We start from the raw sequence: 51,725 nt of genomic DNA, 5'->3' as shown, positions 1-51,725 counted from the left end.
ATGCTTGGCCGCTCCGATCGATGGAATAACCACCACCCCAGCATTTTTCAACGTATCGATGAGTTCGGGACGCGGCGCCAGAGCGAACGACGCCACTCGAACCTTCTCACGGATCAGTAGACTCACGCGCTCTGCGGCATCGGCTGCATCGGCGCGGATGTTGACCCCGAACGGTCGGTCGGTGGCGGCCTTGGTCTTCGCGATCGCGGTGGCCAGCTCAGGGTAGGTCATCGTCGCCGACGCCAGTATCCCGAGACCTCCGGCGTTCGAGGTCGCCGCCACGAGACGTGGCCCCGCGACCCATCCCATTCCGGTCTGCACGATCGGGTGCTCGACGCCGACCAGTTCCGTGAAACGCGTACTGAGCATTCTCACTTCGCCGGGACCTCCTTCTCGCGCAGTCCTCGCGGATCGATGGCATTGCGGATCAAGTTCAGTTCGTCCTCGCCGGGAATCCGCGTCTGCGTCACGGACGAGATGTCGAGTTCGAAGCCGGTGGCAGCACCAACCTCGTCCGCGGTCACACCGGGGTGCACCGAGACCAACCGCATCGTGTTGCCTGCGCCCGAGAAGTCGAGCACTGCGAGATTGCTGACGACTCGGTGGATGTCGAGAAACCGTCCCGCGGGATTTCCCTCGACCTTGTCGTAACCGACCCCGGACACCATGTCGACGGCGTCGACGAAGACCCGAGTCGAGTGGCGCGGAACCCAGTAGCTCGTGCGGTGGTTGATGGTGTTTCCCGGCCCACCTCGAACGCCGAACATCTGGCGCGTCGGCTTGGCGTGGTTGCCGAGGCAGGAAATGTTCTGATTGCCGTGACGATCGAGCTGATTGGCACCCATCACCACGTGACGCCGCCCCGAGGCGACGACGTCGAAGACCGCGCGATACGGAATCCACCCTTCGATGGGTGCGGAGGCCCCGAGGGCAGGGGTGTCGGCCAGCAGGTACGCCTCACCGTCCGAAAGCAGCAGATCGGGTTCGGTGGTCAACCGCGCCAGTCGGGCACCGATACTCGGCATGAGCCCCATGGGGCTGGCCATTATCTCGCCAGCGCCGCTGAACAGGTCCGCGCAGGCGGTCGCGCAGATCTCCGCACGTGTCACGTGCTCGGTGGTCATGCGTCGACATCCTGTCGGTCGGTCCCGGACACGTAGTTCTCGTAGAATTTCGCCCATTCGGCATCATCGGCTGCGGCGGCGACATAGGACTTCTGGAAGGCTTCGTCGCGATCGTAATCCGGTACGCACGAGGTGAAGTGCGCGCCTCCGGGCGCCGCGATCACTGCATCGACCATCATCCGATTGGTCAGCATCGCTTGCGGCGGTGCCGCAGCGACGAGTTCGGCTGTCGGCACGATCCTCTCGCAGGTCAGATAACGGCGTGTCGCGGCACGCAGATAGAGATCGTCGAAATACGGATCCGGCCCCAGATACACTCCGTTGCCGCTCGCGTCCGCCAGGTTCAGATGCACGAACGCAGCATCGAGTGTCAATGCGGGCATTGCTACGAGCTCCTCGAACTGGTCGGTCCCCGGTATCGGATAGGGCGATCTGATGGTGCGCAGTTCCGGGTAGTAGGTCATCACGTCGGATCCGATGCCTGCGCGTATCGGCAGAAACGGCAGACGCGCCGCTGCCGCCTGCAGGCCTGCGTTCAACATGCCCTCGTCCACCTCGCGTACCTCGATGGATCCGGTCGTCCGTGCACGCGAGAACCATGGGTCGTACGGGATCGAGTCCAATGACACGAACCCGTATACGACGCGTCGCACTTTCCCTGCCGCGCAGAGTAGTCCGATATCGGGACCGCCGTACGAGACGACTGTGAGCTCGCGCAGCGGTGATCGCAGCAGCGCGCGCACTGCTGCCATGGGCTTGCGCCGAGATCCCCACCCGCCGATGCCGATGGTCATACCGTCGGTCAGCTCGCTTACTACAGCATCGAGAGTGCTGGTCTTGTCGCGCCGCTCCGGTGCCGTCATGCGTGGCCGCCCTTTCCTCGGTGGTCCTGGTGTTCGCTGGTGCGAAAGTTGTTGTCGAGCGAGCTACGACGGGCTTCGTCGGCCGCACCCGACAGATTGAGCTCGAATGTGAAGCCTTGTTCGAAGCGGTAGCTGCGATGCACCGGCTGGATGTCGATGCCGTTCAACGCTTCCTTGGCCGCTCGGATGACACGGGTGTCCTTCGCTGCGATATCACGGGCTACTCGCAGAGCGGACTCGTCCAACTCTGCGCGCGGTACCACTTCGTATACGGATCCGAAATGCTCGAGCGCCTTCGCGTCGATCCGACGCGCCGTGTAGTAGAGCGTGCGCATCAAGTGCTGGGGTACCAGACGAGAGAGATGTGTCGCAGCTCCCAGCGCCCCACGGTCGACCTCGGGAACGCCGAATGTTGCGTCGTCCGAGGCAACTACCACGTCCGCGTTTCCCACGAGTCCGATTCCTCCACCGAGGCAGAAGCCCTGTACCGCCGCGATGACCGGGACTTCGCAGTCGTACACCGCCGAGAAAGCGGCGGCACATCCCTTGTTTGCACCGATGAGATGCTCGTAGCCCGAGTAGTTTTCGATCTCCTTGATGTCGACTCCTGCACAGAAGCCGCGATTCTCGGCCCGCAGCACAACGACCCGGGTTGCCGGATTCGCGCCGGCTCTCGTCACCGCCTCGGCGAGGTCGAACCAACCTTGGACTGGAAGTGCATTCACCGGCGGGTAGTCGATGGAGACGGTGACGATTCCGGGTTCCGGCTCGCTGGAAATGACTGGCACGATCGAATCCTCACTATTGCCGTACAAAGCAAGCATGTGCTTGGTAAGTTAGCACAGTCGACGGGCCAGTTCACGAGGTTCGTCGATCCCGAATTCGAGCGGAGGCACAGGTGAACACTGGTCGAGATACGCCGGTCGCCTTGATCACTGGCGGTGTGCGCGGCGTCGGCGCCGGCCTGTCACGAGCTTTTCTACGAGCTGGATACATCGTTGTCGCGTGCGCCCGGCGTGACGCGGACGCACCGATCACCGAGGGCGATGCGACCGCGCAGTACCTCCCCTGCGACGTGCGCAGGGAGGATCAGGTCGCCGCACTGGTAGCTGACGTCGTCGACCGATACGGTCGCCTCGACGCCGTCGTCAACAATGCCGGCGGTGCGCCGTTCGCGATGGCCGCAGACGCAAGCGCCGAATTCCACCGCAAAGTCGTCGAGCTGAACCTGCTGGCGCCGCTGATCGTCGCTCGGGAGGCGAATGCGGTTATGCAACAACAGCCGCAGGGCGGCTCGATCACGATGATCAGCAGCGTCAGCGCACGCCGGCCTTCCCCCGGCACGGCTGCATACGGCGCCGCGAAAGCTGGATTGGACAGCCTCACGACATCGTTGGCCGTCGAGTGGGCGCCGAAAGTTCGGGTCAATGGGGTGACCGTGGGGATGGTGGCGACGGAACTGAGCCATCTGCACTACGGGGACGCCGACGGCGTCGCTGCAGTGGAACGCACTGTTCCACTGGGACGACTCGCGACGCCGGCGGACATCGGTGCCTGCGCTGTTTTCCTCGCCTCGTCGGCCGCTTCCTACGTCAGCGGGTCGATGCTGGCGGTTCACGGCGGCGGCGAGCGTCCCGCATTCCTCGATGCCGCAACACCAACCGATAGAGAAGGAAACCGTTCATGACAGATCTGTGCAAAGGCCGCGTCGTCGTCGTCACCGGGGCAGGACGCGGCATCGGCCGTGCGCATGCGCTCGCGTTCGCCGCAGAGGGGGCGAGTGTGGTGGTCAACGATGTCGGTGTCGCAATCGACGGTTCGAACGCCTCCGCCGGCCCAGCGCAGGATGTGGTCGACGAGATTGTCGCAATGGGAGGGCGCGCGGTGGCCAACACCGACGACGTAGCCGACTGGGCGGGCGCGGGGCGGCTGATCGACACGGCGCTTTCGGAGTTCGGGTCACTGGACGTACTGGTCAACAATGCCGGGTTTCTGCGTGACCGAATGCTTGCCAATCTGGCCGAGGACGAATGGGACGCCGTCATCCGCGTCCACCTCAAGGGACATTTCGCCCCGCTGCGTCATGCCGTCGCCTACTGGCGCGCTGAACACAAGGCCGGTCGTGCGGTAGATGCACGCATCGTCAACACCAGTTCGGGTGCTGGTTTGCAGGGAAGTGTCGGTCAGGGCAACTACGCGGCGGCGAAGGCGGGAATCGCTGGCTTGACGCTGGTCGCGGCAAGCGAATTCGCGAGCTACGGCGTCACGGTCAACGCCATCGCCCCCGCTGCGCGGACCCGAATGACCGAGAACGCGTTCGCCGAGGACATGGCTGCGCCCGCCGACGGTTTCGATGCGATGGCGCCCGAGAACATTTCACCGCTCGTCGTCTGGCTCGGCAGCACACAGTCGGCCGCGGTCACCGGTCGAGTCTTCGAAGTGGAAGGGGGCGTCATCGGCGTGGCGCAGGGGTGGCGGCACGGCCCGTCCGTCGACAACGGATCCCGATGGGAGCCGTCCGACGTCGGCGCCGCAGTTGAGAAGTTGCTGGCGTCGGCCGAGACTCCGGTGCCGGTCTACGGAGCTCGGTGAGCGGTCAGGCTCGCTGACTGGACACCGAGACGACCTCGCCGGTGAGGTAGGTCGAGTAGTCACTCGCCAGAAATGCGATGGTGGTGGCAATTTCCCACGGCTCTGCGGCTCGACCGAAGGCTTCGTCGGATGCCAGTCGATCGAGGAGTTCGGTCGAGGTGACCTTCGCCAGGAACGCGTGGTTGGCGATGCTGGGGGCGACGGCGTTGATGCGGACGCCGTAGGCGGCTGCCTCGATCGCGCTGCAGCGAGTCAGTGCCATGACCCCGGCTTTCGCCGCGGCGTAGTGCGCCTGTCCGTGTTGTGCTCGCCAGCCGAGGACGCTCGCATTGTTGACGATGACGCCGCCGTGCTCGACGTCGCGGAAGTAGTTCAATGCCGCTCGCGTGCACCGAAACGTGCTGCCCAGCGTCACGTCGAGGACCCTCGACCATTGATCGTCGGTCATGTCTGCAACGGGGGTCTCGCCGCCGAGCCCGGCGTTGTTCACCAGAACGTCGATGCGGCCGAGGGTTGATACCGCGTACGCGATCAACGCATCGACCTGCGCGGTGTCGGTGACGTCGCAGGTGATCGCCGAAACCTTCCCCAACCCGAGCGCCTCGAGCTCCTCGCGTGTCGCCTCGAGCCGACGGGCGTGGACATCGGAGATGACGACGTCGGCTCCTTCGGCGAGGGCACGACGCGCGGTCGCACTGCCTATGCCTGTTCCCGCGGCCGCGGTCACGACGACGACGCGTCCGGTGAGCAGTCCGTGACCGGGGGTCTCCGCCGGGGCGACGGACAGCGGTGTCCTCGCGGACGAGTTTGTGGTCGAGGGCTGAGGGTCGGAGCTTCGGGCTGTCATGGGCGTGCCTCTCGTGGGAGTCCGAGCACTCGCTCGGAGATGATGTTGCGCTGGATTTCGTTCGAACCGCCGTAGATGGTGTCGGCGCGGGTGAACAGGAACAGGCGCTGCCACTCGTCGAGTTCACCGTCGGGGGCCAACATCGACGGTGCGCCGACGACATCCATCGCCAACTCCCCCAGTCCCCGGTGCCAGTTCGCCCACAACAGTTTCGAGATGGAGTCTTCACCTTGGGTACCGGTTCCACCGAGCGTGGTCAGCGCATAGGCACGCATCACGCGCAATCCCATCCACGCGCGTGTCAACTTCTCGCGCACGAGCGGATCCTCGATGCTCCCGTTGCTGCGAGCAACTGCGATGACGCCGTCCAGCTCGCGCGCAAAACCGACCTGCTGCCCCAGCGTCGACACGCCCCGCTCGAAACCCAAGGTCCCCATCGCGATCGACCAACCCCGGCCGGGTTCGCCGACGACCAGGTCGGCGGCGGTACGCGCACCGTCGAAGTACACCTCGTTGAATTCGGAGGTGCCGGTCAACTGGGTGATCGGACGGACCGTGATGGCGTCCTGGTTCATCGGAACGAGCAGATACGACAGCCCAGCGTGACGTGTCGATCCTCGCTCGGTGCGGGCTATTACGAACGCCCAGTCAGCTAGGTGCGCCAGCGATGTCCAGATCTTCTGCCCGGTGATCACCCACTCGTCACCGTCGAGCACTGCCGAAGTCGACACTGCGGCCAGATCCGAACCCGCTCCGGGCTCGGAGTAGCCCTGACACCACAGTTCACCGACCGAGATGATGCCCGGCAGGAACCGTGTGCGCTGTTCCGGCGTTCCGAAGGCGATCAGTGTCGGACCGAGCAGTTCCTCGCCGATGTGACCGACCCGTGCCGGGGCATCGGCGCGGGCGTACTCCTCGTGAAAGACGACCTGGTGCGAGAGCGGGGCACCGCGGCCGCCGAATTCCACCGGCCAACCGAGGCAGGTCCATCCGGCAGCGGCGAGATGGCGATCCCACTCGAGCCGTTCCTCGAATGCCTCGTGTTCTCGCCCCGGGCCGCCCAGTCCTTTCAGGGCAGCAAATCGCCCGGTGAGGTTATCGCCCAGCCATTGTCGGATCTGGATGCGAAAGCGCTCGCCGTCGTCATCTTCGGAGTAATCGACTCTTCCCTCTTCACGGGCCATTCAGGTACGTTAACAAACCAAGCCCTTGCTCAGCTAGGAGTTGCACGTGACCGACGAGATGCAGACGACGCCCGAGGCGTTGACGCGTGCCGCCGAAACCTACGGCGATACGGTGGCGATCGTCGACGGCGCAACGCAGATCTCGTTCGCCGAGTTACGCCGCCGGGTCGTCGAGGTGGCACGGGCGTTCGTCTCTCTCGGAGTCGAGGCAGGAGACAACGTCGCCGTCTGGGCCCCCAATAGCCACTACTGGATCGTCTGCGCACTGGCCGCTCACCATGCAGGAGGACGAGTGGTGCCGATCAACACTCGCTACACCTCCGCGGAGGCAGCGGACATTCTCGAGCGAACCCGAGCTCGAATTCTCGTCGTACCGCAGTTGTTTCTGGGCATCGACCGAGCCGCGGAGCTCGACCGGTCCAAGTTCGCCTCGCTACGCGCCGTGGTCACCGTTCCCCCGTACGCGAGCGGCGAATCAGAAGCATTGCACGGCAGTGACAACTACACGTGGGTGGACCTTCTCGCGCTGGCGGCCCGCACACCGCAATCGGTGATCGAGCAACGCACCGGCGACCTCGACGGCGAATCCGTCAGCGACATATTGTTCACCTCGGGCACCACCGGCCGAAGCAAAGGCGCCATGAGCTCGCATCGACAATCGCTGTCGGTGGCCCGCGCGTGGGCCGAGTGCACCGGCCTGCGCCACGACGACCGATACCTGATCGTCAACCCGTTCTTTCACAGCTTCGGATTCAAAGCCGGGGTTCTGGCCGCTCTCTCGGTCGGCGCAACGGTCTACCCTCTTGCCGTCTACGACCCCGAGACTGCGATGCGCATGGTCGACCACCATCGGATCACCGTCCTGCCCGGTGCCCCGACGATCTACCGGACCATTCTCGACCACCCCGCACGGGATCAATTCGACCTGTCGTCACTTCGGCTGGCAGTTACCGGCGCAGCAGTGGTTCCGGTGACGCTCATCGAGCAGATGCGTCAGGAGTTGACCATCGACACGGTCCTCACGGCATACGGCCTCACCGAAGCGGTAGTAGCCACGATGTGCCGCCCGGGTGACGATGCCGCCACCGTCTCGGCCACGTCGGGTCGTGCCGCGGCCGGGTTCGAGGTGAAGATCGGAGCGCGCGGGGAGGTCCTGCTCCGCGGTCCGAACGTGATGCTCGGTTACCTCGACGATCCCAAGTCGACCAGCGAGGCAATCGACGCGGAAGGCTGGCTGCACACCGGCGACATCGGTTCGCTCGACAACCGCGGCTACCTGACGATCACCGACCGGTTGAAGGACATGTTCATCTCGGGCGGGTTCAACGTCTATCCCGCCGAGGTCGAACAGGTGATGCTCGCATGTTCCGAGGTCGCCGACGCCGCCGTGGTGGGTCGGCCGGACGCACGACTCGGGGAGGTCGGCGTGGCCTTCGTAGTTCCCAAAGCCGGTTCGACGCCCGATCCGGCCGCGCTCATCGAGCACTGCCGCAATCGCCTCGCCGGCTTCAAAGTTCCGAAAGAAGTCTTACTGCGCGAAGAACTGCCCCGCAACGCGGGCGGAAAGGTATTGAAACGTGTACTGCGCGAGGAGTTCGTATGAACAGTGAGACCGGAGGCACCGGGTCGGAAGATTCGGACGTGGTGCTGTACGAGGTTCGTGGCAGCGTCGCGGTCGTGACGATGAACCGGCCGGAATATCGGAACGCGCAGAACTCGGTGATGACCTATGCCCTCGACGCCGCGTTCGTCCGTGCCGTGGAGGACGACGAGGTCAAGGTGATCCTGCTGAATGGGAACGGCCGACATTTCTCTGCCGGACACGACATCGGTACACCGGGCCGAGACGTGGACGCGGAATACGAGAACAGGGCTGTGCTGTGGTGGGACCACGTACGCAAAACCGGTGGCGACCAACGGTTCGCGCGCGAGATGGAGGTCTACCTGGGGATGTGCCGACGGTGGCGCGAGATCCCCAAACCGACCATCGCGGTAGTGCACGGCGCCTGCATCGCCGGCGGACTGATGCTGTCCTGGGTCTGCGACATGATCGTTGCCAGTGAAGACGCATTCTTCTCGGATCCAGTTGTGCGCATGGGCATCCCGGGCGTCGAGTACTTCGCACACCCCTGGGTGCTCGGCCCGCGGCGCGCCAAGGAGATACTCTTCACCGGCCAACGGTTCACCGCTGCAGAGGCTTTGGACTGGGGAATGCTCAATCGAGTGGTACCGCGCGAGAACCTCGAATCCGAGGCGTTCGCATTGGCAGAGCAGATCGCGTCCATGCCGTCCTTCGGACTGGCCTTGACCAAGAAGGCCGTCAACCAATGCGAGGATTTGATGGGCATGAGATCCGGCATGGACTCGGTGTTCGGCCTTCACCACTTCGCCCATTCCCACAACGCCGAGGTGGCAAGCGATTCCCTCGGCGGAATGGATGCGCGGTCGATGAAGACCTCCGCCGAGCAGGCGTCGAACACAGGTAGGGGCTGACCGATCATGGATCTCGATCTCGATGCATCGACCGTGACGTTCCGCGACGAGGCTCGCGATTTTCTTCGCGCGAACGTACCGAGCGATCCCCTGCCCTCCTTCGACACCGCGGCAGGATTCGAAGCTCATCGACAATGGGAACGCGTACTCGCCGAGCACAGATACTCCGCGGTCTCGTGGCCGCGTGAGCTCGGGGGTCGCGATGCGTCCATGTTGGAGTGGGTGGTCTTCGAGGAGGAGTACTACGCCGCCGGCGCTCCCGCACGGGTGAGCCAGAACGGGATCTTTCTGCTGGCACCGACGCTGTTCGCACACGGAACGGAAGAACAGCGTCGGCGAATACTCCCCCGCATGGCGCAGGCCGATGACATCTGGGCCCAGGCATGGTCCGAACCCGAGGCGGGCAGCGACCTCGCCGGGATCAAATCCTCCGCCCGCCGCACCGACGGGGGGTGGATCCTCGACGGCCAAAAGACCTGGAGCTCACGAGCCAGCTTCGCCGACTGCGCCTTCGGGTTGTTCCGATCCGACCCTGAAGCCGAGCGCCATCGCGGCTTGACGTACTTCATGTTCCCGCTCGACGCGGAGGGTGTCACGGTGCGCCCGATCGCACAGCTCGACGGCGAACCGGGATTTGCCGAAATCTTTCTCGAAGGAGTATTCGTCCCCGACCACGACGTGATCGGTCCGCCCGACGAAGGGTGGAAAGTCGCGATGAGTACGTCGAGCAACGAACGCGGTATGTCACTTCGTAGCCCCGGCAGATTCGTCACTGCCGCGGCCGAACTCGTCACGCTGTTCAGAGAACACTGCGACCCGTCCGACACAGCACTGGGTGACCGCGTGGTGGACGCGTGGATCGGGGCACAGTCGTACCGGTTGCACACCTACGGCACCGTGACCCGGTTGACCGAGGGCGGTTCCCTCGGTGCGGAATCGTCGGTGACCAAGGTGTTCTGGTCCGAATTGGATGTGGCGCTGCACGAGACTGCGCTGGATGTACTCGGCAGCGGCGCCGAACTCTCCGGCCGGTGGACCGACGGGTACCTTTTCTCACTATCGGGCCCGATCTATGCCGGTACCAACGAAATTCAACGCAACGTGATCGCCGAGCGGCTCCTCGGCCTCCCCAAAGGAGATCGATGAGATTTGCACTCGACACCTCTCGACTGGACTTCGGGGCCAGCATCGACGCGATGCTGGCCGCCGCGGACGTTCCCGGAATCAGCCGCGCCCTGGCCGCAGGTGACGTCGAACCGACTCGGACACTGTGGAAGTCGCTGGGAGACATCGGAGTCACGGGTCTGCTGATCGATGCAGAGTTCGGCGGTCTCGACGCCGAACCATTGGACCTGGTGGTCGCCCTCGAACGAATGGGCAAATGGGGTGTACCCGGACCCGTCGTCGAATCGATCGCAGCGGCACCCGCCCTCCTCGGGTGGACGAACCGCACGGGCAACGACTGCACCGGGCAGGGGCTCACGGAGGAGTGGCTCACCGGCCTCGCCTCCGGTGATCTCGTCGCAACGGTCGCCATCGAGCCGCACGCCCCCTACGTGCTGGACCCACACGTGGCCGGTCTTTCACTTCTGGTCAGGGAAGGCGCGATGTCGACGGCAACAGTTACTGGAACGCACCGATCGGTCGATCCGTCACGCACTCTCGGCATTGTCGAACCCGGTACAGCTGTCACGGGCGCTGACGCGGCGGTCCAGGAGGGGGTGCGGGAGGCGGAGTTGCGCGCCACACTTGGGTGCGCCGCGCAGCTTCTCGGCGCCGGCCGGTCGCTGCTGACCCGGACAGTGGACTATGCCAAGGTTCGCCAGCAGTTCGGGCGGCCCATCGGGTCCTATCAGGCGATCAAGCATCAACTCGCCGACGTGATGGTCGAGCTCGAGCTCGCCGCGCCGCTTCTGTACAACGCCGCACTTTCTCTCGCGGCGCACCCGGATATTGCTCGCCGGGACGTCTCCGCAGCAAAGGTCGCGTGCGGGGACGCCGCATACCGCGCCAGCCGAACCGCCCTGCAGGTGCACGGCGCGATCGGTTACACCGCGGAGTTCGACCTGTCGCTCTGGATCACCAAGGTTCGAGCTCTGCAATCTTCTTGGGGCACCGCGTCAGTACACCGCAGGCGAATTCTGGAGGTCCTGTGATCGTGCTGAACGACGATCAGCAGATGCTCGCCGATGCACTCCGGACGATGCTGTCCAGAAAGTGCCCGCCATCGGCCGTGCGTGCGGCCATGTCGTCTGCAGATGGATTCGACCGCGATCTGTGGACAGCCCTGTGCGAGCAGATCGGTGCCGGAGGCATCTCGCTTCCCGAGGCCCACGGAGGGCAAGGCGGCGGACCGGTCGAGGCCATGATCGTCGCCGAAGAACTCGGCAGAGTTCTCGCGCCCTCCCCCGCTCTCGGATCATCGGGGATGGCCGCCGCACTGTTGAACGCCGCGAACGACGGTGATGCCAAGGACCGGCTGCTTCCGCGGATCGCGGCAGGGGCGATGATCGTGTCGGTGTGCGCCGCGGACGCACAGGGCAGGTGGTTGGGCGCCGACCCGGCGGTTTCGGCCGTCCGATCCGGTGCGGTCACCCCGCAGGGCGAGGCAGCATCCACCCCAGGCTGGCTCCTGACGGGCGATTCCCACTTCGTTCTCGACGCTGGGGTCGCCGACGTGTTCCTGGTCGTCACAGTGGCCGAGGACGGTGCCGGCATCTTCGAGGTGGACGCCCGATCACCCGGTGTGCACTGCGATGACGGATCTGCGATGGACCCGGGCAGGGCGCTGCACCGGGTCCGATTCGACGGCGCGGAGGCCCGAAGGTTGAGGGTGCAGAACGCCGAGGGTGCGCTCACCGAAGCCCTCGACCGGGCGATGATCCTCCTGGCGGGCGAGCAAGTCGGTGCTGCCGCACGCTGCCTCGAGCTCACTGTCGAGTACACCACCCAACGTGTCCAGTTCGGCCGCCCGATCGGCAGCTTCCAAGCTCTCAAACACCGGATGGCCGACTTGCACGTCCTCGTCCAGTCAGCAAGAGCGGTCGCGTATGCAGCAGCGGCATCCACCACGCACGATGGACTGCACACAGATGCAGCGCTCGCCCACACCTACTGCTCGGAGGTCTTCGAATCCGTTGCGGCGGAGTGTGTTCAACTACACGGCGGAATTGCCATCACGTGGGAACACGTCATGCAGTTGTACTTCAAGCGCTCGCATTCGAGCTCCGGGCTGTTCGGCCGGCCACGCGTGCACCGAACGACGCTCGAACACGCGGCAGGAACAGCCGTCGGCGATCCGCCCTCCCCAACCTAACGCTCGAGCAGGATAGGTGGATAATTCGATCATGGCTTCTTCATCGAGATCGCCTCGGGCTCGATCGACCGAAAAAAACGCCCAGGGCTCCGAACGGCGCCGAGCGCTGGTTCAGATCGCCGCCGAGTTGTTCGCAGAGCGCGGCTTCCGCTCGACAACGGTGCGCGAAATCGGCGATGCCGCAGGCGTTTTGTCCGGCAGCCTCTACCATCACTTCGATTCCAAGGAGACCATCCTGGAAGAGATTCTGTCGAGCTATCTCGACAACCTGATGGCAACGCATACCGAGATCGTAGGTCGAGAACAAGATCCGATCGCGACGCTGCGCGAGTTGATCGTCGCGGCGTTCGTCTCACTCGGTCCGCACCGGGCCGCCATCACCGTCATACAGAACGAGCGGAACTATCTGTCACAGTTCCCTCGCTTCGCGTATCTGAACAAGACCGAAAACGAGATACGTCGCATTTGGGTCCAGGTCATCGAGGACGGAATCGCGCAGGGTGTCTTCCGCGACGATCTGGACCCCAAGATCGTCTACCGATTCCTCCGCGACTCCGTGTGGGTTGCCGTGCGTTGGTTCACCCCGTCCGGAGAGCTCTCAGCGCAGCAGCTTGCCGATCAGTACCTTCGGCTCGTAATGGAGGGGCTCCAAGCGCCAACACCGGCGAAATCACGCTCGCGGCGAGCAACACCAGCGTGAGCTCGCGCTCCGTCACTTCTGACAAGAGGTTTCGGTTTTCCTACCCGCGGGTAGCTCTCGGTTCAGTGCCGTGATCGATGCGAAGGCACACAGACGACCCATCGAACCCGACTTATGGAACCGAGGAGCGCATGATGACTTCGTCCACTCTGCTCGCACAGTTGCGGGCCGTACTTCAGCTGACCAACACAGAGATCCAGGTAGCCGAAACCAGAATCGCACAGGCGCGTACAGAAGCTGTGCGCAAGGAGCTCACCCAGAACGCAGCCAACGGCCGGGAGCGGGCCGAGACGCTCGAGGAGACCCTGCGTGATCTGGGCGGCTTCCCCGACGTCGTCGGTCCGCTGGTCGGCCGCACGCTCGCCATGTTCAAGGTACTGGTCGAGCAAGCTCAGCCGTTCGACGAGGCACTGCTCGGAGATCTCGCCCTCGAGCAGCAATTGCTCGGGCGTTCCAAGTACGTGAAGGCACTCGCCACGGCCGCGAACGAGCCCGCGGTGGTGACACTGGCCAATCGGCTGATCAAGGCGCACAGCGCAACCGTCGAATGGCTCGAAACCGTCCTTGCCGAGGAAGCACTCGGTGGTCCGGTTGCTCTGCGACGGACACCGTTGCAGGCCGCTGCCGGTAGCGCGGTCAAATTGGTCAATGCGCCCGCCACCTGGTCCGCACGAGGACTGGACCGTGCGGTCGACGCCGCGCGCACCACGCCGAACAGGCTGAACGAGCTGCTCGGACGTGGAGCACACGCCGGTGATGTCGCCGCCAGGACGCTGAGCGCGAGCCGCGATGCAGCGCTCGAGGCAGCCGAAGAGGTCACCCGCGAGGAGGGCGCCGATACCGCTGCCGACGCAATTCACGCCGTCCGCGCCGCCGGCGGGATTCTCGATGCAAGCGAACTGCCCGTCGATGACTACGACACGCTGAACGTGTCCGAGTCCGTGGCGGCGATCAAGGAATTGACCGACCCGAGTGATGTGCGGACCATCATGGCGTTCGAGGAGGCTCACAAGAACCGCCACGGGGTGGTCTCGGCCGCTCAGACACGCCTGGCAGCAATCGCCAAAGATGTCATCGCCGTCGACTGACTTCTCATGGCAGCAACGGTGAGTTGTTGCAGCACAGACAACTGCGGCCCGCGCCTTGCGCGGGCCGCAGTTGTCGGCCGTTCTGCCCTGGCCTGACAGATGGCACGGTTTTGTAACGTTTTTGCGAGAATCAACGACGTCAGGCACGACGTCACGCGAACGTGACGCCCCCATTTTTTGGATGGAGCATCGCGGTCGCTCGGCCGCGCAAGACTGGACGGATGGCCCATGCCCGACTCGGCAGATGACCCCGTGATCTTGCGTGCCGTGCTCGACCTGGCCCCTGACATGGTGTCGCTGTCCCAGTTCTCCGGAGTGGTCGAGTACGTCAACCCCGCGGGGCGCGAGCTGGTCGGATTGACCGAATCGTATCGATCGTTACCGTTGACGACGGCGGACTTCTTCACCGCCGATGGTCTCGACGTGGCACCGGAGGTAGAAGCCGGACTGAGCCGATACGGTCATTGGCGGGGGCACTCCGAGCTGCGGCACTTCGGCACCGATGAAGCCATACCTGTGGCGGTGTCCACCTTCGTCGTCCATCATGACAACGGCGAGCCTGCGCTCATCGCATCGGTGATCAGAGACAGGCGCTGTGGCCACCGCCGTGATGCCGAGCTGCAAGCGACGGCGGTGGCCGCCACCCACTACGCGGCCGAGCAGAAGGCACTAGCGGAGTTGAGCAGACTGGCCGTCGATGCTGAGTTACCACAGCTTCTCGACGCCGCTGTCGCAGCTGCAGCAACCCTCACCGGTGTGGAGACGGCGTCGATCGTCCGATACAGCGGATCGGCAAGCGCTGAGCTGTCCATCGAGTCCTGCACGCGAGCGGGCGCGTCCACACAGGCCACTACCCTCGGCGACATGGCAATTGCCGCGTACGCGATCGAGGGGGGCGCGACGGTGGTGTGCGCCGACACCGACGTCGAATCCCGTTTCGACACCTCCGCTATGGCCGCGCACGGCTTCCACAGCGGTTTGGCGGTACCGGTGGTGGCGGCAAGTGGGGCCTGGGGTGCCCTGATGGTGCACAGTCGTCAGGCCCGCGAGTACTCCGAGCGCGAAGTCTCTTTTCTGGATGCGGTCGCCAGTGTGTTGTCGACCGCATTGCGACGCATCGAATTGGATCAGCAGTTGATTCGGCGCAGTCTGCACGATGCGCTGACCGGCTTGCCGAATCGCACCCTGGCGTACACACGTATCGACGAGGCACTCGCACGCGCACGTGACACCTCGGGTGCGGTTGCGCTACTGCTGCTCGACATCGATGATTTCAAGATCATCAACGACAGTCTCGGGCACGACACCGGGGATCGAGCACTCGTCCGCTTCGCACACCGCCTCTGCTCCGCGACACGTGCCGGCGATACGGTCGCCCGCCTCGGGGGCGACGAGTTCCTCATCATCTGCGAAGGTGTCGACAGCGTCACCCACGCGGAAGAGTTGGCGCACCACATCACCACCAGCATTGCCGCGCCATTCTCCTCCATCAGCGCCCCGGTTCCGCTCAGTGCCAGCATCGGCATCGCCGTATCGGAATCCACAACGACAAGACGGGAGCTCATTCATCGCGCCGACCTCGCGATGTATCGAGCCAAGGAGAACGGAACTGGCGGTCACGCGGTTTTCGACACAGGCGATCTCTACGACGCCGATCGCATTCGTTCGCTGTCGATCGATCTCAGGTCGGCGTTGACTCGGGGCGAGTTGACGCTGCACTATCAGCCCCTCGTCGAGATCGCGACGGACAGGATCGTCGCCGTCGAAGCACTGGCGCGGTGGACGCATCCGGTCCACGGGGAAATCGCACCGGCCGAGTTCGTCGCCATCGCCGAGAGAACCGGTTTGGCAACGGAACTCGGGGCCTGGGCTCTTCGAACCGCCTGCACGTGCGCATCCGATTGGCGTCGCTTCGCCGAGATCACGATCCGCGTGAACGTCAGCGCACTCGAACTACGCAATCCTGCCTTCCCCCGCCACGTTGCGGCCGTTCTCGCCGAGACCGGACTTCCAGCCGGTGCACTGGGTCTCGAAATCACCGAAACCGTGTGGGTGTCCGACACCGCACGTGTGGCCGACACCTTGACCGAACTCCATGCCATGGGAGTTGCGCTCCTCCTCGACGATCTGGGTAAGGGCCACAGCTCGATCTCCTACCTCGACCGCTATCCCATGTTCGAGTGCTTCAAGATCGACAAGTCTTACATCGCCGCGCTTCCGTGCCGCCGCTCGCAAGCCATCGTCACCGCAATCGTGGCGCTGGCCAAAGCATTCGACGTTCTCGTCGTCGGTGAAGGCGTCGAGACCCAGGAGCAACTCGACGCGCTGGTATCGGCGGGATGCGACCTCGCACAGGGCTACCTGCTGGGCCGGCCCGTCGACGCTGCCGCCACTGGCGAACTGCTCAGATCGATCGCGGTCCATTCACAGTGATGGCGGCTCACCCGATGCTGCCTGCACCGGCTGGGTCGACACCACCGGCTGACGCAGAATGGTCCGAAGTTTCGACGGTTCCACGCGCCGTGCGTCGCTGAGGTAGATCTCGTGGTGCTTCCCGGTCATCTCGAGCCCGTTGTCCGGGATGAAGCGCTCGTGAAGCTCAGCCAGCACCGTTTCCTCTTCGGCGTACGGCCCGACGTGCAGTCTCTGCACGCAACGACCTTCGATCAGTGTCTCCAGGCGAACCAGGTCGAGGCTCACCGGGCGCTTCTTCGTTCGCACCGCCGCGACGGCTGCATCGAACATCGAGCGATCGATCCAGTCGGGAACCATGATCATGGCAGTCCACCGCCACTGCGACTTGTCTCGATTCGTGGTGAAGACGTCCATATCGGTTGCCCACCACAGAGCCTCGAGAGGTGTGACGACGTAGTCTTTGCCGAGACTCTCCTTGCTGGCCGTCTTGAGTGCGTAGGCAACCGGATACAACGAAGCGATCGCGTCGGTGTACTCCTGCGCCGAATTCGGATCACCGTGACCGTCGACCATCAGGTACTGCAGTGGCGGGACGTCGACGATGGAGAATCGGTCACGCTTTGCCGCGTAGGAGTCGAGCGACTTCTTGAAGTCGGTCTTGCTCATTGGCTCGTTCCCTGATTCGGGTGCGACTAGTGAACCACCAGAACCGGGCACTCGGCATGGTGGACCAGATTGTGACTGACCGACCCCAGCAGCAGACCGGCCACGCGCCCATGTCCTCGGCTACCCACCACCAGAATCTGGGCGGTGGCCGAGAGCGCGCGGAGTTCACGAGCGGCGGACGCACCCACCGACAAGGCCTCGACCGCAACCGACGGGTAGTCCGCGCGATAGGGCTCGACGATGTTCTGCAACCACTTGCGCTCTGCGGCACGCAGGTGTTGCCAATCGATCGATGTTCCGTAGTCGAGCTCGTCGGTTTCCTGGACCGCGCCGATATGGACTGCCAGGAGCTCGACCTCCAGCGCGTTGGCGAGTTCGAACGCCGCAGCCAAGGCTCGTTTCGAGTGCTGCGAACCGTCGACGCCCACCACGATCGGTCGTGCCTCTCCCGGAGTATCTTCTCGCTTGGGCCGCCAGACGAGAACTGGGCACGTTGCAGCGTTGACCATCGTTATCGTCGAACTACCGAACACCACGTCGCGGAGCGGTCCGGACTCACCGCCGCCCACGATCAACATCGTCGCGTGCTCGGCCGCCTTCTCTGCCAGCCGTGCCGGAGACAGTTCGGAGACCGAGGTGCTCAGCTCTGTGTCGAGGTCGGCCTCACGCACGAGGCGGGTCGCGTCATCGAGATGCTCCTGGCCCCGACGCCGGAGCTGCGATGGGTAATCGCTCGTCTCGAGTGATGCCGCCATGGCAGCGCTCCAGCCGGAGGTGGGCATGGTGTAGACGAGGTCCAGCTGCGCGCCGGTCTTGTGTGCCAGCGCCGCCGACCAACTCACCACCCCGCTGTCGGTGGGAGAGCCGTCGATGACGACGGTGAAATGCGCGCCACGGGTGAGTAGTCCGGTCTTGTTGTTCATTGTGCCCTTCACGTCGCGTCGATCGATCGGTCGAACCTTCACATCCCATCGCGGATGCAGGCCTTGGCACAGGGTATTTCGACCCCAATCGCGCGATCAGCACCACCCTAGCCGCGATCATTGCTCACTTGTCTCCGAAGCACTCCGTGAAGCTGCGCCATTCACGGTCCCACTGCCGCATCCGCTCCCGGCGAACGACGAACCAGAACGCCGCCGACGCTGCAGCAATAGACAGACCGCCCATCGTCAGCACCCCGACCGCAACCCCCACGCCGACGGCAGCGTTCACCATTCCGCTGGCGGGCGCGTCGACCAGTTCGCCGGCGTCGTCGATCCACACGACGACTCGGTCTCCCTCTCGCACATCCGGAGCAACCTTCGTCCGTTCGGCGCGAGTCTCCCCACTCGGGCTTTGCCACTCGACCGTCGCACGACTGTCGATAGCATCGGTATACGCCGCCGACGCTGCTGAACGGTGTGGGTCATCGATCACCACGGCGTCGATCCAGTGAGCGTTCGCCCGGTGCATCGCAGACTCCTCTGCCGCACTTGCATAGGTGAGCGCACCGGCGAGGGCGGCGAAGGGCACGAGAGCCAGCGCGAGAACCACAGCCGCGCACGCCACCAGCGACACTGTGCGATCGGTCCGCCGCATCAGCGGATTGGCGTTCCACGGGGCCAAACCCCACATCCGACGCATCCTGTGACCGTTCATCGCTCACTCGCTTCCTGCGAAACCTGTTCTCGGTCATACTTCCAGTGCTGCGACGGTGGAAACAGAGTCGAAAGTCGCCGGTCCTGTGTGAACGCGGCGGTCATCGATCGAGATGGGGGTCTTTATGCCCTTCTCTCGCGGTGCAGTTCCACGCACCATGGGCACCATGAACAACTACGTGGTCGTGGGGGTCGACGGGTCGGCTTCCTCGCGCAGCGCCGTCCGATGGGCCGCTTCGTACGCCGCGTCGCAGGCGACGAGCTTGGTACTGGTTCATGCAGGAGTGTCCCCCGAGCTGTCGACGGGTGACGACGCCGGACGAGGCCGCGCTTCGAGTGCGCGTGCCCGCGCCCGGTCGACCCTCGCCACATCACGGGTCATCGCGCACGCCGCCGCAGGGGCATCCTTGCCCGTGGAGACAGTATTGACACCCGCGCCGCCCGACGAGGCCCTCACGGACTGGGGCAAGAACGCCTGCATGATCGTGGTGGGATCAAGGCGGCGAGGGGGTTTCGCCCGCGCGGTGCTGGGATCGGTCAGCAACGTCGTTGCCACCCATGCCCTGTGCCCGGTTGCTGTAGTGCCAGCGCCTCATCCGGTCAGGCCACCGAGCTCCGATACAGGCACCGACGCGCCGCCCGCTCCGGTGGTGGTGGGAATCGACTTCTCCTCGGACACCGACGACAGCGTTCTCGCAGTCGCTTTTGCGCAAGCGGCGCGCCTTGGCGTTGGTCTCCACGCGGTTCATGCGTACACCCCGCCGGACTCGTCGCCGGCGTTGAGCGGATACATCCAGTTCGGGCCGCAGCGCGGTCCGAGCGCATCGGCTCAGCGCTGGCTCGACAGCATTCTTGCGCCGTGGTCCCACAAATACCCGGCTGTGGAGATCACGACGGCCGTCGTGGACGACTATCCGTCGCATGCAATCCTTGCCGACGCGACCCACGCCCAACTCATCGTCGTCGGGTCTCGCAGTCGCGGGGCGATCTCACCGCTCTTCACAGGGTCGGCGAGCCGCGCAGTGCTTCACCACGCCGCAATACCCACCATCATCGTCCCGTCCATCACCCGGCCCACCGACATCGCCACCGAACAGCAATCGACTGACCAACGGTCCTCTGGGTAATCGACAACCCACGGCAATCGACAACCCACGCTGGCATTCACCGGAAGCCTCCCCCAAGTCCATCTGGGGGCCACCTTCCGGCCCCCACCGTGGACGACGCTGATGGTTCGCTCGTTGTCGATCTGAGAGGCCTTCATGCGCGTCGCGTCGTTTCGGAGAACCATTGCCTTTGGGGCACTGACAGCCTTTGTCGCCGCAAACGCGCTGATCGTCGGCACGGCCTCGGCGTTGCCCGCCCAGACTGCACCGCCAGCCAGGACTGCGCCTCCCCTGTGCGAACTCGCCGACCTGATCGGATCCGGATCAGCAGCCGGATCACCGTACGGATGCGCCGAGGAAGGCGAACTTCTCGACATACGTATCGGCGATGTCCACGCCACCCAGCCGTCGGTCGGCTTCGACCAGGTGTACTACAAGCTCGGTCGCTACAGCATGGGCAAAGACGAGATCAACAAGAAGTTCGACGATTGGTGCGAGGCAAACGGGCAGGGAGAAGCCGCATCCGCGTTGCCCGAAGCCCGACTGGACGATCCGGCGTCGTTCACCTGCGATATCGCTGTCGGACAAGAGACCGCCGAGTCCATCGCCCCGATGAAGACCGTGGTCATCGGCCCGGGCGGCACTCCCTATCTGACAGACGGCCATCACACCTTGACATCGTTCTACGAGACGTCGGACGGTGGTCCGAATCTTCATCTCCGGTTACGGGTCGTCGCCAATCTCAGTGATCGTTCCCCCGCCGACTTCTGGGCCGAGATGCAGGAGAACAGGTGGGTGTGGACTCGTGACGTCGACGGTGTCGAAATTCCGGTCGAGCTTCTGCCCTCCGGCATCGGCCTGTCCAATCTTGCCGACGACAGGTTCCGTGGCCTCACCTATTTCGCGCGCGACATCGGCTTCGAGGCGGGAACGATCGAGTTCCTCGAATTCTATTGGGGCGCATGGATCCGCGACTCCGGCGCCGTAGACTCGAGCGCATGGGACCGTGGCGATATGACAAGCTACCTTGCCGCGGTCGAGGCCGTCTCGCGCGCCCAGGTTGCCCTTCCGAAAGATGCGATCGTCGACAGCGGGCGGACCGCCGCCGAATTGGGCGCACTCGATCGGTGGAATGACGGAAAGTCCTCCGACAAAGGTGAATTCGGAAAGCTCTCCACGCCGTACTCGGACGAGAAGCCGGGAAAACTGGCGTATGCGCTGCAGTACAAGGCGACTCTGCCCAGGTAGTCCGTCTAGGTGACCTGCGGGGGCACGAGGCACTCAGGTGTTACGTTTCTGTTCGGCGCGGATCAATCCACCTCCCACGATCAAACGCTGAATTTCGCTCGTGCCCTCGTAGAGACGGAGGAGCCGCACGTCGCGGTAGATGCGTTCGACGGGTACCTCGCGCATGTAGCCGGTGCCGCCGTGGATCTGAACCGCAAGATCGGCGACATTGCCCACCATCTCGGTGCAGAAAAGCTTCGCTGCCGAGGGTGCGATGCGTCGATCCGTCTCCTCCACCCAGGCTCGAGCTGCTTCTCGGACCATGGCACGTCCTGCCATGACCCCGGTCTGCTGATCGGCGATCATCGCTTGGACCAACTGGAAGTTGCCGATGGGCTCGCCTCCCTGCGTGGAAACTGCTGCATAGGAGACGGACTCATCCAATGCGCGTTGGGCTTGGCCGACCGCCAACGCCGCGATGTGCACCCGACCACGAGCCAACGATGTCATCGCCGCCCGGTACCCGATGTCGCCGTTGCCCCCGACCAGAGCAGCAGCGTCGACCTTCACGTCGGAGAAGGACACATCTGCCGTTCCCGATCCCTGCTGCCCCATCTTGGCGTCCTTCACACCGACCTCGAGGCCAGGTGCGTCGGAAGGAACGAGAAACACGGCGATACCGTTGCCGGCCGGGGGTTTCGGGTCGAGGCGCGCGAACACGACGAACAGGTCCGCGATGGGCGCGTTGGTGATGAAGCGTTTACTTCCGTTGATTGTCCACCCAGAACCGTCGGCCTTCGCGGTTGTCTGGAGCCCGGCCGGGTCGGATCCCGCCCCTGGTTCGGTCAGCGCGAACGATGCGACGATGTCCCCCGACGCCATGCCCGGCAGCCACCTCGACTTCTGCTCCTCCGTTCCGAAACCGACGAGGACCTGACCGGCGATGCCATTGTTGGTTCCGAACATGGACCGCAGCGACAGCGTCGTGTAGCCCAATTCCATGGCCAGTTCCACATCTTGGATCAGGTTGAGTCCGAGACCGCCGTACTCCTGCGGTAGGGCATAGCCGAACAACCCCATCTCTGCTGATTGCGTCCGGAGCTCGGCGGGAATGGTATCGGTGTTCATTATCTCCACTTCGCGTGGAACCACACGCGACCTTACGAAGTGCGCAACCTGCTTCACCACATCGGCGAATACGTCCTCGGGTACATCCGGGTTCTGGGTGTTCATACAACCACTATCGCCCCGCATATCACGATCAGTCCACTACTGCATTGCCAACGGATCGGTTCACCTGTTCGCCTCCGCCCTAGTAGAGTCTTGCCGACGCGCCCCCCACCGAGTACACGAGGATGACACCGTGGACACCGTCAATTCAGTGATCGACTTCCTGGCAGACCGTCTGTACAGCGTCTTCCTCATCTATTTGTTGATCGGGGTGGGGCTGTATTTCACGATTCGCACGAAGTTCGTGCAGGTTCGCCTTCTCCCCTCGATGTTCAAGGCGATCGGCGGTTCTCGTTCGAATGCCGAAGGCGGAATCTCGGCATTTCAGGCATTCTGCGTCGGTCTCGCTTCCCGGGTCGGAACGGGAAACATCGCTGGTGTCGCCATTGCCATCACACTCGGTGGACCTGGGGCGATCTTCTGGATGTGGGTCGTCGCGGTCGTCGGAATGGCGACGGCATTCATCGAAGCAACGCTCGCGCAGATGTACAAGGTGCGCAATCCCGACGGCAGTTTCCGCGGCGGGCCCGCTTACTACATTCAGTACGGACTTGGGTCCAGGCGATGGGGAATCGTCTTCGCCTGCCTGCTGATCTTCGCTTTCGGATTCGCCTTCAACATGGTGCAAGCGAACACGATCACCGAATCGTTCTCCACGACGCTGGAACTGGATGCTGGCTGGATTGCGGTGTTCCTGGTGGTGCTTTCTGCGCCGATTCTCTTCGGTGGCGTTCGGCGAATCGCGAGAGTCGCCGAGTATCTGCTTCCGCTCATGGCGGTGGTGTATGTGCTGCTTGCCGCAGTCATCGTCGCGATGAATGTCGGGGAAGTTCCCACAGTTCTCGGGCAGATCGTCTCCAGCGCGTTCGGACTCGACGAAGCCATCGGCGGCACAACCGGCGGAATCCTCGCGGCAATGCTGAACGGCGTCAAGCGAGGCCTGTTCTCGAACGAAGCAGGAATGGGCAGTGCACCCAACGCAGCCGCTACCGCAACGGTCTCGCATCCCGTGAAGCAGGGACTCATCCAGTCGCTCGGCGTATTCTTCGACACCATAGTCATCTGCAGCGCAACGGCATTCATCATTCTGGTTTCGGGCGTCTACCAGGCGGGCGAGCCCACTGACGTAGCGGGCGCCGTCCTGACCCAGGACTCCATCTCAGCGCAGCTGGGAACGTGGACTGCGGTGCCGATGGCGTTGCTGATCTTCACCTTCGCCTTCTCGTCGATCTTGGGCAACTACTCCTACGCGGAGATCAATCTCAACTTCCTCGGTGTGGACGGAAGACTTCTCAACGTGCTGCGCACGATCGTGCTCGCAGCCATCGGATTCGGCTCCCTGACAGCTCTGAACACAGTATGGGCGCTCGCCGATGTGGCGATGGCGGGTATGGCGACGGTCAACTTGGTTGCCATCGCACTGCTCGGCAAGTGGGCGTTCGGTGCGCTGGCGGACTTCGAGGCAATGCGCCGGGAGGGGCGCGACGACCGGTTCGTCGGACGCGGCAACAAGTACCTTCCCGGCGATCTACCCGGCGATATCTGGGACCCGATACTCCAGGACGATTCAGCGACCGGTACACCCAAGCCCATCAAGGAGTAGCCGCGGCTCGGACACGGCCACCCTCACTGGACTCCCTTGCAGACCATCACCGGGCAATGCGCATGGTAAGCGAGATTACTACTGGTCGACCCCAACACCAGGCGTGCAACGGACCGGCGCCCGTGGCTACCGACGACCACGAGCTGGGTAGTCCTCGAGAGTTCGACGAGGACATGTGCCGCGTTCCCCTGCCGGAGCACCGTCTCGATAGCCACGTTCGGGTACTTCTCTTTCCAGCCGGCGAGGCTCTCGGTGAGCAGCGCACGACCTTCCTGTTCCAGTCCGGCCCAGTCGACGAGTCCGGGCAGCATGGCACCTCCAGCCTCCGAAACAGGATTCCACGCGTGGGCAGCAACCAGGGAGACATGCAGGTTCGACGCGAGCTCGAAAGCATGCGAGATCGCGGCTTCACTCGTCGCACTACCGTCCACCCCGACAACTACGGACGAATCGGTCACGTCGGTGACCTCTCGCCAGACAACCACCGGACACACTGCCGAAGCCAGCACCGTCTTCGCCGTACTTCCCAGCAACATCGAGGCCATCATTCCGGTTCCCGAATTGCCCACCACGACCAGTCCTGCGCTGTGTGAGAACCGGACGAGCATTTCGGCTGCAGACCCTGCGCTCACCTCGGTGGTCACCAGAAGACCCGGATGGGACTCACGAATAGTCCCGACCAAATCGGCGACGTGTTTCTCGGCAATTCGTCGCTGCTGTTCCCACCCCTCGGTTGGCAACACCATGATGGCCCCGGCCATATACAGTGCCGGGTCCTGAACTGCGGTGGCGATGTGCAACGGCGACTTGGCGCGCAGCGCCATCGTCGCGGACCACCGGGCTGCAGCGGCGCTGGTTGTCGAGCCGTCCACACCCACGACTACACGCTGATGGTCTGACCAGAACATGTCGAGTTCCCCTGTCATTTGTGACCGAAGGTCTATTGCATCCCTCGGTCGGTCCGAATGCCGGCAAGGTGCCAGCCTGTTGCGGCCAAGTAGAGCCCAATCAGTCCGAATACGATCTGCAGCACGTGGAACTCGCGTATCACGACGACCTGTACCGCAATCCATGCCACCAGCATGACTCCCGCGATCAACGTGGTCAGGGCAGCACGCGGAAGCGACCGCCACAGTGCATACGCCGCTGCGAGAGTAGGTACGCCGACGACCAGTGCCAGAGCGACTCCGGCCATCACGGGGCTATCCCAAGGCAGGCGCTGTTCGATCTCGGTGCCGAAACCGGTTCCACCACCGATGACTCCGATAGCGCCCGCGAACGCGAGCACTCCGGTGGCGGCCGCGACCACGGCCGCAAATAGCTCCTCTCTGCGGCTCGCGCGACGGGTGGTTCTGTTCGACGTTCTGTTGTGCATCTGTCTCCCCTATTCGCTTCTCGATGTCCCCGCGACAGCGTCGACGGTGACATCGGTGTGGCCACCCGCATCGGGTTCAGTCGGTGCAGGGAGCACCGGGTCGAAGTTGGGCTCCTGCGGTCCCTGGTCCAATCGAAACGGAGGGTATTCGTCGCGCATCAGTGCCGCATAAGCAGCGACACGGAACGCCCACCGGTTGATGCCCATGATGAAGTCGCCCAGTCCATTCGGGTATCGATTCCGAAAGAGCAAGCTCAGTCCGACTATGAGAACCAGTAGGCCGAGCAGCGAACTGAACAGGTAGGGCCGCGTCACATCGCCGTCGGCATCGTAGAAGCCCGCGTACCACCCGCCGGCGAGCAGTGCCAGCACGAAGTAGTGAGGGATTGCGAGAAGCCACCATTTGACAAGAACGAGACCGCGGGACAGTTCCTTCGGATACTCGACGGTGAAGTCGGCCGGGTAGTCGGTGCGCCGGAGAGTGAACGGCGGGTAGCGGTCGGTTCCGAGCGCAGAGTACCCATAGAACTGCACTCGCCAGGCCCAACGAAGTACGCCGACGTTGAACTCGAACAGGCCGCGTGGATACCGTCCGCTGAACAAGATGGCGAAGCCCGATGCAACGGTGGTCACGAAGAACGCGACACCGAGGAACACCAAAACGATGTAGTGGGGAATGAGCAGCAGCCATTTCACGAGCCACAGACCCCGTGAAAGCGGCTGGTCGATTACACCGGTGAGTGTGGTGGGATACGGCGCAGACGCCACGGGACGAGGTCCGGCAGCGCCGGACCATTCTGGATCGGTAGCAGTCGTGCTCGCGGGGGGCGCATGGTGTCGACCTATTGCCACCGCGCCGATAATGATCAGTGGTACTCCGACAAGGAGAAAGACCACCGCCGCCCCCAGGACGGCCAGCGTGAGAGCTCCGAGAAACTCCAGGTGGGCACCCAGTTGCAGGTCAACGGCCACAGCAGGACTGGCGTCGGCATTCATCACAACGGCCGTCCATGAACCATCTCGAAGATTCCAGGACAGTTCCTGCGCCCCTGGCCCAGCCGCACTCGAGGACCAGAACTGCTCGTCGGCAGGTGGTGAAGCGGCCCTGTCCCCCGGCACCTCGTCATAGGTCACCCGGAAGGGGTTGAAGGACACCTCGTCGATCCGTGCGTGTGCCACGTCGTCCAGGTAGCCGAGAACCTGTTCAGTAGGGCCGATACCGACGAAAACGTCGGTGCCGGGATCACGAGAAGTCGCTCCGAGAGTGACATATCCAAGGTTGTCGACACCCAGCACGTCGAGGCTGTCAGCGGAGTCGAAGATGTCGAAGTTGTCCGAAACAAGCGCACTGGACGAGGTTCGAAACTCCTCCGGCGGGAGCGTGCTCTCACCGCCATCGCGCTGAACGAAATACCCCCAGGACAGGAACGCGCTCGCAAAAAGCAACGCTATTCCAATGAGGGAACTGAAGCATCCGAGCACAAGCGCAACTACTTTGATGGGACGCATCAGGGCTCCTTGGGGATGACGAGTTCGGGCTCACGTGAACATTCGAATCGAAATGGATGCTCGTGCTGCAGTTCGATCATCCAAGACCCCAGCCGCCGCATTCAGAGTCCGTGGTCACCTCATCGGTGGGATTTGGTCCCACGAAAACCGTCGTCGACGGCTGTCGTTCAGTGGACCAGCAACACCGAACACTTCGAGTGGTGCAACATGTTCTGACTGACCGAACCAAGCACTGCACCAGCGATCTTCGAGCGTTTGTGACTCCCGACCACAACGAGCTGCGCCTTGGCAGAGAGGTGTTGGAGATGGCGAGCTGGGGATCCCTCGACCGATTGCACCGTGAGGCGCACGTCGGCGAACTTTTCGCGTAGCGTCTCGACGAACTCGTGCAGCCAACGTTCGTTGTCGACTCGGACCTTTTCCCAGTCGATGACGCATGCGCCATAGCCGATCCCCACAGCGGTCCCAACCTGCCACGCGTGCGTGACAACAAGCGGCGCATGCAGTGCACGCGCATATTCGAACGCCGTCGTAGCGACGTGTCGAGATGTTTCCGAATAGTCGATCCCGACCACAACAGGCAGAACCGTGTCGGTCTGCGCTGCCTCGAGTGCTCGACGCACCATGACCGGGCATTTGAACCGCACCGGCGAGTCCGGAGACTTGGTCTTGTGTGAGTTTGGTCAGCTCGCGAGCTGATCCGACTGTCGAGTGTAGTGGAGTTGTTCGCACTCGATCGGCGGCATGTCGCCGCAGAATTCGTAGAGTCGGTCGTGGTTGAACCACCGCAGATAGTCGGCGGTGGCAGACTCCACGTGTGCCGCGTCCCGCCAGGGGCCGGTACGTTTGATCAGCTCCGCTTTGTAGAGTCCGTTGATCGATTCCGCGAGGGAATTATCGTGGGCGTCGCCGACCGTTCCGATGGACGCATCGATGCCGACTTCGACGAGTCGATCGGTGAAAGCTATTGCAGTGTACTGACTTCCGGCATCGTTATGGTGTACGAGACCGGCTAGATCCGTGACACCTTCGGACCTGCGGACCCAGATCGCCTGGTTGATCGCATCGAGAACCAACGGTGTCGTCATCCGATTCGACACCTTCCAGCCGAGGATTCGTCGGGCATACGCATCGATGACAAACGCGACGTACACCCACCCGGCCAACGTTCGAACGTAAGTAAAATCGGCAACCCATAGAACATTGGGTGCCAACGGTTCGAAATTACGGCCCACCAGGTCCTTCGCCCGATCGGCCTTCGGATCGGAGACGGTGGTCCGCGGGTCACGCCCGCGCAGGACACCGCGGAGTCCGAGAGCGGGCATGAGGCGCTCGACGGTGCACCGGGCAACATCTGTTCCATTGCGCCGCATCGCTATCCACACTTTCCTGGCTCCGTAAACCGAGTAATTACTCTCATGGACTTCTTTGATCTCGACCATCAGTTCCTCGTCTCGGATATCCCGCGCCGATGGTGGCCGGTTGCGGGCGTCGTAGTACGTTGATGGGGCGATCGAGGCTCCGAGCTCGGTGAGCACGGTGCAGATCGGCGCGACCCCGTGAGCGTCCTTGTGCGCGTCGATGAAAGCGCAGATCACTTGTGTGGGCGGTCGAGCTCCGCCGCGAAGAAAACCGATGCCGCTTTCAGTATTTCGTTGGCACGCTTGAGTTCTCGATTCTCTGCTCGCAGTTTGCGGATATCCGCGGCTTCGTCGGTGGTGATACCGGGTCGGGCGCCGGCGTCGACCTGGGACTTGCGGACCCAGTTCAGGACGGTCTGAGTGGACTTGATGTCGAGCTTGTCAGCGATCGATGTCGCGGTTGCCCAGTCCGAGGTGTAATCCTTGCGGGTCTCGGTGAACATGCCGACAGCGCGTTCACGCAGTTCGGTGGGGTAGTTGCTTGCCGGTCGTGCCATGGCTTCATTCTCCTAAGAAGTGAAGCCTCCGGACAACCCGGTGCGGTTCAATTCGACAGCATTGGAGATCCTGATTACTTCTCCACCCAACACGAGATCACGAAGTCCGTGGCGAGCCTCTGATCCGACCACCACCAACGACGCATTGCTCGACACCGATGCGAGGAAGGAAGCGATCGGTGCGCGGGTGAGCACAGTTTCCACGTTGACGGACGGAGCAACAGCGTCAACGAGACTTTCGGCCGCGGCGAGCACGCGTCGACCGACACTGTGCACCTCTTCCGAAAGGAGATTCTCATCCGGCGTTGCCGCAGTGCCGAGTTGTCTCTCGGCGTCCGGCATCGCATACACAAGGATCAGCGACATGCTGGTGCTATCGGCGTACTGTGCCGCCCACTTGCAAGCCTCCAGCGCAGTGTCTGATCCATCGATTCCGACGTAGATCGGCAACTCTATGAGGTTGGGCATCGGCCACTCCTTCTGTCTCGCTCACCCGATGACAATCAGGACAGCCACCGTCCCGATCTCATGAAACGCTCCGCGGCTGAGTAGGACGTCTGACATAGGTCACCGAAGCAGAGGACCTACGTCAGCAGAGTGTTCGATGCAGTCTCCGTAGCGTGTTCACGTAATGGCCCAGTTGTTCCGATATGGACCGGTCGACACCGCAGTCGAGTCCGAATTCACCGGACAACCCTTTGCATGGAGGAGTAGCAGATGACCGCACTCGATCAGCGTCCTACCTCGGTCACACAGAGCGGGTCTCAGGAGAATTTCCCTCAGAGCGTCACCGCTCGCGAAACACATTCGGCCATCGTGCTCCTACTCGAGACGATCGCCTACAAAATGAAGAAACCGATCAAAACCGATTTTCTCGACTTTCGAACGGTGGAATCGAGATGGAGCGCGCTCGAACGCGAGTACATCCTGAACGCCCGTTTCGCGCCGGATGTCTATGTGGGGATCGCCGAATTGACGGACCCCGCCGGCGGTGCGTCGGAACCCCTGCTGAAGATGCTCAGGCTTCCGGACTCCGCCAAGCTGGCTGTTCTCGCCGCCGATGGCGCGGATCTCACCGAACAACTTGCCGCCATCGCGAGAATTGTCGCGAGAGTCCACCGAAACAGTCCCCGCCGCGAAGCGATCGACCACGAGGGCACCCGGGAAGCGCTGCGGGGACGCTGGTCGGCGAATATCCGAGAGCTGCGCGAACTGTCCGCAGGCATTCTCGACTCGACCACCGTCGACGAAATCGGCTTCCGTGCGACACGTTTCATCGATGGCCGCGGCGCATTGTTCGATGCCCGTATCGACCACGGGCACATTGTCGACGGCCACGGTGACCTGTTGGCCGACGACATATTCTGCATGGAGGACGGCCCACGAATTCTCGACTGCCTGGACTTCGACGACAAGCTACGATACGTGGATCGCATCGACGACGCCGCCTGTTTGGCGATGGATCTCGAGTATCTACAGCGGGCCGACGCGGCTCGTTACTTCCTCGATTCCTACTTGGAGGCAGCGTGTGACGCCCCTCCCCGATCCTTGATCGACCACTACATCGCATATCGCGCCACCGTGCGCGCAAAAGTTGCATGCCTTCGTGCTCGTCAAGGACGCACCGAGTCCGTACCTGACGCCGTGGAGCACGCGCGACTAGCGCTCGAACATCTCGAATCAGCGACCATGACGATGACACTGATCGGCGGCTTGCCCGGAACCGGCAAATCGACGCTCGCGGCAGGACTGGCGCGCAAAACCGGGGCAATCGTGCTGTCCACCGATATTGTGCGGAAGGAACTGGCAGGCCTCGAACCGACCGACTCGCACGCCGACCCGTTCGAGCAGGGCTTGTACACGCCCAGCATGACCGATCACACGTATGCCGAACTACTGCGGCGAGCCCGCTCAGAACTCGCCGCAGGCCGTTCGGTCATTCTCGACGGTTCGTGGTCCGACCCTGGAATGAGAGAACGGGCCGGGCTGCTCGCTAGCATGAGCTATTCCGAACTCGTCGAAATCGAATGTCGCGTTCCGGCGGATGTGTCGTTGCGTCGCATTGGAAATCGCCGAGTACACGTCTCCGATGCAACACGCGAAGTGTACGAGGCAATGGCGAGCACGCGTAGAACCTGGCGCACTGCCACGGTCGTCGACTGCTCTCGCGATGTCGACGAGTCGGTCCGAGCTGCCTCCGCCGCGTTGAGCTCGGCAATACACCGCGTACCGACCGCGGACGATCCTAGGAGCATTCGATGAAAGCCCTGATCATCTACGAATCGATGTACGGCAATACACGCAAGATCGCCGAGGCGATCGCGAAAGGCATAGAGTCCGCCGACGTGGGTTCGGCTGAGACGTCCGGAGCGAGTACTGCGGTCGTCGAGGTCGTGCCTGCTTCGCACGCGTCCGAGTTCGACCTTGCTACCTATGACCTCGTGGTGGTCGGCGGCCCGACCCATATACACGGTCTGAGCCGCCAAAGAACACGACAGGGCGCAATCGATGCCGCAGGTCAGCCGGGCGCCACTCTGCAGCTCGATTCCGCCGCCTCCGGCACCGGCATCAGAGAGTGGCTGTCCACCCTGGACGCCGTCGACAGCTGCGCCGCAGCGTTCGATACACGTTTGGATCGGTCCCCATTGATCACCGGTCGTGCATCGAAGACGATCGCCAAACTGTTGCAGAAACTGGGCTGCACTCTGATAGTCGGACCGGAGAGCTTCTTGGTGGACGCGAGCACAACATTGAAGCAGGGTGAGGTCGTTCGAGCCGAAGAGTGGGGACGAACCCTCGTGGCGGTGAACACGTCGCCGAAAACCTGACCGGTGCGCCAGCAGGAGCGTCTTGGCTCAACGTACTAGTCGCTCAACGCACTATCAGTACCGAGCAATCAGCGTGATGAATCAGATTCTGGCTCACCGAGCCGAGAACGGCACCGCGAAGCGCACCGCGACCTCGACACCCGACCGCCACGATCGAGGCCTTCGACGACAGCGCACGCATGCCACGGGACGGGGAAGATTCCTTGCTGAGAATAGACAGTTCCACATCGGGGTTCGCGAGCTGAAGATCCTCTACGTGCGATGTCAGCCAGCGCTTCTCATCGGATCTCACCTTTTCCCAGTCGATGTAACCGGCGCCCATTCCGATGCCGATATCAGCGGCAATCCCCCAGAAGTTGGCTGCGACGAGCGGCTTCTCGAATGCGTGCGCAATACCCGATGCAATGACGAAGGCACGATCCGATTGACTGCTGCCGTCGATACCGACCACGATCGGGCGCGCTGCGTCAGTGGATTCGGCTTCTTCCCGCCAGATCAGCACTGGGCATTTCGCTTGATCTACGATACGAATGGTGTTGCTGCCCAGAACGAAATCGCGAGCGTAGCCCGACTTGCGGGTGCCCAACACAACCAACTGAGCCTGTACGTCCGAGACGTAGGCCGATATGGAGACACCTTCTATCGTAGTTTCGACCGACAGACCGGGCGATACCTCCCGCGCAGCATCGGCCGCCCGTTCGAGACATACGCGTCCTTGCTCGCGCAAATGGCTCTCCAGCGCGCCATCGTCCGAGAGGACCGCAGAGCCAAACCAATCGCGAGCGGGAACGGTGTGAACAAGTCGCAGGAGCACCTGCAACTTCGCAGCGTACGCCGCAGCCCACTTCACAGCGGCGATCGTTTCGTCGAAGCCGTCGACGCACACCACCACGGGCAGACCGCGATCGGAAAAATCTGTCATGAACACTCCCTCGATTTGGTTCTCGTACTTGTTTGCAGCAACTCATGGACGATTCTCGTCGTAGTCAACTCGTTTCCGAGTTCGGGCCTCCTGGTTGCTGATGTGATGTGCCGCCTGAATACCACATCGGAGTGACCTCGACGAGTCGACCGGACTCGCGTCCGCCGGACAGGTAGGCGTTGGCCGCGAAATCGGCCGCGGCCCGACATGCCGACCCGTGGACGACGATCGTCGAGATCCCATTCTCTGCTGATTGCGCGACGGCAATCTCCAGGGTGACGGGGCTGGCGATCGACGTCACGCCCAAGCCCGACTCAGGATCGGCAAAGAAGTAGATCCGTCGACCGATCACGACGATGTCGACAGTTCGATAGCCATGGTCGCGACTGCGTACTCGCGCGGTCGATGCGACCTCGATGAGTCGATCGACCACCACCAAATCGAGCGTATTCCACGGCTCGAATTCGGGTAGTGGCGGGTTCTGGCCCACGTCGCTGGACATCGAGACCCCTTCCGCCGACCATTCCGAGAACACATGCCAGTTGTGGCTGCTTACGTAGATTGCATGTCAAACGCAGCGCTCTCGAATAGGGCATTTCGTCCTCGAATAGCCGCAGCCGGATCGGCAGACGCACCGCCGGGCACGCCGATCAGAATCGAGGTGGACGACAGATCATCAGCGGCACCTTCGCGTGATAGAGCAGATTTCGGCTGGTGGATCCGGCGATGGCACCGAGCAGACCCGTATGCCCTCTGCTGCCCACCACGATCAACTGCGTCGCATCGGAAACCTGCAGAAGAGTCGATGCCGGGTTGGCTTCCCGCATCACCCGTTGAACAGCAACTTCGGGGAACTGCTCGCTCTTGCCTGCAAGACTCTCGGACAGCACCGCTTCCTCGGACGCTGCCACCGCCTGCCAATCGAGCATCACCGGTATCTTGAACACACCGGCCGTCATAGCTGCACTCCATGTGTGCACCGCTATGACGGGCGCACCGAATGCAGCCGCGAACTCGAATGACTCGTCCACGGCCCTCGTGCTCAGCTCGCTACCATCCACACCCACCACCACCGGCCCGCGTTCGGGCTCCTTGTTCTCGGGCCCCTTCCACACCACCACAGGGCACCCGGCCTGATCGACCACCAACTGCGTTGTAGAACCGACGAGTGTGCTGCCGAGCGAACCCCACCCGGACTGTCCGACGACGAGCAAGCGAGCGTGATCGGAACTGTCCAGCAGAGCGCGTGCCACGAAGTCACTCGAAGACTCTCTGCTCACGGTGATCTCGGGATGGTTGGCGAGTACCACCGTCGATGCCTCGTCGAGGACTGCATTCGATGCGGCCAGGAGCATTCCGTCCCACCCGCTCGAACCCGACGCGTCGAATCCTCGGTATGCGAACAGCTGTCGGTCCACTGCACACAGCAGATGCAAGGGCAGGTTCATACGCGCGGCCACCGCAGCCGCCCATCGGGCTGCACCGAGCGAGTTCACGGATCCGTCGACGCCCACAACGATCCGTCGATGACTGGCCAACGTAGACAAGGTTTCCTCCATGTGGACTGGTTCGATTCGCTATCACCGTTGGTGCGGCGCGGTGTGCCTTCGAGCCGCTACCTCGGCAACGGTCCACGTCGGTTCGTTGCCCGCCCGCCGTCGATGGTCAGGACAGACGACACCAGCCGTCGCGGCGTTGCCCTCTGGATCGCACCCTCCGGTTTGGTTCCGATTCGGATCAACACCTGCGGCACTCCGCTGTCCGGAGCAAGCGACTTGACCAACGCACGACTGCCCGACTGCTCTGTCATGTGTGTCAAGGGGCACGTCGACAGCCCGCCCACCGTGGCTTCGAGCAAGTACGACGAGAGCGCCCGGCCGCAGTTAACCCAGTCCAGGCGCAGATCAGAGTTCGTACTCAACAGCACGACGGCAGACTCGTCGTCGATCGACGCCGTACTGGTGGCCGCCACGCGCGGTTCCGGGAACTGCCGTCCCAGTTCTGCATTCGACGATTCCATGTGAGGCGCGAGCGAGTTCGAGGGGATACCCTCCGAGGCGAAAGCATGACCGGCCCACCACCGCATTTCGGCCTGATAGGTCGCGTCGTACTTCCTGACACCGGCACTGAGCCTCGACGCGGCAGCCAGCGTCTGCCTTCCCTCCGGCGAAACGACCGTCAAACGGGTGTCGTAACGCTCGGCCGCCTCTCGCATTTGCGGCGTGTCGATTCGGCTGCCCGACAGCGTCCCGAACGGTCTGCGGTCCGAATGCCGACGGTTGATAGCGGTCAATAGGTCGAACTCGTGTGACTGAGGATGCGCGCCGCGCGCGAAGTGCACGCGCGCGAGATGGTCGGGCGAGTTGCGGCTGGGGAGTAGCTCGACTTCGGTCGCCCACTTGAAGGTCGTGGCCGCCTTTTCGAGGTGGTCCAGCGCCGCACCGCAGCTGATGGTCAGTTGCCGTCCCGTGGGGTCGATCGTGCTCAACAAGCGTGTTCGATCGGTGTGGAGGTCTACGTAACCGTCTGCGTACGACCATTTCCACGGTTGACTGTTGTGCACCGACGGCGCTCGACAAGCAAGTTCGACCATCATTTCGACCACCGGTGGATCTGGTTGAACGTTCACGATTCACGTCTCCTCGAAGATGCCCATCTCGACAACAATGGGTTCCTCTCACAGTGATGTATCCGTTTCTCGGCGGACAGAGCCGATCGTCACTGACTTCGGAGACTTTTGGCCGGCATCACAGTTTGTGAGTCGACAGTATGCTGGCAGCTCTATCCATCCGAGGAGATACCGTGATATCTGTTTTTCTGGTCGATGACCATGAGATCGTTCGTCGAGGACTCATCGATCTCATCGACTCCGACCCCGACCTCACAGTCGTCGGCGAGGCTGGCACTGTGAGCAACGCTCTGGCTCGGATACCTGCCTTGCGCCCAGACGTCGCTGTTCTCGATGTCCAGTTGCCCGACGGCAACGGCGTAGAGCTGTGCCGCGAACTGATGTCCACCATGCCGACGCTCCGGTGCCTGATGCTGACGTCCTTCACCGAAGACCAGGCCATGCTCGATGCAATACTCGCCGGCGCCAAGGGCTACATAGTCAAGGACATCCGAGGGATGGAACTGACAGCGGCAATCAAAGACGTCGGGAGCGGCAAGTCCCTGTTGGACAATCGCGCAGCGGCCGTGCTGATGGAGAAACTGAGGTCGTCGGAGGAAACGCCCGTAGCTGGTCCACTCCGGAGTCTCACGGAGCAGGAACGCAAACTTCTCGCCCTTCTCGGAGAGGGTCTGACGAACCGGCAAATTGCCGATCGGATGTTTCTCGCGGAGAAGACCGTCAAGAACTATGTCTCGCGCCTGCTGTCGAAACTGGGCATGGAACGACGCACGCAGGCAGCGGTCTACGCGTCGAAGCTCGAAGACTGAGCGTCGTTGGCCTACTGGGTGACCTACGGCCCTAGTCCGCCCGGCGAGGACCGGTCGAGACTGCAGGGATGAAAGCCTGGCGTGTACAGCGACCCGGATCGATCGATGGCGAACCCTTGAAGATGGTCGAGGAACCGCCGCCACGACCGGGTATCGGCGAGATTCTCCTCGCGGTCGATGCCTGCGCCGTCTGCCGAACGGACTTGCACGTCGTCGAAGGCGACTTGCCCGTTCACCTCCCTCATGTCGTGCCGGGCCACGAGATCGTGGGCACCGTCGTCGGTATCGGGCCAGAGACGAAGACGAATCATCGTGTGGGTGATGTGGTGGGAGCCGCATGGCTTCGGAATACGTGCGGAATATGCGCTCAGTGCCTCAGCGGACGAGAAAATCTGTGTCGCGCTTCGTTGTACACGGGGTGGGATCGTGATGGTGGCTTCGCCGAGTTCGCCGTCGTGCCCGCCGACTATGTCTTGGAACTGCCGCGCGGATACAGCACGATCGAGTTGGCGCCACTGCTGTGCGCGGGCATCATCGGCTACCGCGCCCTGGCCTGTGCCGGTGTACCCAGCGGTGGGCGGCTCGGCCTCTACGGCTTCGGCGCGAGCGCCCATATCGTCGCCCAGCTCGCGGTGCTCGACGGTGCCCGCGTGCACGTCATGACCCGCGGCTCGGCTGCCCAGGAACTTGCACGGTCATTGGGCGCGGTATCCGCGCAAGGGGCCTTCGATGCGCCACCCGAGAAACTGGATTCGGCGATCGTATTCGCACCCGTCGGCACTCTCGTCCCGACAACTCTCGAAGCCCTCGACTCCGGTGGCACCGCAGTGCTGGCGGGGATCTACATGTCCGACATTCCGACTCTGGACTACCAACTGCATCTGTTCCACGAAAAGAAGCTACGCAGCGTCGAGTCCTACACCCGCGCCGACGCCCGAGCATTTCTGGCGCGCTGTGACCAGAATCGAATACACCTCGAGACGACAACGTATGACTTCGACGGTCTTCCTGCCGCACTTCGAGACCTACGGCACGGCCGTTTCGCAGGTGCTGCCGTCATCTCCATGTGACACCGCCGGGTCGACGTCCGCGCGGTGCGGTTCGAGCCTCCGGCCCCGCCCCGGTTCGAACCTGCCATGGGACGACTGCTGCTCTGTCCCAATATCCAGCATCGGAAAATGTGACGTCTCACAGGTTCTGCGTGCGCGTGGCGGACATCATGGGCATAATATTCCGGGTGGTCGGAAATGAGTTCGAATCCTTGAGCAACCAACCCAGCAACCAACCCGGCGAACTTAGTGGCACGCTGTCTCAACTGCGGCTTCGCGAGCTCCTAGGTGAAGTTCAAGAGCGCCTCGGCAAGATCGTCGACGCCCGCGAGCAACTCGATGCTCTGCTGCATTCGATGCTCGTCATTTCCAAGGGCTTGGACTTGGAGGCCACGCTACGGTCGATCGTCGAATCTGCGGTTCAACTCGTCGATGCACGTTACGGCGCGCTCGGAGTCCGTGGGCACAATCATGAACTCAGCGCGTTCATCTATCACGGAATCGACGAGGAGACCGCAGCGCGAATCGGGCCGCTGCCAACGGGTGGCGGTGTCCTTGGTTTGCTCATCGACGAGCCTCGTGCCATCAGGCTCACGTGTTTGTCGGATCACCCGTCGTCGATCGGTTTTCCTGCAGGCCACCCTCCCATGAACTCGTTTCTGGGTGTGCCGATCCGCGTACGCAACGAGGTGTTCGGCAATCTCTATCTGACGGAAAAGAACGGCAACCGAACTTTCACCGAGGACGACGAAGCGGTCATTCGCGCGCTCGCTTCGGCGGCCGGCGTCGCTATCGAGAACGCGCGCCTGTACGACGCGGCTCGTACGAAGCAGTCGTGGATGGAAGCTACGCGCGATATCGCAACCGAACTTCTCAGTGGCACCGACACAGATCAGGTCCTGCACACGGTCGCTGCAAAAGCGCTCACTCTCACTGCCGCGGACCTCGCCTTCATCGCCACACCGATCGACCCGGACGCCCCAGCGGAGGACGTCACCGAGCTCGTGATCAACATCGTGGCCGGCGATCGGTCGACGGAGTCGGGCAGCGTCCTGGGAAATATCTTGCCCGTATACGGTTCGACCTCCGGTACCTCCTTCCGCGGAGGGACACCGATCCGCGCCGACCGTCTCGAATTCGACGCGACAGCTGGATCGAACACGGACTTCGGACCTGCTCTCATCTCGCCCCTTCGCGCTGCCGATCGCGTCACCGGTGTTCTCGTGGTGTTGCGCAAGGCATCGAGCGAGCCGTTCGACTGCGATCAGCTCGAATTGGTGTCCGCGTTCGCCGACCAGGCCGCGGTCACCGTGCAGATGGCGAACGCCGCGCGGAGACTCCGCGAACTCGACGTGCTGGGCGAGCGTGATCGCATCGCCCGAGACTTGCACGACCGGGTCATTCAGCGGATTTTCGCCGCTGGGCTGTCGCTGCAAAGCACGGCTCAGCGCGTGACAGCACCACAAATCCAGGCACGGCTTGCCACGACGATCGACGACCTGCAGGACACAGTCCAGGACATTCGGTCCGCCATCTTCGACTTGCAGTCCCCCGATGCAGCGACGGTCGGACTGCGGCAACAGGTCAACGCAGTTGTCTCGGAGATGACCGAGGACTCAGGACTGCGGACCACCCTGCGTGTGAGCGGCCCTCTCTCGGTCGTCGACGTTCCGCTTGCAGCTCATGCACTCGCGGTCCTTCGTGAGGGCATCAGCAACTGCGTTCGCCACGCCGATGCGAGCACCGTGACTATCGCGATCAGCGTCGACGACGACCTCACCATCGAAATCACCGACAACGGCGTGGGGATCCCCGAGGTCATAGCTGCCAGCGGGCTCAAGAATCTACGCTCACGCGCCAAGGAATGCGGAGGGCAGATGACTATCGCAGCAGCCGAGAAGACAGGCGGGACGATACTGACCTGGTCGGCACCTCTACCCTGACAAGAACTGATTCGCTAGCGCTGCCTCTGCGCGGACAGCTGCTTCGGCGGAGGTTTGGACTGATACATCTCGAGGTCGGCGTCGTTCAGGATGTCCTGCGCACTGCGGGTATCCCGAGGCGAGACGATGACTTGCCCGATGCTCGCAGCCACCCTCAGCGTCCGGTCGGACACCGTCATCGGCACGGACAATTCGATGCGTACTTCGTCCGCTTCGGTTCCGTTGCCGTTCGGGATGACGGCGACGAACTCGTCGCCGCCGATGCGACCGACGATCGACTCGGTAGTCAGCGCTTCGGTGAGACGGTCCGCGACCGACTCGAGCACGGCGTCTCCAACCGCGTGACCGTGGGAGTCGTTGATTGCCTTGAAGTTGTCCAGGTCGATGAAGAGGACGGTGACCGGTCCTGATCTCGGCCGGGCCAGCTCGTCGTCCAGGCGCTCGAGCACGCAGGTTCGGTTGGGCAGCCCGGTCAGATGATCGTGGGTGGCGGCGTGCACGAGCGCCTTTCCCTCGAGATGCTGGCTGGTTATGTCGCTGAATGCGGCGACGACGGAGGAGTTCTCATCATCCGGGTCGAGCAAGGTAGCGGTCAGCGACAGCCAGAATCGACGGTTGTCGCGACGACGTTCGATGCCGATCACGGCGGTCGACGGCAGGCCGGTGCGCCGGGTCGACACCACAGGATGATTGTCCGGATCCACCGGGTGTTCATCGGTGTCGAAGACACGGAACGGAAGCGTCCACGCTCTCCCTCCCGTAGAAAGCCCGGCGTGCACGTCCAGTATCGATTTCGCAGCTCGGTTCGCTGAGGTGATGTGACCGGTGTGGTCGAGAACCACGACACCCTCGTCCAGCGATTCGACCACCGCGGTGAAATGCTCCTCCGCCCGGCGGATAGCCGTCTGGTCGGCGCAGACCAGCACGAAGCCGTCGCCCATCTGAGCGGCGGAGACAGTGACGGCCAGCGGTGAGCCGTCAGTTTTCACGTGGGTATCACGTATACGTCCACCTGCGGCGATGATCGCGGCCGGATAGCAAGCAACGCCGAACGCGGCAGACAGATCGCGGCCGATGACTGCTGTGGAACTGTGTCCGTACACCTGCTCGGCAGCTGGGTTCCAGCTGGTGACAAGCCCGTCTCGACACACCGAGACAATGGCGTCGCTGACGTGATTGATCAGCGCTGCCTGCCCGAGCAGGGCTTCCTGCGCGGCCTTGTGCTCGGTCAGGTCCCGCAGGATCACCTGAAATGCCGACTCTCCGCTCCAGGTGGTTCGCACCGATACCGCCTCGGCGGGGATATGGGCGCCGGTCACGGTGATCACCGTGGCCTCGGAGGGTTCGCTGACTGCCCCCTGACAATCGAGATCGGCGATGCGCGAGAGCATCGGGGCGATCGAGTCGGCGTGGATGAACTCGGTGATGACGTGTCCGATCACCCGATTCGGATCGCCATCTGCCTCGAGGTATCGAAGGCCTGCAGGGTTCATGTAGACGATGCGACCGAACTGATGGACGCAGATTGCATCAGGAGTGTGCTCGATGAGCATGCGGTACCGGTCTGCGAGATCTGGCCAGGCGGCTGTTTCCTCGCCGAAAACCAGCGAACCGTCGGCACTCGACGCCTCCTGCTGCCGTGGATCATGCCCCTGGTGTCGATCGCGCGACGCTGGGTGCATTGTCCGATCCTCGTCTGTGGGCGGCTCGATTCCCACGATTAGATCACCTTTTCCGAGCACGCGTCGCTGCCATGTCCCGTTGGTGACGTATGAGAAGAACCGAATGGACTCTCTTCCGGTTTGCGGCGTTAATTCAAGATGCGGGACCACTTTCGGGACCCGTCACCTTCGAAGATAGGACACCGACGTGAATACACACGGCATGAACATCTCCGGCATCGGAGCCGTATCCGGCTACGGCTGGGGCGCAGAGGCACTGTGGGACGGACTGGCGTCCGGCAAGGCCGCCGCCACACTGCATCACAACCTAACGCAACCGGGCCAGAACCCCGTGTGGCTGGCCAAGGTGCCGGCCGGGGGTGACGATGCAGACGGCTCGAGTAGGTTCGGTCGAGCTCTGCGGGGCGCAGCCCGAGAAGCTATCGACAATGCACTCACTCGCGGTTGGAAGCCTGGTCGACGGGTGGGCCTGGTGCACGCTGTCGTACTGGGCGATGTCGACGAATGGCGCAGCTTCTACCTCGAAGATGGCGGGCAGCGCCGCGTGCGGGACTACCTGACGCTGATGCCGTCGACTCCGGTGTCATTGCTGATGCAGGAGTACGGCTTTCACGGCCCTGCAATGAACGTCTCAGCGATGTGCGCATCCGGCAACGCCGGCTTGATCACCGCCAAGATGTGGCTCGATACCGGATTCGTCGACGACGTGGTGTTCCTGGCCACCGATCTTTCGGCGACGCCGGAGAACATCGAGCACTTCATCAAACTCGGAGTTGCTGCCGTCGACGCGGAACCGCAGGACGTCTGCAGACCTTTTCAGAAGGGCAGCCGCGGGTTCGGGGCGGGTGAAGCTGCGACGGCGTTCGTGCTGACGGGGCGCAGCGAAGGTTCGTACGGGCGGATGCTGGGAGGGGCGATGTCGCACGACGGCTTCCACGCCACTTCCATCGACCCCGATCTGACACAGGTGCGGCGATGCTTCGAGGAGGCGCTTTCGCACGCGGGCGTCACTCCGTCGCAGGTGCGGTACCTCAACGCGCACGGACCCGGGACCGCCCAGTGCGACGCAGCCGAGACGGCGATCTTGGAGTCACTGCTGGAGTCGCGCTCTCAGGTGTATTCGATCAAGCCACTGACGGGGCATTGCCAGGGCGCGGCATCGGCAATCGAAACCGCCGCCGCGGTGCTCGGGTTCGAGCGCAATCTCGTCCCGGCTGCGCCTCGGGTCGCCGATGGTCATCCCCTGCTGCTCGACGGCTTCACCCCCGCCGAAGCAGGACTGACGGTCAAGTCCTCGCTGGGAATGGGAGGGCACAATTCCGTAGTCGTTCTGGCACCGGCCTGAGACGGTTCCGATGGGTGGCTGGACGCCTTGGCCACCCATCGGTGCGATTCGGACGCCTGGCACCCCCACGACTTCATGCTTCGGGGGTGAGTCGCTTCGGGACCGCGCGCGAGATGATGGCCTCTCCCCTTCTGTAGTCGATTTCGCTTGTAGTCGATGTCGCTGTCGCCCGAGCGAGAACCGGGAGCAAGCATGACCATGCCCTCTGATCCGCACCGTCCCCCGCCTGTCGACCTCGTCCATCACGCCCACCTGACCGGCGTCTACGCCCCGCAGCGGGAGGAAGTCGACGTCAGCGATCTTCGGGTGACGGGCAATATCCCCGACGACCTGCACGGCAGCTATCTCCGCAACGGACCCAACCCTCGTTTCGACCCGATCGGATCGTTCACCTATCCCTTGGACGGTGACGGAATGGTCCATCGCATCGTTCTCGCGGATGGTCGCGCTTCCTACACCAACAGATTCGTTCGAACGCCGATGGTCGAGTTGGAAGAGGCACGGGGAGAGACGATCTGGTCGGGCCTGATGGACGGCTACACGCCGCCGGCATCTGTGGTCGGGGATGCGCTGGCAGGCACCGTGCGCCAACTGCCCGACATCAACATCGTTCGGCACGGCGGTCGGCTGCTGGCGATGGCCGAATCCGACAAGCCCTACCGGCTCGATCCGCAATCCCTCGCGACTCTCGGCGCCGAGGACTGCGATGGCGCGATGTTGGTCGGCAGTACCGCCCATCCCAAGATCGACCCTCGCACCGGTGAAATGGTTCTCTTCAACTATGCCCTCGAGGCGCCGTACCTGACGTGGTCTGTCGTGGGCGCCGACGGCACCAGGCTCCGTGCGCCGACACCTGTGGACGGGCTCGATGCGCCGCTGATGATTCATGACATGGCAATGACCGAGAGATATCTTGTGCTCTTCGCCAATCCGCTGGTGTTCGATCTGGCTGCGGTGATGCGGGGCGGGGCTCTGCTGTCCTGGCAGCCGGAGCGAGGCACCCGCATCGCGTTCATTCCGCGGGACGGCGACGCGGTGCGGTGGGTCGATACCGATCCGTTCTGGGTGTGGCATTTCGCGAACGCTTTCGACAACCCCGACGGGACCGTCACCATCGACTACGTCGAACATGCCTACCCGGTCGGGTTCGCGACGGCACCGAACACACCGAACGCACCGACTCTGAAGCGCGCCAGCTGCGATCCCGCTACCGGCGTGATCAAGCGTGACCAGATCAGCGACAGAACCGGACTCGAGTTCCCGCGCATCGACGACCGAATGCTCACCCGGGAACACCGACACATCGCCACCGTCGGGAAGGCCGGCGCAGATCACGACGACCTCGAAAGTCTCTGGTTTCACGACAGCCGCACCGGCCGAGACAGTTGCTTCAACCCCGGGGTCGCGATCGGTGAACCGATCTACATCCCCAGCGATCGACACGACTACTGGGGCGCAATCGGCACCGACCCGAGCGACATGCGTTCACGGTTCTATCTGCTCGATGCCGACAACCCCGAGAACGGCCCACTGGCCACAATCGACCTGCCGATCCGGGTGCCAGCGGGACTGCACGGCGCGTGGTTGCCCGGTCTTGACTGATCCGAAGCTCGCGCCCCTCCGTGCACCGAGGCCATCAGTGCACGGATGGCCTCAGTGCACCACGAGGACGGGGCAATCGGCATGGTGGACGAGGTTCTGACTGACCGAACCCAGGACCGCCGCGGACAACCGACCGCGCCCGCGGCTTCCGACCACCACCACCTGGGCGGTTCCCGACAGCGCGCGCAGTTCACGTGCCACCGAAGCTCCGACCGACAGGGCTCGAACGGAAACAGTCGGATAGTCGTCGTGGTAAGCATCGACCATGGACTGCAACCACTTTCGCTCTGCTTCACGGAGGTGGCTCCAGTCCACGGACAGGCTGTAGTAAAGCCCATCAGTCTCGCTGGAAGCACCGACATGCACCACAAGTAGTTCGACGCCCAGGACGTGGGCGAGATCGAATGCGGCCGCCAACGCCCGTTTCGAGGGGTCCGAACCGTCCACTCCGACTACGACTGGGCCCTCCTGCGTCGCGACGTCGTCGCCACGCGCCCGCCACACCAGCGTCGGGCAGGACGCCGCGTTGATCACCGTGGTCGCGGAATGACCGAAGGCGATGTCGCGTAGCGGGCCCGATTTGTCGGCGGCGAGGATCAGCAGGGTTGCATCGGCCGAGATCGACTCCGCCATTTTCGCCGCCGACAACTCGACGATCTTACTGTCGACCTCGATGCCGGGATCGAGCTCGTGAGCAGATTGGACTGCCTCCTCCAGTCGCTGCTGTGCAGCGTTCCGAATCCTCGAGGGATAGTCGCTCGTCTCCAGCGATGCCGCCATCGCCGCGCTCCACTCGGTCACCGATGATGCGTGCACGATCTCGAGGTGCGCCTGAGCACGTTGCGCGAGTCCCACCGCCCACTTCACCTGGTCGGTATCGGTCGGCGATCCGTCGATGACGACTACGAAACGTCCATCCTCGGTGAGTGGCCCTTTGGTTTGCATCATGGAATTCCTTCGTCCGGCGAGTGGAACGAGACCCGCATTGCGGTATCGCTGCAACTATCGTGCTCGCAGGCGGCGGCCGTCGGAAGGGGCGAAGGCCACCTGCAGCGAGGACTTCTGTTGCACCAGCATCGACTGTAGGCCCCTGGTGTCGTCGCCGCATCAGTTACCCGAATGCGTCGCATGATTCGGACTTTTCAGCCACCGGAGACGTTACGCTGGCGAAACGCCGAGCACGAGGAGGTCCCATGGCGCACCTCGGCCCTGAGGAACAGACGGATCGTGGCTCCGAGAACAACGAATTCGACGAACTCGACCAGAGATCGGCCGGTGAGCGCGCCGACGAGGTGAAACCGGGGCGTCGGAGGCGTCAGTGGGTCGGGCTCGCCGCAGGCGTCTTGTTCGCGGCAGTGGTCTACGTTGCACTTCCGAACGAAGTCGAACACGCTGCTCGGTTGACCGCCGGAACGGCCGTCCTCATGGGCATCTGGTGGATGACCGAGGCAATCCCGATTCCCGCGACAGCATTGTTGCCGCTCATTATCTTTCCGATTTTCGATGCCGATGTCGCCGTCAACGACGTGGGCGCCTCCTACGGCAACAACATCATCTTCCTGTTCATGGGAGGCTTCCTGTTGGCGCTGGCGATGCAACGGTGGAATCTGCACCGTCGGATTGCGTTGTTGACGGTCAGCGCCATGGGCACCAAGCCGACGATGGTGATCGCCGGATTCATGATCGCGACAGGCTTCCTGTCGATGTGGGTGTCGAACACGGCGACCGCGGTGATGATGATCCCGATCGGTGTTTCGGTTCTGGTTCTGGTGCTCGACATCGGCAAGAAGGCTGGGGGTACCCCCGCTTCCGGGGACGACGCACCCGACGCCGCAACGATCACGGCGGCGGTGATCAAGAGCAACTTCGGCACTGCCCTGATGTTGGGTATCGCGTATGCGGCCTCGATCGGATCGTTGGGGACGATCATCGGCACCCCACCCAACACCCTGCTGGTGGGCTATCTGGAAGGCGAAGGAATCACCATCGGATTCCTCGAATGGATGATCGCGGGAGTGCCGCTCGCGGTGGTCTTGTTGCTTTTTGCCTGGTTTCTGCTCACCCACGTTCTGTTCAAGCCCGAGATCGATGACATCCCCGGCGGCAAGAACCTCATCAGGGGTGAGTTGGATGCGCTGGGAAAGATGGCGCAAGGCGAGATTCGAGTGGCGGCCATCTTCTGTCTGGCAGCAGCATCCTGGGTTGCTGTTCCACTCCTTTTCGACGACCCTCCGATCTCCGATACCGGGATCGCCATGACCGCAGCGATTCTGCTGTTCTTGCTTCCCAGCGGAAGCAAGGCCGGTGTGCGCCTGATGGACTGGGAGACAGCGGTCAAGCTGCCCTGGGGTGTGCTGCTGCTCTTCGGCGGCGGACTTGCCCTGTCGTCTCAGTTCCAGTCCAGCGGCCTCACCGACTGGATCGGCAGTGTGGCAGCAGGTCTCGATACGATCCCGGTGATCCTGCTGATCATCGTCATAACGACGGCAATCATCTTCCTCACCGAGATCACCAGCAACACAGCGACGGCAGCAACCTTCCTACCCATTGCCGGCGGTGTGGCGATGGGGATGAACATCGACCTGCTCACGCTGACCATCCCCGTCGCACTCGCGGCAACCTGTGCATTCATGCTGCCCGTGGCGACACCCCCGAACGCCGTCGCGTACGCGAGCGGTTACGTCACCATCGGGCAGATGATGCGCGGCGGCGTGTGGCTCAACCTCGTGTCCATTGCCTTGATCACGATCGCCGCTTATACCGTCTTCGCCTGGTCATTGGACGTGGCGTATTGACCGAACGATCAATACCGTCATCCCTGGGTGAATACTGACGGTTTCGCGTCCGGCGTGTTTGGACGCACCTCGGAATCCGTTGGCATGCTGGAAGGTTTGTCGACCAACGATTCGCCGTCGATGTCTATCCTCGGCAACACTGCGCGCAGAGCCCTCGGCATCCACCAAGCGCGTTCGCCGAGCAGCAGCATTGCTGCAGGGATGATTGTCATTCGCACCACGAAGGCGTCGAGGAACACCGCCGTCGCGAGGGCGAAGCCCATGGATTGAATGAACAGATCGTCCTGTGCAACGAATGCTGCGAACACCGACACCATGATCAGGGCCGCTGCCGTGACCACGCGCGCACTCTGTGTGAACCCCTCGACCACCGCAGTCGTGGCCTCGCCGCCACGCGAATACGATTCCTTCATCCGCGAAACCAAGAACACGTGGTAGTCCATCGCAAGTCCGAAGACGATGCCGATGAGGAAGATCGGCATCGACGAGGCCAGGGGCGCCGGTGAGAACAAGCCGAACAGGCCGTCCTGGAACAGCAGAACAGTCACACCGAACGTTGCTCCCACGGACAGCAGGAAGCCGGCCGCGGCGGTGAGCGGAACCACGATCGAACCGAACACCACCGTCAACAACAAGAACGCCAATCCGACGACGATGAGCAGGTAGACCGGTAATGCGTTCGACAGACGGTCGGTCACGTCTGTCTGGACGGCAACGATGCCCGTCACGCCGATTTTCGTTCCGGTAGCGGCCTCCACGTCAGCCGTCCCACCTCGCAGATCGGACAACAATGTCTTGGTCGACTCGTCGTTGGGTCCGCCGGAGGGCGTGATGAGGACACGAGCTCCGTCACCGGCATCGTTCGTTCCGATCAACTGGGCGCCCACGACTCCTGGAACGTCCGAAGCCCACTCGATCACGCGCTCGAAGGCGTCCGGAGACTGGGCCTCCTCGGCATCGATCACCATCAGCAGTGGAGCATTTCGTCCGGCACCGAAGCCTCGTTCGATCAGATCCGAACCCTCTCGAGCAGGGGTTCCCACTGCCGCCGTTGCGTCGGAGGGCAGCGCCATGGCCAGATGGGTCACCGGTAGTGCAAGCAAAACGAGAGCTACGACGCCTGCGACGAGCGCACGGATCGGTGCGGCCCGCACGACACCGATCCATCTGCGGCCGAGACTATTTCGTTCGACGGTAGGTTCGCTCGCCGCGCCGACGCCCGGGATGCGCCCGGCGAATGCTCTTCTTCCGAACACACCGATGAGGGCGGGAAGCAACGTCAGTGCAATCAATACGGCGACTGCGACGGTGGCTGCGGCTGCGATGCCCATCGACGTCAGGAACGGTATCCCCACGACGGCCAACGCCGCGAGGGCGATCACCACCGTTGCTCCTGCGAAGACGATCGACGATCCGGCTGTTCCTACGGCCCGTCCGACTGCTTCTCTGCGGTCGCTCACCTCACCGAGCTCGTGTCGGTATCGGGACAGCACGAAGAGTGCATAGTCGATGCCCACCGCGAGTCCGAGCATCGTTGCCAGCAACGGTGTGGTCGATCCGAGATCGGTGAAGGCGGTCGCAGCAACGACGCCGAGCACGCCGATGGCCACCCCGACCACGGCGGTGATCAGCGGCAGCCCCGCAGCGACGAGAGATCCGAACGTGAAGATGAGAACAACGGCAGCTACCAAGAGGCCGATCAGCTCACTCGTCGGGTCGATGACGCTCGAACTTTCCATGCCGGGACCGAAATACCCGATGTCGAGTCCTGAGCTGCGAGCGGTTTCTGCGATCGTCTCCACCCGCGCCTTCGTGTCCTCGCTCACGTCCGCAGCGTCCGTCACGTCGAACGACCATTCCACCGTCCCGACGGTGCCATCGGCACTGAGCGGACTGACGGCGGCTGCGTCGGACCGTGCGCGATCCTCGGAGACTCCATTTTCGAGCGCGTTTGCCACCAGGAGTTCGGTCTGAACCTCCGCCGCCTGGACGGGATCAGCGATTGTCGAGGTCGTCGACAGCTGCGGCAGACCCTGCAGATCGTCGACGAGACGCTGCACCGCGGTTGCTGCCGGGCCGTCGTTCAGAGTCGATCCGTCGGGCGCACCGATGACCATGGTGACGTCCGCGACAGCATCGGCCGGCTCGCCCGCGAAGAGCTCGGCCGCCATCGCCCGAGCTTGCTCGGCCGGCGTGTTGGGAATGGTCAGCGAGTCCTGCATGGGTTTCGACATCGTGACCGCCATGAAGCCGGTGACCACGAGGACTGCAAGCCAGGCCGCCACGACCGACCATTTGTGGTCGAACGCGAAACGTCCGAGTCGGTAGAGCCTGTGCGCCATCAGTTCTCCTCGGACATGCTCGTGACCGACGTCGAACGCAGCTGCACCTCGTTGGCCAGCGCGTCGTTCATGGCGCGGAACTGGGTCAAGGTGTCGTTGCGGAGCATGCCGCGGAGGGGCGGAACCACCAACCCGCGGAAGTGCTCCTCCTGCACGAAGCGGACGCGCCCCGGGGCGATCTCGTCGATGGTGAAGAAGTGCTCGCCGTCGAACAATCCCGGCAACCAGAACTTCCCCTTCCACCGGAATTCTCGGTTCACCGACAACGTCAGCACGGTCGGAGTGAACGTCGAGGTCCCGCCCTTGGTGTCCGCCAGGACGTTGGTGATGGTGGCGCCTTCAGCCAGCGGGCCCGTGGACGAGAGGACGAACGGGTTCCAACGCGGGTAGGACTCCCGGTCCACGAGGACGCTCCAGACCTCGTCCGGCGATGCGTCGATTTCGCGCTCGGCGCGGATGACGAACGATTTGCGAGTGGACCACACTGCGTATGCGACCGCCGCCCCGATTACTACGACCATGACAATAGTTCCCATCCTGGGCATCTCTCTCGACCATTGACCGGTGTTCGCTTGCAACACCTTCGAATTGAGCGGCACTTCGACCGACCGGCCGAATTGCGTTTGCGCACAGAAGGTAACAGTTCCCGGACTCGAGGCCAAGGGACCCGAAGCCGCTCGAAGGCAAGAACGGCGACTCCACAAGAGTTCCTTAAGCGACGCCGAAGTCCCACCCAAGGCCCACCGGCTACGTTTGGTTTCCGTCCGAAACTTTTGTGTGCCCACAGACGATCAGGGAGCCGCGTTCGATGCAGAACTCCGAAGGCGCAGTATATTTCGACGATTTCGTGTCCCACTTCCGCGGAATCGTCGCCGAGAACTCCGACCGCCTGGCGATCTCGTTCCTGTCCGACCGCGGAGAACCTGCCGCGGAACGCACACTGACGTTCGGCGAACTCGACGCCCAGTCCGCTGCGGTCGCCGGGTACCTGCGCGAAGCGCACGGCGTCGGTGAACGCGCCTTGCTGTTGTTCGCGCCCGGTCACGAGTTCCTCTACTCGTTCATCGGCTGTCTGTTCGCCCAGGTCATCGCGGTACCGGCACCGGTTCCGACCGACGCGAAGGGAATGGAGCGTCTCGGCAAGATCGTGCGTGATTCCGACATCGGCGTCTTGTTGACAACGGAAGCACTGCGACCCGCGATCACGACGTGGTTGACCGAGAGCGGGCTGGACGAGGTTCGCAGCGTGGTCGCTGTCGACTCGATCGATGTCTCGACCGCCCCTAGCTCCCCATTCGAAGCCCCCACACCGGACACGGTGGCGTTCCTTCAGTACACCTCGGGATCGACCACCGACCCCAAGGGTGTCGTCATCACGCACCGAAACTTGATGGCGAACCAGCGCGAGATTCACCTGGTCACCGAGGCCACGCAGAACGACGTCGCCGCTGGATGGCTGCCTCACTTCCATGACATGGGCTTGATCGGTCAGCTCCTGCACCCGCTCTACGTCGGCTTCCCCGGGCACTACCTCTCCCCCGTGGCATTTCTGAAGCGGCCGATGCTGTGGCTGGAAACACTGTCCAGATTCGGCGGAACCATGACCGTCGCACCGAACTTCGCGTTCGAAATGTGCACCAGGCGCGCGACCGAAGACAACACGGCCGGTTTGGATCTCGCCCATGTTCGGATCATTCTGAACGGTTCCGAACCGGTGCATCCGCAGACGCTGGTCGATTTCTGCGAACGGTTCGCCCCGTCCGGACTCGACGCGAAGGCGGTGTACCCGTGCTACGGCCTGGCAGAAGCAACACTGCTGGTGTCCGGTGTACGCGGGACCGGTTTCACGGTATTCGACGCCGATGCCGATGCCCTCGAGGACAACCGAGTATCTGCGGCAACGGAGAACGGCCCGGTGCGTCCGCTGGTCGGCAGTGGTGTCGTCGGCGTATCGGAGGTTGCCATCGTCGACCCCGCGAGCTTGGAGCGACTGCAGAACGGCCGTATCGGCGAGATCTGGGTCCGAGGCGAGACAGTCGCGCAGGGTTATTGGAGGAACGAGGCGGCCACGGCGGAAACGTTCGACCTGGGATTGTCCGGTGACAAGGGGTACATGCGGACAGGGGACCTCGGTTGCTTCGTCGGGGACGAGTTGTTCGTCACCGGGCGCCTCAAGGACGTCATCATCGTCAACGGTAAGAACCACTACCCGCACGACCTCGAGCAGACCGCCAAATCGGCGCATCCAGCCGTCGAGCTCGGCTTGACGGCCGCCTTCGGGATGGGCGAGTTCCCCGAGCGAGTGATTCTCGTGCAGGAGTTCAGCGCGGATGCTCTCGGCGAACTGGACGCCGCCGATCTGAAACCTCTTTTGCACGAGGCGATTCGACGGTCCCACGGCCTCGCGGTAAGCGAGATCGTACTCGTCGACCGCAAGGTTGTCTCCCGCACGACAAGCGGAAAGATACGTCGGGCCGAGATGCGCGATCATTTCCGCGACGGCCGGCTCGAGGATCGCGGAGCTGCACTGACCGGCGCATCGGCCTCACAATGACCGCCGACCTCGACCTCGATCACGCAGTGTCCGTCGATGAGCTCGAGCGCCGCCTCGCGGCTCTACTCGCGTCGGTCGACGAAGCGGACGTCGAAGACCTGGACGACGCGGACGAGTTTCCCACCGAGTTGACCGAAGCCTTGAACCGGCTGGGAGTGCAGCGTTGCTACGTCCCCACCCAGTTCGGAGGGCTTCTCGACGACTACCCGGATGCGGGCCGAATCGTCCGCAGCCTGGCGAGGACGGATGTCACTCTCGCTGTTGCACACGGGAAGACATTTCTCGGGGCCGTATCGGCCTGGGTTGCCGGGAACGACGAGCAACGCCAGCAA

The 51,725-nt window shown here is 63.1% G+C and carries 47 protein-coding genes and 1 other annotated feature (1 of these 48 only partly in view); of the genes, 23 read left to right on the top strand and 24 right to left on the bottom strand.

The annotated features are described in order from the left end of the window. The 4 genes from J1M86_RS25465 to J1M86_RS25450 form a co-directional block, all read right to left on the bottom strand. Positions 1 to 369, bottom strand: a 369-nt coding sequence (locus J1M86_RS25465; protein ID WP_206511866.1) for a nitronate monooxygenase family protein, incomplete at its 3' end; no start/stop codon positions are given. A gap of 2 nt (positions 370 to 371) precedes the next feature. Further along, positions 372 to 1,124, bottom strand: coding sequence for a CoA-transferase subunit beta (locus tag J1M86_RS25460; protein WP_206511859.1), 753 nt, complete (start codon positions 1,122 to 1,124; stop codon positions 372 to 374). Next, positions 1,121 to 1,987 carry a CoA transferase subunit A gene (locus J1M86_RS25455; RefSeq protein ID WP_206511858.1) on the bottom strand — a complete coding sequence of 289 codons (867 nt, stop codon included), beginning with the start codon at positions 1,985 to 1,987 and terminating at the stop codon, positions 1,121 to 1,123. Before J1M86_RS25455 ends, J1M86_RS25460 begins: the two co-directional genes overlap by 4 nt. After that, the gene (locus J1M86_RS25450; protein ID WP_206511857.1) at positions 1,984 to 2,775 is read right to left on the bottom strand and encodes an enoyl-CoA hydratase family protein; all 792 of its coding nucleotides are present in this window, start codon (positions 2,773 to 2,775) and stop codon (positions 1,984 to 1,986) included. Before J1M86_RS25450 ends, J1M86_RS25455 begins: the two co-directional genes overlap by 4 nt. A gap of 110 nt (positions 2,776 to 2,885) precedes the next feature. Between J1M86_RS25450 and J1M86_RS25445 the strand changes: the two genes are divergently transcribed. Beyond that, positions 2,886 to 3,674, top strand: coding sequence for an SDR family oxidoreductase (locus J1M86_RS25445; RefSeq protein ID WP_206511856.1), 789 nt, complete (start codon positions 2,886 to 2,888; stop codon positions 3,672 to 3,674). After that, positions 3,671 to 4,579, top strand: a complete 909-nt coding sequence (locus J1M86_RS25440; RefSeq protein ID WP_206511855.1) for an SDR family oxidoreductase — start codon at positions 3,671 to 3,673, stop codon at positions 4,577 to 4,579. Before J1M86_RS25445 ends, J1M86_RS25440 begins: the two co-directional genes overlap by 4 nt. 4 nt (positions 4,580 to 4,583) lie before the next feature. Here the strand turns inward: J1M86_RS25440 and J1M86_RS25435 are convergent, their stop codons facing one another. Both J1M86_RS25435 and J1M86_RS25430 read right to left on the bottom strand, forming a co-directional pair. Then, positions 4,584 to 5,426 (bottom strand): SDR family oxidoreductase, encoded by an 843-nt coding sequence (locus J1M86_RS25435; protein ID WP_206511854.1) that lies wholly within the window; start codon positions 5,424 to 5,426, stop codon positions 4,584 to 4,586. Beyond that, a complete protein-coding gene (locus J1M86_RS25430) occupies positions 5,423 to 6,610 on the bottom strand; it encodes an acyl-CoA dehydrogenase family protein (protein WP_206511853.1) in 1,188 nt (395 codons plus the stop codon). Before J1M86_RS25430 ends, J1M86_RS25435 begins: the two co-directional genes overlap by 4 nt. A 46-nt stretch (positions 6,611 to 6,656) precedes the next feature. Here J1M86_RS25430 and J1M86_RS25425 point away from each other — a divergent pair, with 46 nt between their 5' ends. The 8 genes from J1M86_RS25425 (at position 6,657) to J1M86_RS25390 (ending at position 16,640) form a co-directional block, all read left to right on the top strand. Continuing rightward, positions 6,657 to 8,213 (top strand): FadD3 family acyl-CoA ligase, encoded by a 1,557-nt coding sequence (locus J1M86_RS25425; protein ID WP_206511852.1) that lies wholly within the window; start codon positions 6,657 to 6,659, stop codon positions 8,211 to 8,213. After that, on the top strand, positions 8,210 to 9,103 hold the full coding sequence (locus J1M86_RS25420; RefSeq protein ID WP_206511851.1) for an enoyl-CoA hydratase: 894 nt from the start codon (positions 8,210 to 8,212) through the stop codon (positions 9,101 to 9,103). Before J1M86_RS25425 ends, J1M86_RS25420 begins: the two co-directional genes overlap by 4 nt. Positions 9,104 to 9,109: 6 nt before the next feature. Then, on the top strand, positions 9,110 to 10,249 hold the full coding sequence (locus J1M86_RS25415) for an acyl-CoA dehydrogenase family protein (RefSeq protein ID WP_075837604.1): 1,140 nt from the start codon (positions 9,110 to 9,112) through the stop codon (positions 10,247 to 10,249). Further along, positions 10,246 to 11,259, top strand: a complete 1,014-nt coding sequence (locus tag J1M86_RS25410) for an acyl-CoA dehydrogenase family protein (RefSeq protein WP_206511850.1) — start codon at positions 10,246 to 10,248, stop codon at positions 11,257 to 11,259. The genes J1M86_RS25415 and J1M86_RS25410 overlap by 4 nt, the downstream gene beginning before the upstream one ends. Continuing rightward, complete coding sequence (locus J1M86_RS25405) at positions 11,256 to 12,419, top strand: acyl-CoA dehydrogenase family protein (protein ID WP_206511849.1); 1,164 nt, start codon at positions 11,256 to 11,258, stop codon at positions 12,417 to 12,419. Before J1M86_RS25410 ends, J1M86_RS25405 begins: the two co-directional genes overlap by 4 nt. 31 nt (positions 12,420 to 12,450) lie before the next feature. Next, on the top strand, positions 12,451 to 13,119 hold the full coding sequence (locus J1M86_RS25400) for a TetR/AcrR family transcriptional regulator (RefSeq protein WP_206511848.1): 669 nt from the start codon (positions 12,451 to 12,453) through the stop codon (positions 13,117 to 13,119). 134 nt (positions 13,120 to 13,253) lie between these two features. After that, complete coding sequence (locus J1M86_RS25395) at positions 13,254 to 14,207, top strand: ferritin-like domain-containing protein (protein ID WP_206511865.1); 954 nt, start codon at positions 13,254 to 13,256, stop codon at positions 14,205 to 14,207. A 228-nt stretch (positions 14,208 to 14,435) separates the two neighbouring features. After that, positions 14,436 to 16,640 (top strand): bifunctional diguanylate cyclase/phosphodiesterase, encoded by a 2,205-nt coding sequence (locus J1M86_RS25390; RefSeq protein ID WP_206511847.1) that lies wholly within the window; start codon positions 14,436 to 14,438, stop codon positions 16,638 to 16,640. Here J1M86_RS25390 and J1M86_RS25385 read toward each other — a convergent pair. The 3 genes from J1M86_RS25385 to J1M86_RS25375 form a co-directional block, all read right to left on the bottom strand. Beyond that, positions 16,632 to 17,288 (bottom strand): GyrI-like domain-containing protein, encoded by a 657-nt coding sequence (locus J1M86_RS25385; protein WP_075837603.1) that lies wholly within the window; start codon positions 17,286 to 17,288, stop codon positions 16,632 to 16,634. The genes J1M86_RS25390 and J1M86_RS25385 overlap by 9 nt on opposite strands. Positions 17,289 to 17,314: 26 nt before the next feature. Continuing rightward, positions 17,315 to 18,223, bottom strand: coding sequence for a universal stress protein (locus J1M86_RS25380; RefSeq protein WP_206511846.1), 909 nt, complete (start codon positions 18,221 to 18,223; stop codon positions 17,315 to 17,317). Positions 18,224 to 18,335: 112 nt separating this feature from the next. Further along, complete coding sequence (locus tag J1M86_RS25375; RefSeq protein ID WP_206511845.1) at positions 18,336 to 18,926, bottom strand: hypothetical protein; 591 nt, start codon at positions 18,924 to 18,926, stop codon at positions 18,336 to 18,338. Positions 18,927 to 19,092: 166 nt separating this feature from the next. Between J1M86_RS25375 and J1M86_RS25370 the strand changes: the two genes are divergently transcribed. Further along, entirely contained in the window at positions 19,093 to 20,052 is a 960-nt protein-coding gene (locus tag J1M86_RS25370; protein WP_206511844.1) for a universal stress protein, read from the top strand. Between the two features lie 135 nt (positions 20,053 to 20,187). Then, positions 20,188 to 21,279, top strand: a complete 1,092-nt coding sequence (locus tag J1M86_RS25365; protein WP_206511843.1) for a ParB/Srx family N-terminal domain-containing protein — start codon at positions 20,188 to 20,190, stop codon at positions 21,277 to 21,279. 33 nt (positions 21,280 to 21,312) lie between these two features. Here the strand turns inward: J1M86_RS25365 and J1M86_RS25360 are convergent, their stop codons facing one another. Further along, positions 21,313 to 22,491 carry an acyl-CoA dehydrogenase family protein gene (locus J1M86_RS25360; protein ID WP_206511842.1) on the bottom strand — a complete coding sequence of 393 codons (1,179 nt, stop codon included), beginning with the start codon at positions 22,489 to 22,491 and terminating at the stop codon, positions 21,313 to 21,315. Between the two features lie 130 nt (positions 22,492 to 22,621). Between J1M86_RS25360 and J1M86_RS25355 the strand changes: the two genes are divergently transcribed. Beyond that, on the top strand, positions 22,622 to 24,091 hold the full coding sequence (locus J1M86_RS25355) for a sodium:alanine symporter family protein (protein WP_206511841.1): 1,470 nt from the start codon (positions 22,622 to 22,624) through the stop codon (positions 24,089 to 24,091). Positions 24,092 to 24,114: 23 nt separating this feature from the next. Here the strand turns inward: J1M86_RS25355 and J1M86_RS25350 are convergent, their stop codons facing one another. From J1M86_RS25350 to J1M86_RS25325, 6 genes are all read right to left on the bottom strand, one after another. Further along, entirely contained in the window at positions 24,115 to 24,999 is an 885-nt protein-coding gene (locus tag J1M86_RS25350; RefSeq protein WP_206511840.1) for a universal stress protein, read from the bottom strand. 32 nt (positions 25,000 to 25,031) lie between these two features. Beyond that, positions 25,032 to 25,466, bottom strand: a complete 435-nt coding sequence (locus J1M86_RS25345; protein ID WP_075837595.1) for a hypothetical protein — start codon at positions 25,464 to 25,466, stop codon at positions 25,032 to 25,034. A 9-nt stretch (positions 25,467 to 25,475) separates the two neighbouring features. Next, positions 25,476 to 26,975 (bottom strand): DUF4389 domain-containing protein, encoded by a 1,500-nt coding sequence (locus tag J1M86_RS25340; RefSeq protein WP_206511839.1) that lies wholly within the window; start codon positions 26,973 to 26,975, stop codon positions 25,476 to 25,478. A 167-nt stretch (positions 26,976 to 27,142) separates the two neighbouring features. Continuing rightward, positions 27,143 to 27,601: a universal stress protein gene (locus tag J1M86_RS25335; protein WP_206511838.1), complete on the bottom strand. Its 459-nt coding sequence runs from the start codon at positions 27,599 to 27,601 to the stop codon at positions 27,143 to 27,145. Positions 27,602 to 27,658: 57 nt separating this feature from the next. After that, positions 27,659 to 28,893 (bottom strand): IS3 family transposase gene (locus J1M86_RS25330; RefSeq protein WP_206511837.1). Its coding sequence is split into 2 segments (ribosomal slippage): positions 27,659 to 28,608 and positions 28,608 to 28,893, totalling 1,236 coding nucleotides; the frame shifts between segments, so codons are not numbered across the junction. After that, positions 28,481 to 28,609 (bottom strand) — a sequence feature (AL1L pseudoknot). Its footprint overlaps the gene before it by 129 nt. Positions 28,894 to 28,905: 12 nt before the next feature. After that, positions 28,906 to 29,361 carry a universal stress protein gene (locus J1M86_RS25325; RefSeq protein ID WP_206511836.1) on the bottom strand — a complete coding sequence of 152 codons (456 nt, stop codon included), beginning with the start codon at positions 29,359 to 29,361 and terminating at the stop codon, positions 28,906 to 28,908. Between the two features lie 249 nt (positions 29,362 to 29,610). Here J1M86_RS25325 and J1M86_RS25320 point away from each other — a divergent pair, with 249 nt between their 5' ends. Continuing rightward, positions 29,611 to 31,155: an AAA family ATPase gene (locus J1M86_RS25320; RefSeq protein WP_206511835.1), complete on the top strand. Its 1,545-nt coding sequence runs from the start codon at positions 29,611 to 29,613 to the stop codon at positions 31,153 to 31,155. Next, entirely contained in the window at positions 31,152 to 31,721 is a 570-nt protein-coding gene (locus J1M86_RS25315) for a flavodoxin family protein (protein WP_206511834.1), read from the top strand. Before J1M86_RS25320 ends, J1M86_RS25315 begins: the two co-directional genes overlap by 4 nt. Positions 31,722 to 31,764: 43 nt before the next feature. Here the strand turns inward: J1M86_RS25315 and J1M86_RS25310 are convergent, their stop codons facing one another. The 4 genes from J1M86_RS25310 to J1M86_RS25295 form a co-directional block, all read right to left on the bottom strand. Then, complete coding sequence (locus J1M86_RS25310; protein WP_139317938.1) at positions 31,765 to 32,643, bottom strand: universal stress protein; 879 nt, start codon at positions 32,641 to 32,643, stop codon at positions 31,765 to 31,767. Between the two features lie 64 nt (positions 32,644 to 32,707). Beyond that, positions 32,708 to 33,145 carry a hypothetical protein gene (locus J1M86_RS25305; protein WP_206511833.1) on the bottom strand — a complete coding sequence of 146 codons (438 nt, stop codon included), beginning with the start codon at positions 33,143 to 33,145 and terminating at the stop codon, positions 32,708 to 32,710. 148 nt (positions 33,146 to 33,293) lie between these two features. Next, positions 33,294 to 34,190: a universal stress protein gene (locus J1M86_RS25300; protein WP_206511832.1), complete on the bottom strand. Its 897-nt coding sequence runs from the start codon at positions 34,188 to 34,190 to the stop codon at positions 33,294 to 33,296. A 68-nt stretch (positions 34,191 to 34,258) separates the two neighbouring features. Further along, entirely contained in the window at positions 34,259 to 35,272 is a 1,014-nt protein-coding gene (locus tag J1M86_RS25295; RefSeq protein WP_307786747.1) for a hypothetical protein, read from the bottom strand. 173 nt (positions 35,273 to 35,445) lie between these two features. On the opposite strand from J1M86_RS25295, the gene J1M86_RS25290 reads away from it, so the two are divergent. The 3 genes from J1M86_RS25290 (at position 35,446) to J1M86_RS25280 (ending at position 39,073) form a co-directional block, all read left to right on the top strand. Next, the gene (locus J1M86_RS25290) at positions 35,446 to 36,081 is read left to right on the top strand and encodes a response regulator transcription factor (RefSeq protein ID WP_075837649.1); all 636 of its coding nucleotides are present in this window, start codon (positions 35,446 to 35,448) and stop codon (positions 36,079 to 36,081) included. Between the two features lie 68 nt (positions 36,082 to 36,149). Beyond that, complete coding sequence (locus J1M86_RS25285) at positions 36,150 to 37,151, top strand: zinc-dependent alcohol dehydrogenase family protein (RefSeq protein WP_075837587.1); 1,002 nt, start codon at positions 36,150 to 36,152, stop codon at positions 37,149 to 37,151. 191 nt (positions 37,152 to 37,342) lie between these two features. Further along, the gene (locus J1M86_RS25280) at positions 37,343 to 39,073 is read left to right on the top strand and encodes a GAF domain-containing protein (protein WP_241260655.1); all 1,731 of its coding nucleotides are present in this window, start codon (positions 37,343 to 37,345) and stop codon (positions 39,071 to 39,073) included. A gap of 14 nt (positions 39,074 to 39,087) precedes the next feature. Here the strand turns inward: J1M86_RS25280 and J1M86_RS25275 are convergent, their stop codons facing one another. After that, entirely contained in the window at positions 39,088 to 40,755 is a 1,668-nt protein-coding gene (locus tag J1M86_RS25275; RefSeq protein ID WP_206511831.1) for a bifunctional diguanylate cyclase/phosphodiesterase, read from the bottom strand. 202 nt (positions 40,756 to 40,957) lie between these two features. On the opposite strand from J1M86_RS25275, the gene J1M86_RS25270 reads away from it, so the two are divergent. Then, positions 40,958 to 42,100 (top strand): beta-ketoacyl synthase N-terminal-like domain-containing protein, encoded by a 1,143-nt coding sequence (locus J1M86_RS25270; RefSeq protein ID WP_075837585.1) that lies wholly within the window; start codon positions 40,958 to 40,960, stop codon positions 42,098 to 42,100. 192 nt (positions 42,101 to 42,292) lie between these two features. Further along, the gene (locus J1M86_RS25265; protein WP_206511830.1) at positions 42,293 to 43,702 is read left to right on the top strand and encodes a carotenoid oxygenase family protein; all 1,410 of its coding nucleotides are present in this window, start codon (positions 42,293 to 42,295) and stop codon (positions 43,700 to 43,702) included. A gap of 51 nt (positions 43,703 to 43,753) precedes the next feature. Here J1M86_RS25265 and J1M86_RS25260 read toward each other — a convergent pair whose 3' ends face one another. After that, positions 43,754 to 44,650: a universal stress protein gene (locus tag J1M86_RS25260; protein ID WP_206511829.1), complete on the bottom strand. Its 897-nt coding sequence runs from the start codon at positions 44,648 to 44,650 to the stop codon at positions 43,754 to 43,756. Positions 44,651 to 44,895: 245 nt separating this feature from the next. On the opposite strand from J1M86_RS25260, the gene J1M86_RS25255 reads away from it, so the two are divergent. After that, the gene (locus tag J1M86_RS25255) at positions 44,896 to 46,497 is read left to right on the top strand and encodes a DASS family sodium-coupled anion symporter (RefSeq protein ID WP_206511828.1); all 1,602 of its coding nucleotides are present in this window, start codon (positions 44,896 to 44,898) and stop codon (positions 46,495 to 46,497) included. A gap of 17 nt (positions 46,498 to 46,514) precedes the next feature. On the opposite strand, the gene J1M86_RS25250 is transcribed toward J1M86_RS25255, so the two are convergent. Next, complete coding sequence (locus J1M86_RS25250; protein ID WP_206511827.1) at positions 46,515 to 48,839, bottom strand: MMPL family transporter; 2,325 nt, start codon at positions 48,837 to 48,839, stop codon at positions 46,515 to 46,517. Then, positions 48,839 to 49,375: an SRPBCC domain-containing protein gene (locus tag J1M86_RS25245; protein WP_206511826.1), complete on the bottom strand. Its 537-nt coding sequence runs from the start codon at positions 49,373 to 49,375 to the stop codon at positions 48,839 to 48,841. Before J1M86_RS25245 ends, J1M86_RS25250 begins: the two co-directional genes overlap by 1 nt. Positions 49,376 to 49,647: 272 nt before the next feature. Here J1M86_RS25245 and J1M86_RS25240 point away from each other — a divergent pair, with 272 nt between their 5' ends. Both J1M86_RS25240 and J1M86_RS25235 read left to right on the top strand, forming a co-directional pair. Then, on the top strand, positions 49,648 to 51,393 hold the full coding sequence (locus tag J1M86_RS25240; protein ID WP_206511825.1) for a fatty acyl-AMP ligase: 1,746 nt from the start codon (positions 49,648 to 49,650) through the stop codon (positions 51,391 to 51,393). Then, positions 51,390 to 51,725, top strand: the start of a protein-coding gene (locus J1M86_RS25235; protein ID WP_206511824.1) for an acyl-CoA dehydrogenase family protein. Its footprint extends 1,473 nt past the window's final position; 336 of the gene's 1,809 nt are visible here — the first part of the coding sequence; the start codon lies at positions 51,390 to 51,392; the stop codon falls past the right edge of the window. Before J1M86_RS25240 ends, J1M86_RS25235 begins: the two co-directional genes overlap by 4 nt.

This window comes from Rhodococcus sp. KRD197 (genome assembly GCF_017168235.1).
Taxonomy (GTDB): domain Bacteria; phylum Actinomycetota; class Actinomycetes; order Mycobacteriales; family Mycobacteriaceae; genus Rhodococcoides.
This window is presented reverse-complemented; position numbering and strand designations above follow the sequence as displayed.

Coding starts and splice junctions, on each gene's coding strand:
- J1M86_RS25460 (WP_206511859.1), bottom strand. CDS start 1,124: ATGACCACCGAGCACGTGACACGTGCGGAGATCTGCGCGACCGCCTGC.
- J1M86_RS25455 (WP_206511858.1), bottom strand. CDS start 1,987: ATGACGGCACCGGAGCGGCGCGACAAGACCAGCACTCTCGATGCTGTA.
- J1M86_RS25440 (WP_206511855.1), top strand. CDS start 3,671: ATGACAGATCTGTGCAAAGGCCGCGTCGTCGTCGTCACCGGGGCAGGA.
- J1M86_RS25435 (WP_206511854.1), bottom strand. CDS start 5,426: ATGACAGCCCGAAGCTCCGACCCTCAGCCCTCGACCACAAACTCGTCC.
- J1M86_RS25430 (WP_206511853.1), bottom strand. CDS start 6,610: ATGGCCCGTGAAGAGGGAAGAGTCGATTACTCCGAAGATGACGACGGC.
- J1M86_RS25420 (WP_206511851.1), top strand. CDS start 8,210: ATGAACAGTGAGACCGGAGGCACCGGGTCGGAAGATTCGGACGTGGTG.
- J1M86_RS25415 (WP_075837604.1), top strand. CDS start 9,110: ATGGATCTCGATCTCGATGCATCGACCGTGACGTTCCGCGACGAGGCT.
- J1M86_RS25410 (WP_206511850.1), top strand. CDS start 10,246: ATGAGATTTGCACTCGACACCTCTCGACTGGACTTCGGGGCCAGCATC.
- J1M86_RS25400 (WP_206511848.1), top strand. CDS start 12,451: ATGGCTTCTTCATCGAGATCGCCTCGGGCTCGATCGACCGAAAAAAAC.
- J1M86_RS25395 (WP_206511865.1), top strand. CDS start 13,254: ATGACTTCGTCCACTCTGCTCGCACAGTTGCGGGCCGTACTTCAGCTG.
- J1M86_RS25390 (WP_206511847.1), top strand. CDS start 14,436: ATGCCCGACTCGGCAGATGACCCCGTGATCTTGCGTGCCGTGCTCGAC.
- J1M86_RS25385 (WP_075837603.1), bottom strand. CDS start 17,288: ATGAGCAAGACCGACTTCAAGAAGTCGCTCGACTCCTACGCGGCAAAG.
- J1M86_RS25375 (WP_206511845.1), bottom strand. CDS start 18,926: ATGAACGGTCACAGGATGCGTCGGATGTGGGGTTTGGCCCCGTGGAAC.
- J1M86_RS25370 (WP_206511844.1), top strand. CDS start 19,093: ATGAACAACTACGTGGTCGTGGGGGTCGACGGGTCGGCTTCCTCGCGC.
- J1M86_RS25365 (WP_206511843.1), top strand. CDS start 20,188: ATGCGCGTCGCGTCGTTTCGGAGAACCATTGCCTTTGGGGCACTGACA.
- J1M86_RS25360 (WP_206511842.1), bottom strand. CDS start 22,491: ATGAACACCCAGAACCCGGATGTACCCGAGGACGTATTCGCCGATGTG.
- J1M86_RS25350 (WP_206511840.1), bottom strand. CDS start 24,999: ATGTTCTGGTCAGACCATCAGCGTGTAGTCGTGGGTGTGGACGGCTCG.
- J1M86_RS25345 (WP_075837595.1), bottom strand. CDS start 25,466: ATGCACAACAGAACGTCGAACAGAACCACCCGTCGCGCGAGCCGCAGA.
- J1M86_RS25340 (WP_206511839.1), bottom strand. CDS start 26,975: ATGCGTCCCATCAAAGTAGTTGCGCTTGTGCTCGGATGCTTCAGTTCC.
- J1M86_RS25335 (WP_206511838.1), bottom strand. CDS start 27,601: ATGGTGCGTCGAGCACTCGAGGCAGCGCAGACCGACACGGTTCTGCCT.
- J1M86_RS25325 (WP_206511836.1), bottom strand. CDS start 29,361: ATGCCCAACCTCATAGAGTTGCCGATCTACGTCGGAATCGATGGATCA.
- J1M86_RS25320 (WP_206511835.1), top strand. CDS start 29,611: ATGACCGCACTCGATCAGCGTCCTACCTCGGTCACACAGAGCGGGTCT.
- J1M86_RS25315 (WP_206511834.1), top strand. CDS start 31,152: ATGAAAGCCCTGATCATCTACGAATCGATGTACGGCAATACACGCAAG.
- J1M86_RS25310 (WP_139317938.1), bottom strand. CDS start 32,643: ATGACAGATTTTTCCGATCGCGGTCTGCCCGTGGTGGTGTGCGTCGAC.
- J1M86_RS25305 (WP_206511833.1), bottom strand. CDS start 33,145: ATGTCCAGCGACGTGGGCCAGAACCCGCCACTACCCGAATTCGAGCCG.
- J1M86_RS25285 (WP_075837587.1), top strand. CDS start 36,150: ATGAAAGCCTGGCGTGTACAGCGACCCGGATCGATCGATGGCGAACCC.
- J1M86_RS25275 (WP_206511831.1), bottom strand. CDS start 40,755: ATGCACCCAGCGTCGCGCGATCGACACCAGGGGCATGATCCACGGCAG.
- J1M86_RS25270 (WP_075837585.1), top strand. CDS start 40,958: ATGAACATCTCCGGCATCGGAGCCGTATCCGGCTACGGCTGGGGCGCA.
- J1M86_RS25265 (WP_206511830.1), top strand. CDS start 42,293: ATGACCATGCCCTCTGATCCGCACCGTCCCCCGCCTGTCGACCTCGTC.
- J1M86_RS25260 (WP_206511829.1), bottom strand. CDS start 44,650: ATGATGCAAACCAAAGGGCCACTCACCGAGGATGGACGTTTCGTAGTC.
- J1M86_RS25255 (WP_206511828.1), top strand. CDS start 44,896: ATGGCGCACCTCGGCCCTGAGGAACAGACGGATCGTGGCTCCGAGAAC.
- J1M86_RS25250 (WP_206511827.1), bottom strand. CDS start 48,839: ATGGCGCACAGGCTCTACCGACTCGGACGTTTCGCGTTCGACCACAAA.
- J1M86_RS25245 (WP_206511826.1), bottom strand. CDS start 49,375: ATGGGAACTATTGTCATGGTCGTAGTAATCGGGGCGGCGGTCGCATAC.
- J1M86_RS25240 (WP_206511825.1), top strand. CDS start 49,648: ATGCAGAACTCCGAAGGCGCAGTATATTTCGACGATTTCGTGTCCCAC.